Annotated in this window: 56 protein-coding genes and 1 tRNA gene (2 of these 57 only partly in view); 23 read left to right on the top strand and 34 right to left on the bottom strand. The window is 62.6% G+C overall.

The window, feature by feature from the left end:
* On the top strand, positions 1-233 hold the 3' portion of the coding sequence (locus NP945_RS20965; protein ID WP_050580453.1) for a response regulator. The gene continues 79 nt to the left of window position 1, outside the view; only the last 233 of its 312 coding nucleotides appear in the window; its start codon lies off the left edge, out of view; its stop codon occupies positions 231-233.
* A gap of 13 nt (positions 234-246) precedes the next feature.
* Here NP945_RS20965 and NP945_RS20960 read toward each other — a convergent pair whose 3' ends face one another.
* Both NP945_RS20960 and NP945_RS20955 read right to left on the bottom strand, forming a co-directional pair.
* Positions 247-798 (bottom strand): RNA polymerase sigma factor, encoded by a 552-nt coding sequence (locus NP945_RS20960; protein WP_013529285.1) that lies wholly within the window; start codon positions 796-798, stop codon positions 247-249.
* A gap of 3 nt (positions 799-801) precedes the next feature.
* A complete protein-coding gene (locus NP945_RS20955; protein ID WP_127269630.1) occupies positions 802-1,005 on the bottom strand; it encodes a NepR family anti-sigma factor in 204 nt (67 codons plus the stop codon).
* A gap of 217 nt (positions 1,006-1,222) precedes the next feature.
* Between NP945_RS20955 and NP945_RS20950 the strand changes: the two genes are divergently transcribed.
* The 6 genes from NP945_RS20950 (at position 1,223) to NP945_RS20925 (ending at position 4,758) form a co-directional block, all read left to right on the top strand.
* Positions 1,223-2,017 carry a response regulator gene (locus tag NP945_RS20950; RefSeq protein ID WP_023810997.1) on the top strand — a complete coding sequence of 265 codons (795 nt, stop codon included), beginning with the start codon at positions 1,223-1,225 and terminating at the stop codon, positions 2,015-2,017.
* A gap of 275 nt (positions 2,018-2,292) precedes the next feature.
* The gene (locus tag NP945_RS20945; protein ID WP_013529282.1) at positions 2,293-2,460 is read left to right on the top strand and encodes a DUF1328 domain-containing protein; all 168 of its coding nucleotides are present in this window, start codon (positions 2,293-2,295) and stop codon (positions 2,458-2,460) included.
* Between the two features lie 178 nt (positions 2,461-2,638).
* On the top strand, positions 2,639-3,670 hold the full coding sequence (locus NP945_RS20940; protein ID WP_164748875.1) for a sensor histidine kinase: 1,032 nt from the start codon (positions 2,639-2,641) through the stop codon (positions 3,668-3,670).
* Complete coding sequence (locus tag NP945_RS20935) at positions 3,667-3,981, top strand: hypothetical protein (RefSeq protein ID WP_236383520.1); 315 nt, start codon at positions 3,667-3,669, stop codon at positions 3,979-3,981. The genes NP945_RS20940 and NP945_RS20935 overlap by 4 nt, the downstream gene beginning before the upstream one ends.
* A gap of 121 nt (positions 3,982-4,102) precedes the next feature.
* A complete protein-coding gene (locus tag NP945_RS20930; RefSeq protein WP_127267715.1) occupies positions 4,103-4,429 on the top strand; it encodes a hypothetical protein in 327 nt (108 codons plus the stop codon).
* Positions 4,430-4,512: 83 nt separating this feature from the next.
* Positions 4,513-4,758, top strand: a complete 246-nt coding sequence (locus NP945_RS20925; RefSeq protein WP_023810994.1) for a YMGG-like glycine zipper-containing protein — start codon at positions 4,513-4,515, stop codon at positions 4,756-4,758.
* A gap of 96 nt (positions 4,759-4,854) precedes the next feature.
* Here NP945_RS20925 and NP945_RS20920 read toward each other — a convergent pair whose 3' ends face one another.
* From NP945_RS20920 to xylF, 4 genes are all read right to left on the bottom strand, one after another.
* Complete coding sequence (locus NP945_RS20920) at positions 4,855-6,483, bottom strand: CHASE domain-containing protein (RefSeq protein ID WP_256747407.1); 1,629 nt, start codon at positions 6,481-6,483, stop codon at positions 4,855-4,857.
* 127 nt (positions 6,484-6,610) lie between these two features.
* The gene (locus NP945_RS20915; protein ID WP_127267717.1) at positions 6,611-7,411 is read right to left on the bottom strand and encodes an ATP-binding cassette domain-containing protein; all 801 of its coding nucleotides are present in this window, start codon (positions 7,409-7,411) and stop codon (positions 6,611-6,613) included.
* 11 nt (positions 7,412-7,422) lie between these two features.
* Positions 7,423-8,775, bottom strand: a complete 1,353-nt coding sequence (locus NP945_RS20910; protein ID WP_127267718.1) for a sugar ABC transporter permease — start codon at positions 8,773-8,775, stop codon at positions 7,423-7,425.
* Between the two features lie 142 nt (positions 8,776-8,917).
* On the bottom strand, positions 8,918-9,958 hold the full coding sequence (gene xylF / locus NP945_RS20905) for a D-xylose ABC transporter substrate-binding protein (RefSeq protein ID WP_013529274.1): 1,041 nt from the start codon (positions 9,956-9,958) through the stop codon (positions 8,918-8,920).
* Between the two features lie 270 nt (positions 9,959-10,228).
* Between xylF and NP945_RS20900 the strand changes: the two genes are divergently transcribed.
* Entirely contained in the window at positions 10,229-11,476 is a 1,248-nt protein-coding gene (locus tag NP945_RS20900) for an ROK family protein (RefSeq protein ID WP_127267719.1), read from the top strand.
* A 16-nt stretch (positions 11,477-11,492) separates the two neighbouring features.
* On the opposite strand, the gene phoB is transcribed toward NP945_RS20900, so the two are convergent.
* The 7 genes from phoB to NP945_RS20865 form a co-directional block, all read right to left on the bottom strand.
* Positions 11,493-12,182 (bottom strand): phosphate regulon transcriptional regulator PhoB, encoded by a 690-nt coding sequence (gene phoB, locus NP945_RS20895; protein ID WP_010911896.1) that lies wholly within the window; start codon positions 12,180-12,182, stop codon positions 11,493-11,495.
* 16 nt (positions 12,183-12,198) lie between these two features.
* Positions 12,199-12,906 (bottom strand): phosphate signaling complex protein PhoU, encoded by a 708-nt coding sequence (gene phoU / locus NP945_RS20890; protein ID WP_127267720.1) that lies wholly within the window; start codon positions 12,904-12,906, stop codon positions 12,199-12,201.
* Between the two features lie 26 nt (positions 12,907-12,932).
* Entirely contained in the window at positions 12,933-13,757 is an 825-nt protein-coding gene (pstB, locus tag NP945_RS20885; RefSeq protein WP_127267721.1) for a phosphate ABC transporter ATP-binding protein PstB, read from the bottom strand.
* A gap of 17 nt (positions 13,758-13,774) precedes the next feature.
* Positions 13,775-15,091, bottom strand: coding sequence for a phosphate ABC transporter permease PstA (gene pstA / locus NP945_RS20880; protein ID WP_127271981.1), 1,317 nt, complete (start codon positions 15,089-15,091; stop codon positions 13,775-13,777).
* Positions 15,088-16,554 (bottom strand): phosphate ABC transporter permease subunit PstC, encoded by a 1,467-nt coding sequence (pstC, locus tag NP945_RS20875; protein ID WP_127271979.1) that lies wholly within the window; start codon positions 16,552-16,554, stop codon positions 15,088-15,090. The genes pstA and pstC overlap by 4 nt, the downstream gene beginning before the upstream one ends.
* A 96-nt stretch (positions 16,555-16,650) precedes the next feature.
* Positions 16,651-17,679: a PstS family phosphate ABC transporter substrate-binding protein gene (locus NP945_RS20870; RefSeq protein WP_127271977.1), complete on the bottom strand. Its 1,029-nt coding sequence runs from the start codon at positions 17,677-17,679 to the stop codon at positions 16,651-16,653.
* A 509-nt stretch (positions 17,680-18,188) separates the two neighbouring features.
* A complete protein-coding gene (locus NP945_RS20865) occupies positions 18,189-22,754 on the bottom strand; it encodes a PAS domain-containing protein (RefSeq protein ID WP_256747406.1) in 4,566 nt (1,521 codons plus the stop codon).
* A 168-nt stretch (positions 22,755-22,922) separates the two neighbouring features.
* On the opposite strand from NP945_RS20865, the gene NP945_RS20860 reads away from it, so the two are divergent.
* The gene (locus NP945_RS20860; RefSeq protein ID WP_127809083.1) at positions 22,923-23,273 is read left to right on the top strand and encodes a hypothetical protein; all 351 of its coding nucleotides are present in this window, start codon (positions 22,923-22,925) and stop codon (positions 23,271-23,273) included.
* 72 nt (positions 23,274-23,345) lie between these two features.
* Here NP945_RS20860 and NP945_RS20855 read toward each other — a convergent pair whose 3' ends face one another.
* The gene (locus tag NP945_RS20855) at positions 23,346-23,582 is read right to left on the bottom strand and encodes a hypothetical protein (RefSeq protein ID WP_013529265.1); all 237 of its coding nucleotides are present in this window, start codon (positions 23,580-23,582) and stop codon (positions 23,346-23,348) included.
* Positions 23,583-23,706: 124 nt separating this feature from the next.
* Positions 23,707-24,621 (bottom strand): DUF2865 domain-containing protein, encoded by a 915-nt coding sequence (locus NP945_RS20850; RefSeq protein ID WP_127268025.1) that lies wholly within the window; start codon positions 24,619-24,621, stop codon positions 23,707-23,709.
* 317 nt (positions 24,622-24,938) lie between these two features.
* Between NP945_RS20850 and NP945_RS20845 the strand changes: the two genes are divergently transcribed.
* The gene (locus tag NP945_RS20845) at positions 24,939-25,151 is read left to right on the top strand and encodes a hypothetical protein (protein ID WP_023810978.1); all 213 of its coding nucleotides are present in this window, start codon (positions 24,939-24,941) and stop codon (positions 25,149-25,151) included.
* A 14-nt stretch (positions 25,152-25,165) separates the two neighbouring features.
* Here the strand turns inward: NP945_RS20845 and NP945_RS20840 are convergent, their stop codons facing one another.
* The 7 genes from NP945_RS20840 to NP945_RS20810 form a co-directional block, all read right to left on the bottom strand.
* Positions 25,166-25,534 carry a hypothetical protein gene (locus NP945_RS20840; RefSeq protein ID WP_128308833.1) on the bottom strand — a complete coding sequence of 123 codons (369 nt, stop codon included), beginning with the start codon at positions 25,532-25,534 and terminating at the stop codon, positions 25,166-25,168.
* Between the two features lie 293 nt (positions 25,535-25,827).
* Positions 25,828-26,655: a glutathione S-transferase family protein gene (locus NP945_RS20835; protein ID WP_127320621.1), complete on the bottom strand. Its 828-nt coding sequence runs from the start codon at positions 26,653-26,655 to the stop codon at positions 25,828-25,830.
* A gap of 22 nt (positions 26,656-26,677) precedes the next feature.
* Positions 26,678-27,259 (bottom strand): VOC family protein, encoded by a 582-nt coding sequence (locus NP945_RS20830; RefSeq protein ID WP_127381342.1) that lies wholly within the window; start codon positions 27,257-27,259, stop codon positions 26,678-26,680.
* A gap of 271 nt (positions 27,260-27,530) precedes the next feature.
* Positions 27,531-27,707, bottom strand: a complete 177-nt coding sequence (locus NP945_RS20825) for a Flp family type IVb pilin (RefSeq protein ID WP_127320620.1) — start codon at positions 27,705-27,707, stop codon at positions 27,531-27,533.
* 179 nt (positions 27,708-27,886) lie between these two features.
* Positions 27,887-27,961, bottom strand: a tRNA-Glu gene (locus NP945_RS20820).
* Positions 27,962-28,051: 90 nt separating this feature from the next.
* Positions 28,052-28,459: a VOC family protein gene (locus NP945_RS20815; RefSeq protein WP_127395797.1), complete on the bottom strand. Its 408-nt coding sequence runs from the start codon at positions 28,457-28,459 to the stop codon at positions 28,052-28,054.
* A gap of 54 nt (positions 28,460-28,513) precedes the next feature.
* Positions 28,514-28,897 carry a fimbrial protein gene (locus NP945_RS20810; RefSeq protein ID WP_127268031.1) on the bottom strand — a complete coding sequence of 128 codons (384 nt, stop codon included), beginning with the start codon at positions 28,895-28,897 and terminating at the stop codon, positions 28,514-28,516.
* Positions 28,898-28,925: 28 nt separating this feature from the next.
* On the opposite strand from NP945_RS20810, the gene NP945_RS20805 reads away from it, so the two are divergent.
* Both NP945_RS20805 and rpoH read left to right on the top strand, forming a co-directional pair.
* The gene (locus NP945_RS20805) at positions 28,926-29,966 is read left to right on the top strand and encodes an RluA family pseudouridine synthase (protein ID WP_256747405.1); all 1,041 of its coding nucleotides are present in this window, start codon (positions 28,926-28,928) and stop codon (positions 29,964-29,966) included.
* Between the two features lie 190 nt (positions 29,967-30,156).
* Positions 30,157-31,068, top strand: coding sequence for an RNA polymerase sigma factor RpoH (rpoH, locus tag NP945_RS20800; RefSeq protein ID WP_127268033.1), 912 nt, complete (start codon positions 30,157-30,159; stop codon positions 31,066-31,068).
* Between the two features lie 144 nt (positions 31,069-31,212).
* On the opposite strand, the gene NP945_RS20795 is transcribed toward rpoH, so the two are convergent.
* The 4 genes from NP945_RS20795 to NP945_RS20780 all read right to left on the bottom strand — a co-directional run bounded on the left by NP945_RS20795 (position 31,213) and on the right by NP945_RS20780 (position 33,754).
* A complete protein-coding gene (locus tag NP945_RS20795; RefSeq protein ID WP_256747404.1) occupies positions 31,213-32,085 on the bottom strand; it encodes an MBL fold metallo-hydrolase in 873 nt (290 codons plus the stop codon).
* A 140-nt stretch (positions 32,086-32,225) separates the two neighbouring features.
* Entirely contained in the window at positions 32,226-32,885 is a 660-nt protein-coding gene (locus tag NP945_RS20790; protein WP_127260439.1) for a peroxiredoxin, read from the bottom strand.
* Positions 32,886-33,104: 219 nt separating this feature from the next.
* Complete coding sequence (locus NP945_RS20785) at positions 33,105-33,470, bottom strand: cell division protein ZapA (protein WP_023810969.1); 366 nt, start codon at positions 33,468-33,470, stop codon at positions 33,105-33,107.
* Between the two features lie 11 nt (positions 33,471-33,481).
* On the bottom strand, positions 33,482-33,754 hold the full coding sequence (locus tag NP945_RS20780; RefSeq protein WP_013529251.1) for a DUF4164 domain-containing protein: 273 nt from the start codon (positions 33,752-33,754) through the stop codon (positions 33,482-33,484).
* Between the two features lie 263 nt (positions 33,755-34,017).
* On the opposite strand from NP945_RS20780, the gene tkt reads away from it, so the two are divergent.
* From tkt to NP945_RS20745, 7 genes are all read left to right on the top strand, one after another.
* Positions 34,018-36,009, top strand: coding sequence for a transketolase (gene tkt / locus NP945_RS20775; RefSeq protein ID WP_256747403.1), 1,992 nt, complete (start codon positions 34,018-34,020; stop codon positions 36,007-36,009).
* A 154-nt stretch (positions 36,010-36,163) separates the two neighbouring features.
* Positions 36,164-37,174 (top strand): type I glyceraldehyde-3-phosphate dehydrogenase, encoded by a 1,011-nt coding sequence (gene gap / locus NP945_RS20770; RefSeq protein WP_023810967.1) that lies wholly within the window; start codon positions 36,164-36,166, stop codon positions 37,172-37,174.
* Between the two features lie 218 nt (positions 37,175-37,392).
* Positions 37,393-39,282 carry a potassium/proton antiporter gene (locus tag NP945_RS20765; protein ID WP_127271761.1) on the top strand — a complete coding sequence of 630 codons (1,890 nt, stop codon included), beginning with the start codon at positions 37,393-37,395 and terminating at the stop codon, positions 39,280-39,282.
* A 147-nt stretch (positions 39,283-39,429) separates the two neighbouring features.
* A complete protein-coding gene (gene pgk / locus NP945_RS20760; protein WP_127322155.1) occupies positions 39,430-40,626 on the top strand; it encodes a phosphoglycerate kinase in 1,197 nt (398 codons plus the stop codon).
* A gap of 134 nt (positions 40,627-40,760) precedes the next feature.
* Positions 40,761-41,786, top strand: a complete 1,026-nt coding sequence (locus NP945_RS20755; protein ID WP_256747402.1) for a class I fructose-bisphosphate aldolase — start codon at positions 40,761-40,763, stop codon at positions 41,784-41,786.
* A 165-nt stretch (positions 41,787-41,951) separates the two neighbouring features.
* Entirely contained in the window at positions 41,952-42,692 is a 741-nt protein-coding gene (locus NP945_RS20750) for a thioredoxin family protein (protein ID WP_256747401.1), read from the top strand.
* Positions 42,693-42,754: 62 nt separating this feature from the next.
* Positions 42,755-43,522: an SGNH/GDSL hydrolase family protein gene (locus tag NP945_RS20745; protein ID WP_256747400.1), complete on the top strand. Its 768-nt coding sequence runs from the start codon at positions 42,755-42,757 to the stop codon at positions 43,520-43,522.
* Here the strand turns inward: NP945_RS20745 and NP945_RS20740 are convergent.
* Together NP945_RS20740 and NP945_RS20735 are read right to left on the bottom strand one after the other, a co-directional pair.
* On the bottom strand, positions 43,490-43,651 hold the full coding sequence (locus NP945_RS20740) for a hypothetical protein (RefSeq protein WP_023810961.1): 162 nt from the start codon (positions 43,649-43,651) through the stop codon (positions 43,490-43,492). The two genes, NP945_RS20745 and NP945_RS20740, sit on opposite strands and share 33 nt — an antisense overlap.
* Before the next feature lie 117 nt (positions 43,652-43,768).
* Complete coding sequence (locus tag NP945_RS20735) at positions 43,769-44,716, bottom strand: ring-cleaving dioxygenase (RefSeq protein WP_256747399.1); 948 nt, start codon at positions 44,714-44,716, stop codon at positions 43,769-43,771.
* Positions 44,717-45,027: 311 nt separating this feature from the next.
* Here NP945_RS20735 and NP945_RS20730 point away from each other — a divergent pair, with 311 nt between their 5' ends.
* The 4 genes from NP945_RS20730 to NP945_RS20715 all read left to right on the top strand — a co-directional run bounded on the left by NP945_RS20730 (position 45,028) and on the right by NP945_RS20715 (position 47,197).
* Positions 45,028-45,195 (top strand): hypothetical protein, encoded by a 168-nt coding sequence (locus tag NP945_RS20730; RefSeq protein WP_081738732.1) that lies wholly within the window; start codon positions 45,028-45,030, stop codon positions 45,193-45,195.
* Positions 45,196-45,279: 84 nt separating this feature from the next.
* Positions 45,280-45,870 carry a DJ-1/PfpI family protein gene (locus NP945_RS20725; protein WP_256747398.1) on the top strand — a complete coding sequence of 197 codons (591 nt, stop codon included), beginning with the start codon at positions 45,280-45,282 and terminating at the stop codon, positions 45,868-45,870.
* Positions 45,871-45,941: 71 nt separating this feature from the next.
* Complete coding sequence (locus NP945_RS20720) at positions 45,942-46,349, top strand: hypothetical protein (RefSeq protein WP_256747397.1); 408 nt, start codon at positions 45,942-45,944, stop codon at positions 46,347-46,349.
* Between the two features lie 128 nt (positions 46,350-46,477).
* Positions 46,478-47,197: a YafY family protein gene (locus tag NP945_RS20715; protein ID WP_013529238.1), complete on the top strand. Its 720-nt coding sequence runs from the start codon at positions 46,478-46,480 to the stop codon at positions 47,195-47,197.
* A 62-nt stretch (positions 47,198-47,259) separates the two neighbouring features.
* Here NP945_RS20715 and NP945_RS20710 read toward each other — a convergent pair whose 3' ends face one another.
* The 6 genes from NP945_RS20710 to NP945_RS20685 all read right to left on the bottom strand — a co-directional run.
* The gene (locus tag NP945_RS20710) at positions 47,260-47,955 is read right to left on the bottom strand and encodes a DUF1013 domain-containing protein (protein ID WP_023810957.1); all 696 of its coding nucleotides are present in this window, start codon (positions 47,953-47,955) and stop codon (positions 47,260-47,262) included.
* A 305-nt stretch (positions 47,956-48,260) separates the two neighbouring features.
* A complete protein-coding gene (locus tag NP945_RS20705) occupies positions 48,261-49,307 on the bottom strand; it encodes a hypothetical protein (RefSeq protein WP_127330968.1) in 1,047 nt (348 codons plus the stop codon).
* 71 nt (positions 49,308-49,378) lie between these two features.
* Complete coding sequence (locus NP945_RS20700) at positions 49,379-53,353, bottom strand: autotransporter domain-containing protein (RefSeq protein WP_256747396.1); 3,975 nt, start codon at positions 53,351-53,353, stop codon at positions 49,379-49,381.
* Between the two features lie 524 nt (positions 53,354-53,877).
* Positions 53,878-54,093, bottom strand: a complete 216-nt coding sequence (locus NP945_RS20695) for a hypothetical protein (protein ID WP_256747395.1) — start codon at positions 54,091-54,093, stop codon at positions 53,878-53,880.
* Between the two features lie 68 nt (positions 54,094-54,161).
* The gene (locus NP945_RS20690) at positions 54,162-54,836 is read right to left on the bottom strand and encodes a hypothetical protein (protein ID WP_372337985.1); all 675 of its coding nucleotides are present in this window, start codon (positions 54,834-54,836) and stop codon (positions 54,162-54,164) included.
* A 10-nt stretch (positions 54,837-54,846) separates the two neighbouring features.
* Positions 54,847-55,866, bottom strand: partial view of a YadA-like family protein gene (locus NP945_RS20685; RefSeq protein ID WP_245456832.1) — the 3' portion only. The gene runs 303 nt beyond the window's last position; only the last 1,020 of its 1,323 coding nucleotides appear in the window; its start codon lies off the right edge, out of view; the stop codon is at positions 54,847-54,849.

The raw sequence follows: 55,866 nt of genomic DNA, 5'->3' as shown, positions 1-55,866 counted from the left end.
GCGAGGTCGCCACGCGATTCGATGCAGCCATTGTCGACTTGATGCTGGGCGGCGCCTCAACTATCGATTTCGCCTCCGGGCTGCGCGCGGCAGGCATACCTTTCGTGTTTGCGTCGGGCTATTCGGATGCCGATGAAATCAAGGCATCGTTTCCGGGCGTCAGGCTGGTTGGCAAACCCTATTCGGGTGAAGACCTCGTGCAAGCGGTCGCCGCGGCCTGCGGACGCGCTTGAGACACGATCGCGGTCAGCTCGCCGGCGAGCTCGTTACCTGGGCCGAAATTGCGTCCGGACCATACTCGTCCTCGCCTGATATTTTCAGGATCTCCTGCAAGCGCGTACGGGCTCGGCTGACGCGGCTCTTGATCGTTCCCACCGCGCAACCGCAGATCTCGGCGGCCTCCTCGTAGGAGAAACCAGATGCGCCGATGAGGATGATGGCTTCGCGTTGGTCCTCCGGCAATTGCTCCAGGGCGCCGCGAAAATCCTTCAGGTCGAGCTGGCCGTGCTGGGCCGGATGAACGGCAAGCCTGGCCGTCATGATACCGTCGCTGTCCTGCACTTCGCGCCCGCGCTTGCGCATCTGCGAATAGAACTCGTTGCGCAGGATGGTGAAAAGCCAGGCCTTGAGATTGGTGCCGGGCTGGAAGCTCTCATGCTTGTCCCAGGCCTTGACGAGCGTTTCCTGGACGAGGTCGTCGGCTTTGTCGGCATTTTGCGTCAGCGACACGGCGAACGCGCGCAGACTTGGGATTGCCCCAAGCAGATCGGTCTTGAAGCCTTGTGAGACCGCGGCCATGCCTCAGTCCTTCTTCTGTGCGGGTTCAGCCCGTTCCAGCTGGCTAAGCAACTGGGAAAAGCGATCCGGCACATCGTCGGAGACCAGCGCGTCGTAATATTGTTTGAGTTTGCGTCCGATTTCGGAGTTCGGCCCAAGAGCATCACCAGAACCGTTCCGGCGCCTGCTCTCGGCGCCAGCCAGAATATCTTTCGTCATATCCTTCATTTTGCCCTTGTATTCCCAGCGCTCAAACCGCTCTTATCATACTCAACACAACGCAAGCGGCGCCCTCGTCTGGTTGCCCATCCCGACCCCAAACGCCCCTCCCCGGTATTTGTTCCGTCGAGGCGGAACTTTTTCTAAAAATCCGCGTTATCGTCAGGGCTTGCAGGTCAGCTTGACCTGCTACGCATTCACGTCATTCTGAGGGAGACGTCTTACCATGAGCTTATCCGCCACCATCGCACCACATCTGCCCTTCCTGCGCCGCTTCTCGCGGGCTGTTTCCGGGTCGCAAGAGAGTGGTGATGCGCTGGTAGCCGCGATGCTCGAGGCCATCATCGCCGATATCGAGATATTTCCCGAAGCATCGAGCGACCGCATCGCGCTGTACAAGGTTTTCGCCAAGCTGTTCACATCGGTCGCCATCCGCGTTCCACAGGAGCAGGCGCAATCGGCGTGGGAACAGCGCACCGCCGCCAATCTGAATGCGATCGCGCCGCGGCCCCGTCAGGCCTTCCTCCTCGTGGCTGTCGAAGGCTTCAGCGAGGACGAAGCGGCTGAGATCCTCGACGTCGGCGACCAGGAGTTTTCAGAGCTGCTTGCCCAGGCGAGCAACGAGATATCCCGCCAGGTGGCAACAGACGTTCTGATCATCGAGGATGAACCGCTGATCGCCATGGATATCGAAGAAATGGTAGAGAGCCTCGGGCACCGCGTCGTTGGAACGGCGCGCACCCATGCCGAGGCCGTGATGATGTTCGGCAAGACACGGCCGAAGATGGTGCTGGCCGACATCCAGCTTGCCGACGGCAGTTCCGGCATCGAGGCCGTGAACGAGATCCTGTCATCGACGTCGGTGCCGGTCATCTTCATCACCGCCTTCCCCGAGCGCCTGTTGACTGGTGAACGACCGGAACCAGCCTTCCTGGTCACCAAGCCGTTCAATCCCGACATGGTCAAGGCGCTGATCAGCCAGGCACTGTTTTTTGACCGCCAGGCGAAAGCAGCCGCATAGTCGCGAATTGAGGAGTGGAGGAATTGAGGAATTGAGGAATTGAAGGCGATAGCCTCGCTCGCCGATTTCTTCAGATCATCAAATCGTCAATTCATCAATTCCTCAATTCTTCAATTCTTCACTTCGGGCCGCCTGATCCACGCATCGGGCGGTGAGGGCGAATTTCCTGCGCGTCCGGCTGCCGAACGAATTGCAAGCTCGGTCTTTTTCGGCAAAGGGTGGGAACAAACCGCAACCACCCACGTTTTTATCGCATCATTCGAAGGAGATGCATCATGCTTTACTGGGCGCTCGTATTTCTCGTCGTTGCGATCATCGCCGGCGCGCTTGGTTTCGGCGGCATCGCCGGTACATCTGCCGGCATAGCGCAGATATTGTTTTTCATCTTCCTCGCTTTCCTGGTCATTTCGCTTCTTGCGGGCCTGTTCAAACGGGCTTCGTAAGGACGGACGGCCGAACACTGGAAGCCGCACCCCTCAAACGGTTTCCAGCCACCGCCGGGCGGTGTCCTTCAAAGGACGCCGTCCGGCGGACCGTTTTTTGGCGGCGGGTTCGGGAAACCTCTTTGGAACCCATTCACCGGTGAGCCGTTCAGCCTGAATTGGGTGGACAGTTTGGCCGATGGGTTCCAGGACCGGAAACAGGAAGGACGACGTGCAAAGCGATGAAGTCATCGCCCTCCATCCTGCCGAAAGCGGCATGCAGCTCGGCCGCGCCCTTCTTCACGCGTTGCACAATGCCGGCATTTCCGTTCTCTACCAGGATCGCGAGATGAAAACCGTATGGGCGCGCAACATGCGTGCGCCCTGGGTTTCGGACACCGCCGACAGCATCGGTATTCTGCCGGAGGCGCAGGCCGACCGCATCGGCGCGGCCAAGCGCGACGTCATTGCATCCGGCAACCCCCAACGTCTCGAGATCAGCGTTCCCGTCGAGGATGGCAGCCGCTGGTTTGAGGTCTGGATCGATGCCGACCACGGCGACGGCGGCACGGTGCAAGGCGTCGTCACCACGATGGTCGAGACGACCGAGCAGAAGCGCCGTGAGCAGACCCTGACGACGCTGTTGCGGGAGGTGAGCCATCGCTCGAAAAACCTGCTGGCGATCATCCAGAGCATAGCCACCCAGACCGGTCGCTACTCCGACAGCATCGGCGATTTCCTGACACGTTTTCGCGGCCGGCTGCAATCGCTGGCTTCCTCCCAGGATCTCGTGACCTCTTCCAACTGGCGGGGCGCCGCACTTCGCGAACTCGTATCGGGCCAGGTGGGCCGCTACGGCGGCGATCCGGTTCGCAGCCTGAGGTTTCAGGGGGCCAACCCCTATCTCAATCCCAACGCTGCCCTGCATATCGGCCTTGCGATGCATGAACTCGCCGTCAATTCGGTGAGCTATGGCGCCCTGTCGCGGCCCGATGGATTCGTCAATGTTACAGCCAACCTGACCGCAGCCGACACGGGAACCTCCCTGTCGTTGACATGGGCCGAGGCAATCGGAGCCAGTGATGTCAGGCGTAGCGAGAAGCGCTTCGGCAGCGTCGCACTCGAACGGGTCGTGCCGGCGTCACTGAACGGAACGGCGACGCTCGAAATCGCGGCTGGCCGTCTCGAGTACCGCCTTGTCGTTCCACACGGCAATTTCGAGACGGATTGAGCGACCCGAGCTTTCTTAACCAGCTGTTCACCATAAAAGCAGATGCTGTTTTTCCCAGATACCGCTGGAACCTGTTGCATCACCGAACATTTCCGCAGCAGGATTTGCAGCATGGTGCGGGAGGGAATGCCTTGACGGTTGCCGATATGAACAGACTGGAGCAGGCCGCCCGGATTTCCATGGGCGAGTTTGAGGACTCCGAGTCATCCGCGCCACCGCTGGCCCCTGTCCCCAACGGAGCCTTGCGCCTTGTTGCGTTGGCCTTGGTGGCGGTGATCGTGGTGGTCGCCCTGTACCAGCTGGTCTATTGAGGCCAGTTCGTTTCGGCCGGCGACAGAATCAATTGTCGCCGTCTTATTTCCCTGCCCGGCCCAGCGCGCCAGGAACTTTGGCTGATGTAGACCGTTACTATGGCGAGAGGACTTTCCCGCCATGGAACATATCGCTGCATTGCTGCTGGTCATCGGTTGCTCGAACACGATGGCCGACTGCCGTGAACTCCAGGTGCCCGTCAGCATTTTCGCGACCGCCGAGCAATGTGTGGCCGAGCGCCCATTCGTCTTGGGCGACGTGCAAGGGCAGGCTGATCACATCGTCGCCAAATGTCTTGCCGTCGATCCGGTGCTTGAAGACGACTATGATCAGATCGTCTGGAACGTGCGCGCCGATGGTACGCTTGACGCTTCTTTGGCAATTTCCAGCCTGGTAATGGCGTCGAACGCGGCAGGCCCAGAAAAAGACTATCTTCACCAACAATAGATTGCAGCAGCAAAGGCCGTCATTTCATGCTAAATGGCAGCTGGAGCTTTACCAAGTGAGGACAAAAAGTGAGGAGTGACTCTATGCGGAAGATGATTATTGCCCTGGTTGCGGTGGTTGCCGTCAGCGGCTGCACCTCGACCGAACAGGACGTGGTTGGCGGCGGCTTGATCGGCGCCGGTGTCGGCGGCTTGGTCGGCGGCGGCAAGGGCGCGCTGATCGGCGCGGCCGTTGGCGCCGGTTCCGGCCTGCTGGTGCGCAATCTGCGCAACGGCTATTGCCAATATCGCGATCATCGCGGCCGGATATACACGGCTCGCTGCAACTAATTCGGCGATAATCGAAACGTCGATCCGGAGGCTGGTCCGCTGGCCTTCGGATTTTTCATGTCCGGACGCTTGATCCTTTTCGGGTGAAGGTCGCGCTCAATTGGCGAGTGGAATTTTGATTTCCACGTTCAGCCCATTGGCCTGGTAGTCGCGCTTGATCGTACCGCGTAATTCGCGCGTCACGTTGAGATCGATCAGCTTGGTGCCGAAGCCGGTTTCGGCGGGAGCTTCGAGTTTCTTCTGCCCGTTTTCGCGCCAGTTGAGGGCCAGCGTCCTGTCGCGCCCACGCCCTTCCAGAGACCAATCCACTTTCAGTGCCCCCACGGAATTGCCGGCTTCGCCGTATTTCAGCGCATTCGTCGCCAGTTCGTGGAAGGTCAGGCCGAGCGCTTGCGTCGTGGTTTCGTCAAGCAGCACTTGCGGCCCTGACAGCAGCCCCTCGGGCAACTCCTTGCCGAACACCTGGCCGAGTTCGATGCGCAAGAGATCGCCAAGATCGGCCTTCTGCCAGCGAGAGCGCGTCAGCATGTCCTGGGACGCTGCCATCGCCTGCAGCCTGGCCGAGAAAGATGCGGAAAACTCGTTGACGTCGGTAGCCCGCGATGCCGTCTGGCGCGCGATCGCCAGCACCCTGGTGATCGAATTCTTGATGCGATGCTTCATCTCCTGCAGCATCAGGTCTTTTTCGATCAGGCTCTTTTCCGTGGTTTCGTGCAACCGCGACGCTGCCTCATAGGCCCGCTCCTGATATCGCGCCACCAGCGCGATGGCGCCCGCCAACAGCAGGCCGAATAGCCCCAGCATCACCGGAATGGCGCGCGACGACGGCTGCGAGAAGGCGCTTGTCGGCCGGAACAGGACAGTCCATGGCCGTCCGGCGACGATGATCTTTCGGGTGACCAGCAGCCTGTCCCCGAAAGTCGAAGCTGGCGGCGTCTCCGACCGGAACAGCAGATTGTCGCCGCTCACGGCACCATCGCCGTCATAGATTTCGGTGTTGACCGGCAGTAGCGGCGACCGGCTGAGCGCGGTCTGGAATAGATCGCGAGCCCGGAAGGCCGCATAGAGAAAACCTGATGTCGAGGATCTCGAAGCATTGATGACGTCGGGAGCGGTTTCGACATTGAGCCGCACGAAAACGAAGAAGCCGGTGAACGTCTGCGAGGCGCCCGTGTCCTGGCCCAGTTGCACCAACCCGCTGGCGTGCTGCTGGTCGTCGGACATCGCCTTTTCGATCGCCACACGCCGCATCGGTTCGCTGAACATGTCGTAGCCGATGGCGGCTTGGTTGGATAGATCCAGCGGTTCGAACAGCACGATAGGGGTACGCCAGGGTTGCGTGGTATCCGGGTAGATTGGATGACTGACGCCATAATCGTGCAGCATATCGCGTTCGACCGTCGCCTCGTCGCCCGTCTTTGCCAGCCTGAGGAAACCGATGCCGCGCAAGCCGGCGAAATTCTTGTCGACATCGAGCGCGTTGAAGAACGCCTTGAACTCATTGCGAGAAATATCGCCATTGCGGGCGTCGAACAGGGCCTGCGTCGAGCGCAGCAGCGACAGATGCAGGTCGATGCGGCTCTCGATCCGGTTGAGCGCGTCGTCGGCAGTCGCCTCGAACTTGATGCGCGCGGCTTCCTGTGTGGCGAAATAGGCGAAACCTGCCATCACCATGCTGATTAGTGCGACGGCGATAAAGGCGATGATCGGGAAAAGCTTCTTCAACGGATCGTGCGGTCCCTGAGCGATATCGGACCTTTATGGGCAAGTCGCCGTGCCAACACAATGCCAAGGCCAAGCCATCCTTACGGCTGGCATATCACGTGTCCGGCAACCGCGAGCTGGCTTGATCTCAGGCCGCGATCTTCAGCGCGCCCGGTCCTGGAATGGCGCCCGGCGGGCATTTGCCAAGAATGATCATCCCCAGCACCTCGTCCTGCGTGACATCGGTGGTGCGGGCGGTGCCAACGACCTGGCCGTTCTTCATGACGCAGACCCGGTCGGCAAGCTCGAACACATCGTGGATGTCGTGGCTGATCAGGAAGATGCCGATGCCATCGGACTTGAGCTGCTTGACCAGTTCGCCGACCTGCGCCGTTTCCTGCGGACCAAGCGCCGCCGTCGGCTCGTCCATGATCAGGATGCGGGCGTTGAACAGGATCGCACGCGCGATCGCCACCGATTGCCGCTGGCCACCCGACAGCTTGATCACCGGCTCCTTGAAGCGCTGGAAGCGGGGATTGAGCCGACCCATCACCTTGCGCGCCTCGGCCTCCATGGCAACGTCGTCGAGCGTGCCCCAGGCGGTCATCAGCTCGCGGCCGAGGAACAGATTGGCGGCGGCGTCGACATTGTCGGCCAACGCCAGCGTCTGGTAGATCGTCTCGATGCCGTATTTCTTGGCGTCGCGTGGATTGGAGATCGATGCCTCCTCGCCGTTGACGAAGATCTGGCCCGAATCGCGCTTGTAGGCGCCGGACAGGATCTTGATCAATGTCGACTTGCCGGCGCCATTGTGGCCGAGCAGCGCCACGACCTCGCCGGGGAAAAGATCGATCGAGGCGTCGTCGACGGCGCGGATGCCGCCAAACGCGATCGAGATGTTCCTCATGTCGATCAGCGCGGTGGCTGCAGGAGCAGTCTTGTCATTCATGGCATGCCCTCCTAGACGCGCTTGCGATAGACGGTGTCGAGCCACACGGCGATGACCAGTACGGCCCCGACGACGATGCTCTGCAGCGGCGAGTCGACGCCGAGCAGCACCATGCCGGACTGCAGCGACTGCATCAGCAGCGCGCCCAGCATGGCGCCGATGATCGTTCCCGATCCGCCGGCAAGCGACGTGCCGCCGATCACGGCGGCTGCAATGACGAGCAGTTCGTCGAGCGTTCCAAGCACGTTGGTGGCCGAATTCTGCCGGGCCGAGGAGATCGCCGCGGCAATCGTGGCCAGCACGCCCATGATCATGAACACCTTCATGGTGATCCATCGCGTGTTGATGCCGGCGAGATTGGCCGCCTCGGGATTGCCGCCGATGGCGAACACATAGCGGCCGAAACGGGTGCGGTTGGTGATGAAGGTCATGACCAGCCCGACGGCGACAGCCATCAGCACCGGTATGGCGATACCGTGGGCGATGAACAGGCCGCCTTCGGGAACGGTGATGTTGTTGGCGGCCGCATATCTGTTCACGATGCCGATCGGCCAGGGGTAGGAGTTGGCGAGCCAGACCGCACCCATGATGGCGCCGCAGGTGACGACTCCAAGCAGCGCCTCGGCCCAGATCGGACGTAGCGGAAACCGGAAACGCTTGCGCTGCACCCGCCCGTTGAAAAGCCCAAACACCACGGCGAGGCAGGCGACGATCCCAACGACCCAGCTCCAGGTCGCGCCGATCGATCCCGCCGGCCCACCGCCCATCAGCTGAAAAGTGGCGTTAAGCGGCGCCACGGTCTGGCCTGAAGTGACCCACCAGGCGGCACCGCGCCAGACCAGCAGGCCGCCCAGCGTCACGATAAAGGCGGGCACTTCGAGATAGGCGATGACGAAGCCTTGAAAAGCGCCGATCAACAGGCCGAGCGCCAGGCCGATGACCAGTGCCAGGACCCAGATCCACGGGTTGCCGAGTTCGAGCCCGACAAAGCGCACCAGGAAATGCACCTGGGCAAATCCCATCACCATGCCGATCAGGCCCTCGGCGGAACCGACCGACAGGTCGATGTTGCGCATGACGATGACCAGCACCATGCCGCAGGCCATGATGGCAACCGCGGATGTCTGCACCGACAGGTTCCACAGATTGCGCGGCGTGAGAAAGGTGCGGCTGTCGAAATCGAGCGGATTGACGCCAAGGCGCAGGCTGGAAATGACATGCAGCCCAATCCAGATGACCAGCAGCGCGCCGATCATGCCGAGCATGCGGGTGTCGATCTCGGTCGCCTTCAGGAACCGGGCGACGGCGCCGAGTTCCGACGCGCGCGCCGTATCGGTCTGCGGGTTTGACGTCGTATCGGTCATGGTTTCCTCCCACCGGCTGGCCGTCTGACACGCATGCCGGAGCCCAGCCTAGAAGCTATCCGCATGATGCGGAAACACAATTCTTTGAGAAAACGCCGCGGCTTTTGGGCCGCGGCGTTCAGATATTGCAAAGTGGTACGGATCAGTTGCAGGCCGCCACGGTGCCGGCGGCGACACCCGCGCAGACTTCGTCCTTCTTGATCCAGCCGGCGTCGATGACGACGTTGAGATTGTCCTTGGTGATGGCAACCGGGGTCAGGAACAGCGACTTGACGGTGTTGCCGCCCGGCGTCGTGAAGTCCTTGGCGCCGGCGATGTCGCTCGTCTTCTTGCCGTCGGCCAGTTGCGAGGCGATCTCGGCGGCATTCTTGCCGAGCTCCCGCGCGTCCTTCCACACCGACACGGTTTGCGTGCCGAGGGCGATGCGGTTCAGCGCGGCGTGGTCGCCGTCCTGACCCGAGACCGGCACGGTGCCGGCCAAGCCTTGAGCCGTCAGCGCCGCGACGACGCCACCGGCAGTGCCGTCATTGGCCGCGACCACCGCGTCGACCTTGTTGTCGTTGGCGGTCAGGAACTGCTCCATGTTCTTCTGGGCGTTGGCGGGCAGCCAGCCATCCGTGTAGGCTTCGCCAACATTCTTGATCTTGCCGCTGTCGATGGCTTCCTTGAGCACTTCCATCGAGCCCGAGAACAGGAAGTCGGCATTGGGATCGGCACCGGAGCCCTTGATGAAGACGTAGTTGCCTTCCGGCTTGACCTTGAACACTTCGCGGGCCTGCATGCGGCCGACTTCCTTGTTGTCGAAGGTCAGATAGAAGACGTCCTTGTTCTCGATCAGCCGGTCATAGCCGACGACCGGAATGCCCTCGTCCAGCGCCTTCTGCACCGCCGGGCCGATGGCCGACGCATCCTGCGCCAGGATGATCAGTGAATTGGCGCCCTGCGAGATCAGGCTTTCGACATCGGTAAGCTGCTTGCCGGGATTGGACTGCGCATCGGCGGAGATGTACTTGTCGCCGGCGGCCTCGATCGCCGTCTTCATGGCGGCCTCGTCGGTCTTCCAGCGTTCTTCCTGGAAGTTGGACCACGAAACGCCGACAACCTTGTCCTTCGCCTGCGCGACAGACGCGAGCGTCAGCGACATGGCGGCACCCGCCAGGATGGCGGCCGTGAATCTTTTCATATTATCCTCCCTGCGCCGCGTATGGCGCGACCAAACTGACCCGAGGGCCGGCACAAAGGCTCTATTTTTTCGAGCCTCGAAAAAATACTGGGCCAACGCCCGAACGCTGTCAACATCGATTCTGATGGATTTTGATGTCATTTCGAGGTTTTTTCGAGTCTCGGAATAAATAAATGACACGGCCTGCAGCTTCTGCCAGTATTTACCGGCGTCACCGACAGCGTTCCAGGGGCAGGAGGAACCGCGGCGACCGGGAGGATATGAAAGAACATGTCGGTCGGAATCCGCCACGACGATCTGCGCCGCCGCAACCGCGCCATGGTGATCGCGGCAGTGCGCCGCGCCGGACAGCCGTCGCGAACCGAGATCGCCGCGACCACAAGCCTCAGCCATTCGACCATCTCGGCGATTTCATCCGACCTGATCGTCGAAGGCATCCTGACCGAAAGCAAGCCGAGCGAGGCCGGCTCGCTCAAACGCGGCCGGCCGCAGGTCGGCCTCAGTCTCAATCCGGAAGCGGCCGCGGTAATGACCGTGGTGCTGTCGCTGAACTTCCTCTCCGTCGCCGTCATCGACTATGCCGGCCAGGTAATATCCGAGGAACAGCGCCGGCTGGACACGCTGACGATGTCGCGCGAGTCGCTGATCGGGGAATGCACGGCCATCGTGCGGCGCCGCCTGGCAGATCCCGACCTGGACGTGCGCAGCATCGCCCGCATCGCGCTGGCCATCCAGGGCATCACCGACACCCGTGCCCGCGCCATGCTGTGGTCGCCGATCACGCCGCACACCGACATCGCCTTCGCTGACATATTCGAAGACGAGTTCGGCATCCCCGCCATAATGGAGAACGACTGCAACATGATGGCGGTGGCGCTGCGCTGGCGCGACCCCGATCGTTACCGCGACGATTTCATCGCTATCCTTTTGTCGCACGGCATCGGCATGGGACTGGTGCTGAAGGGCGAATTGTTCACCGGCACCCATTCTTCGGGCGGCGAATTCGGCCACATGATCCATCGGCCGAACGGCGCGCTATGTCGCTGCGGACGGCGCGGCTGCGTCGAAGCCTATGCGGGCAATTACGCCATATGGCGCAACGCCAGGCAGATGGGCGAGGATGCAGAACCCGTTGCCGATGTCAGCGACGCCGACATGCGCGCCCTGGCTGCCGCGGCCCGCGAAGGTGACGGACCCGAACGGGAAGCCTATCGCAAGGCCGGCGAAGCGCTCGGCTACGGCCTCGGCAGCCTGTTCGCGCTGATCGATCCGGCGCCGGTCGCCATGGTCGGTGTCAGCGCCGCCGCCTTCGACCTGATCGAGCCGGCATTGCGGCAAGCGATTGCCCAGACCGCCGGCGGCCAGCATTCCAAATCGATTTCCTTCGACACCGAGCCGAACGAACTGCCGCTGATCCGCGAAGGCTGCGCCATGCGGGCGCTGATCTTCGTCGATCAGGAGATTTTTGCGCCGGGCGTGCAGGCGAGATCCGGTTTCGGCGGCAAGAACGTGGCGTGAGTTCAAACGAGGGAGTTCAGTCCTCTCGGATGGCGTATCCGGCCCCACGGATCGTGCGGATGACATCAGGCATACGGCCATTGTTGACCGCCTTGCGCAGCCGGCCGACATGCACGTCGACCGTGCGCTCATCGATGTAGATCGTCTCGCCCCAGACATTGTCGAGCAGCTGGCTGCGCGAGAACACGCGGCCTGGATGGCGCATCATGAATTCGAGCAGGCGGAATTCCGTCGGCCCAAGCCGGATCTCGCTCTTCTTGCGATAGACACGGTGCGACTCGCGATCGAGCACGATATCGCCGACCTTGAGCACGCTGGACAGCACTTCCGGCTTGGCCCGGCGCAGCAGCGCCTTGACCCTGGCCATGAACTCCGGCGTCGAGAAGGGCTTGACCAGATAGTCGTCGGCGCCGGTCGACAGGCCGCGCACGCGGTCGCTTTCCTCGCCTCGCGCGGTCAGCATGATGATCGGCAGCCGCTCGGTCTCGGGACGCATTCGCAGGCGCCGGCAGAGTTCGATGCCCGAAACCGCAGGCACCATCCAGTCGAGCACCAGAAGATCGGGAACGTTCTCCTGCAGCCGGATTTCGGCCTCATCGCCGCGCGTCACGACCTCGACCTGGTAACCTTCGGATTCAAGATTGTAGCGGAGCAGCACGCCTAGCGGCTCCTCATCCTCCACCACCATGATGCGTGGTGCGATCATCGGCTGGTCACCCCTGTTATGCCGCTGGCGCGGACATTGCCGTCTCGTCCTGCTTCGGACGATTGGCTGGCAGCTGCGTGCCGGTCAAAACATAGTAGGCATTTTCGGCGATGTTGGTCACGTGGTCGCCGATCCGCTCGAGGTTCTTGGCGCAAAACAACAGGTGCGTGCACGCCGTGATGTTGCGGGGATCTTCCATCATGTAGGTCAGCAGCTCGCGGAACACCGAGGTGTATTTGACGTCGATGCGTTCATCATTGTTTCTGAGCGTGGCAAGCGCTGCCGCGTCAGCGGCGGCATACTCGTCGACGACCCCCTGCACCTGGATCAGCACCAGCTGCGCCATCGCGTCGATCGAATGCGAAAGATCGTGCGGCGTGACGCTCAGCCCGACAGTGCCGACGCGCTTGGCGATGTTCTTGGCAAGGTCGCCGATGCGCTCGAGGTCGCCGGCCATGCGGATCGAACCGACCACCGCACGCAGATCGTTGGCCATTGGCTGGCGCTTGGCGATCAGCGTGATGGCGCGATCGTCCAGCTCGCGCTGGCGGGCATCCATGATGGCATCGTCGGAAACCACGCGCTGCGCCAGCGCATTGTCCGAATTGAGCAAAGCCTTGGTCGAGCCACTGACCATCGAGCGGGCGAGATCGCCCATGTCGCGGATCAGCTGGCTGATCTGCTCCAGATCCTCATCGAAAGATGCAACGGTATGTTCACCCATGATCTTCGTCCCTCATATGCCTGAGCTCAGCCGAACCGGCCGGTGATGTAGTCCTGGGTGCGTTTGTCGTCGGGGGTGGTGAACATCTTGTCGGTGGCGCCCTCCTCGACCAGATAGCCTAGATGGAACATCGCGGTGCGCTGCGACACGCGCGCGGCCTGCTGCATCGAATGGGTGACGATGACGATCGTATAGTTCTGGCGCAGTTCGTCGATCAGTTCCTCGACGCGAGCAGTGGCGATCGGGTCGAGCGCCGAACACGGTTCGTCCATCAGGATCACCTCGGGTGACACGGCGATGGCGCGTGCAATGCACAGACGCTGCTGCTGGCCACCGGAAAGACCCGTGCCAGGTTCCTGCAAACGGTCCTTCACCTCGTTCCAGATCGCCGCCTTCTTCAAGCTCGACTCGACGATCTGATCCATGTCGGCCTTGCGCTTGGCCAATCCGTGGATGCGCGGGCCATAGGCGACGTTCTCGTAGATCGACTTGGGGAACGGATTGGGTTTCTGAAACACCATGCCGACGCGCGCCCTGAGTTCGACGACATCGATGTTCTTGTCGTAGATGTCTTCTTCGTCGAGCGTTATCTTGCCGGTTACCCGCGCGGAATCGATGGTGTCGTTCATGCGGTTGAGGCAACGCAGGAAGGTCGACTTGCCGCAGCCGGAGGGGCCGATCAGCGCCGTCACCTGATTCAGGCGGACGTCGAGATTGACATCGAACAGCGCCTGCTTCTCGCCATAGAACACGCCGACCTTGTCGCCGCGCATTTTGATCACTTCGTTCGACTTGGCGTTCATCTTATCGCCCACTGCATTTTCAAGGGACTGTTCGGTCATGATGTTCATACCAAAATGCCTTTTTTCTACCAGCGCCGCTCGAACCGACGCCGAAGCACGATCGCGGTGATGTTCATGGCCATGAGGAAGACGAGCAGGATGATGATCGCGCCCGACATGCGCTCGACGAAGGCGCGCTCGGCCTCGTTCGCCCACATATAGATCTGCACCGGCAGCGCGGTGGCCGGATCGAAAGGCGTCGTCGGTGGATCGGCGACGAAGGCGACCATGCCGATTAGCAGCAGGGGCGCGGTTTCACCGAGCGCACGCGCTAGACCGATGATGGTGCCGGTGAGGATGCCGGGTGCGGCAAGCGGCAGGATGTGCTGGAACACCATCTGCATCTTGGAGGCGCCAAGACCGAGAGCCGCCGAGCGGATCGACGGCGGCACCGCGGCAAGTGCAGCGCGCGTCGCGATGATGATCGTCGGCAGCGTCATCAGTGTCAGCACCAGGCCGCCGACGAAAGCGGCGGAGCGCGGCATGCCCAGGAAATTGATGAACACCGCGAGGCCGAGCAAGCCGAAGACGATTGACGGCACCGCTGCCAGATTGTTGATGTTGACCTCGATAAGGTCGGTGAAACGGTTCTTCTTGGCGAACTCCTCCAGATAGATGGAGGCGGCGACGCCGATCGGCAGCGCCAGGAGCAACACGATCACCATCATATAAAACGAGCCGATGATCGCCACGCCCATGCCCGAGGTTTCCGGGCGGCTGGAGGCGCCGTAGGTGAACAGGCCGCTGTTGAAGTGCTCGGCCATCGCGCCCTCGGCCTTGAGCTTGTTCATCCAGGTGATCTGCTGGTCCGAGACCTTGCGTCGCGCTTCCTCGACACTGAGGTCGATCTGGCCCTTGAAAGCCGAGTCGAGATTGGCGGCGGCGAGGATGTTGACGTTGCGTGTCGTGCCGATCACGGACGGATCGGCGGCAACGATGTCGCGCAACTGGACGCGGGCGCCTTCCGACAGGAAGCCCTTGAGCTTCTGGATCATCGGCTTGTCATCAGGAGAGATGCCGAGCTTGGCCACAAGCGCGTTTTCGGCAAGCTTGGGATAATTTGCCTTGATCAGAACGCTCGGATCGGTTGCACGCTTGCCGGAAGGATCGATCACCTTCTCGTCGAACGAGATCGGCAGTGATACCGTCGTCTGCCAGAAGGCGGTGTAGCCTTTCGAGACGATGGTGATCAGCATGATTGCCAGGAACGCCAGGCCTACGGAAATCGCCACGACGCCATAGAAGCGGAAACGGCGTTCGGCGGCGTAACGGGCCTTCAGGCCGATGTCGCGGCGCGGATGGGCCGCCGCCCTGACCATCGTATCCATGGAAATGTCGGTCATTCGTACTGCTCCCGATATTTGCGCACGATGTAGAGCGCGACGATGTTCATCACCAACGTCAGCGCGAACAGCGTCAGGCCGAGCGCGAAGGCGACCAGCGTCTGCGGCGAATTGAACTCGAGGTCGCCGGTGAGCTGGTTGACGATCTTGACGGTGATGGTCGTCATTGCCTCGAACGGGTTGATGGTAAGGTTGGCGGCGACGCCCGCCGCCAGCACGACAATCATCGTTTCGCCGATGGCGCGCGAGGCGGTCAGCAGGATGGCGCCGACGATGCCGGGTAGTGCAGCCGGCAGGATCACCCGCTTGATCGTCTCGGAGCGGGTCGCGCCGAGGCCAAGCGACCCGTCGCGCATGGCGCGCGGCACCGCGGTTATGATGTCGTCCGAGAGAGAGGACACGACCGGGATCAGCATGACGCCCATGACCAGGCCGGCGGTGAAGATGCTCTGGCCCTGGATGAAGGGCGAACCGCCGGTCAGCGCCGCGGACAGGTCGCGCAGGAACGGCCCAAGCGTGACGACGGCGAAGATGCCGTAGACGATGGTTGGTATGCCGGCCAGAAGTTCAAGCGCCGGCTTGACCACCGAGCGCACCTTGGGCGTTGCGTATTCGGCCATGTAGACAGCCGACATCAGCCCGACCGGCACCGCAACCAGCAGCGCGACGGCGGCGATGTAGAGCGTGCCCGCAAGAAGCGGGATCAGGCCGAACTGACCCTGGCTGCCGCCCGAACCGGCAGCGGCAAAACGCGGATCCCAGACGGTGCCGAAGAAGAAACTCATCGGCGAGACGCTTTCGAAAAAGGTGATCGTCTGGAACAGCATCGAAAGCACGATGCCGATGGTGGTCAGGATGGCGATGGTGGAGGCGGCAAGCAGCCCCCACAGCATCAGCCTCTCGACATTGTTGCGGGCCCTGGCGCGCGGCTCGATCTGCCTGAGCGCATAGAAGGCGCCGGCGATCGAGGAAACGAGAATGACAATGGCGCCGAACAGGCCGAGCCGGTCCTGGACCTTGTTCGCCTCGACGGCGATCGGGATCATGTAATCCTGCGTGTCGCTCGCCAGTGCCACACCCTTGGCGGCGAGCAGCGGCTGCAGCTCGGCAAAGCTGGCAGGCATTGCGGCCAGTGTGCCTGCATCGAGTTTGCGCAGGCCCCTGGCGAGGCTCTTTACGAGGCTGACATCCAGTGCCTCACTGGCAACCTTGCTGTCGACGGTGCGCTCGGGCAAGGCAGTGTGAATGTGTCGGTCAAGATAGACGGAAGACCCGACGGTCCAGACGGCAAGCAGCAAAAGAGCAGGCAGAACGGCGAGCAGGAAGGCCCACCAGCCATGATAGTGGGCGCGCGAATGCGGCTTGACCTTGCCATTGTCCTGGGCCGCGGCACGTTGCCGACCGATGAAAAAGGCAACCAGGCCGACGGCAACGACGATGGCCAGTACGAGCAAGGACGACATGGACCCACCCCAAGAGAAATTCTTACGCAGCCGCCATTGCGGCCTGCGATGAAACCGGGGCGCGGGATTTGGCCCGCACCCCGGTTCGGCAGCTGATTACATCGACTTTCCGGCGGCGAAAGCGTCACGCTGGGCCTGACGCTCGGCATCCGGAGCAGCAACGAGGCCGTATTCGGCGAGCGGGCTTTCCGGGCCAACCATCTGGTCGTCAAGGAAGAACTCGACATATTCCTTGAGGCCGGGAACGACGCCCAGATGCGCCTTCTTGACGTAGAAGAACAGCGGGCGCGAGACGGGATACTTGCCGCTGGCGATCGTCTCGGTCGAAGGCACGACGTCTTCCACGGTGGCGACCTTCAGCTTGTCGGCATTGTTCTCATAGAAGGCGAGGCCAAACACGCCGACGCCGGTCTTGTTGGAGTCGATGCGGGCGAGCGTCTCGGTATAGTCGCCATCAATGTCGACGGCCTTGCCGTCCTTGCGGATGGCGATGCAGGTTTTGCCGATTTCCTTGTCGTCGGCAATGCCGGCGGCCTTGAGAGCAGCCTTGTCACAGCCGGCATCGAGAAGCTTGGTCTCGAACACTTCGCGCGTGCCATGCTTTTCGCCCGGAATGTAGGCGGCGATGTCCCAGTCGGGCAGCTTCGGATTGACCTGGCTCCACTTGGTGTTCGGATTGTCGACGAGCTTGCCGTCGACGACCAGCTTGGCCGCGAGCGCCTTGTAGATGTCGGCGGGAACCAGCGCCCAATCCGGGCCCTTGATGTCGGTGGCGAAGACGATGCCGTCATAGCCGATCCGGACTTCCTGGACTTCCTTCACGCCGGCGTCGGCGCAGGACTTGAGTTCGTCCGCCTTGATCGGACGCGACGAGTTGGCGATGTCGATCGTATCTTCGCCGACGCCCTTGCAGAATTCCTTGATGCCCGCGCCGCTGCCGCCGGATTCGACGACCGGGGTCTTGAAGTTGGTGAATGTTTCGCCGAACTGCTCGGCGACGATCTTGGCATAAGGTAACACTGTCGATGATCCGGCGACCTGGATCTGGTCGCGCGCGGCGGCGAAGCCGGACGTCGCGGCGAGCGCAAGCGCAGCGGCCGACGCCGTATAGAGGAATTTCTTCATGTGGCCTGCTCCTGTTCGGAAGATGGTCTCTCGGCGCTCGTCAGTCGGCGCCCGCTGAGGCCAATAGCCTTCGATTATAACAGTCGCATGACAGTTTGATGTCACCCCGGTAACGCGTCATCGGGATGAGCAGAATGCCGCCTGGCCGGCACTCCCGACGCAGCCCCGCTTTGTCACCGGAATCAGGGACTTGCTCGATTCGGTCGAGGCTGGCCGGCGATTTGGGGATCAGCCGGCCTTTATGAAGAAAAGCCGGACGGGAGCGCGTTGCTCTCAGCCAGACGGTGTCGTGGCCGGGCCATCGCCGAAAACAGGTCCGTTGGGGTAGGTTGACGCTGTCTCATGCCGGCGGTCGCTGCTCCCGCCCGTAACTGGGAAGAGCGGAATTCGAATGTCGCCATTGTCTCGGCTGGATGCCGCCTTTCATATGGTGCGATCGCACCATAGTCTTGGCCGCTGACAGGGGCGCGAATCTTCGCCGTATTCCCGGTACTCGGGCAGAGCCGGCCTTACCCGGCGTTGCGCTGCGCCTGCCGGCTGGCGCCGACCCAGCGCTCGACCTTCTCGAGCAACGCCCGGGGACTGATCGGCTTGGGCAGATAGTCGTCCATGCCTGCCTCCAGGCAGCGCTCGCGGTCGCCCTTCAGCGCATGCGCGGTGACGCCGATGATCGGCACATGCGTGCCGGTTTCTTCCTCCAGCCGGCGAATGGCGGCGGTTGCTTCGAGACCGTTCATCTCCGGCATGGAGACATCCATCAGGATCATGCACGGGTTCAGCCGGCCGAAGGCGTCGAGCGCCTTGCGGCCATTGCCGACGATCTCGAAACCATAACCGGTCTCGCCGAGGATCTGGGTGAACACCATCTGGTTCACCTCATTGTCCTCGGCCACCAGGATATCCAGTCTGTCGCCGCCAGCCGCCACCGGTGGCCGGGGGCGAATCGAAGGCGGCTGCAGCAGCGCCCGCTGTTCGGACGGTGCCGAGGGCTGCGGCCGCATCACATAACCCGCAGCGACGTCGGCTGCGAGCGGCTGTGCGTCGCTGCCGCTCGTGTTGTGGCGATGCCGCTGGATGGTGGCGACCAGCGTTTCCAGCAGCACCGAGGAGCGCGCCGGCTTGATCAGCTGGGCATCGATGCCAAGATCGCGATAGCTGGTGTTGGCGAGCGACTGGTCGACCGAGGTCAGCATGATGATCGGCGTGCCGGCAAGGCCGGCGGTGCTGCGCACGATCCGCGCCATTTCGGCGCCGCTCATTCCAGGCATCTGGTAGTCGAGCACGACGCAATCGACCGGGACACCATAGGCAGCGGCGGCGATCAGTACCTTGAGGCCTTCGGCGCCGCTTTCGGCCGCGCAGGAATCGAACGTCCACGATGTCATCTGTTCGGTCAGGATGGCCCGATTGACGGCATTGTCGTCGACAATCAGCACACGCGCACCGGTCACGTCGATCGGCATGATGCGCTGTCCGTTCTGCTGTCCGGCCCTCGGCAGCGTCACCGAGAACCAGAAAGTCGAGCCCTTGCCTTCCGCACTTTCGACCCCGATGTCGCCGCCCATCAGCTCGACGAGCCGCGAGGTGATGGCAAGACCGAGGCCGGTTCCCTCATGCCGCCTCGTCGAAGAGGTGTCGACCTGGCTGAATTTCTCGAACACCAGTTTCAGTTTTTCCTCGGGGATACCGATACCGGTATCGGTGACCGAGATCGTCAGCTTCGTTCCGGTTGGAACCCTCTCGCCGGTGACGTCGACCAGCACATGGCCTTCATCGGTGAATTTCACCGCGTTGCCGAGCAGGTTGGTGACGATCTGTCTGATACGGCCGACATCGCCGACGAACAGGCTCTCGAGCCGAGGTTCGACACGCACGATCAGCTCGAGGTCTTTTTCCTTGGCTCGTGTCGACACCAGTGTCGCCACATCCTCGATCGCCTCGGCCAGATTGAAGGGCGCCGGATCGAGCACCAGCTGACCGGCATCGATCTTGGAGAAGTCCAGTATGTCGTTGATGATGGTGAGCAGCGCATTGCCCGATTTCACGATGATGTCGGTAAACGTCTTCTGTTTCGGGTCGAGGTCCGATTTGGCCAGCAGCTCGGCCATGCCGAGCACGCCGTTCATCGGCGTGCGGATCTCATGGCTCATATTGGCGAGGAATTCCGACTTGGCGCGGTCTGCGAGCACGGCGCGCTGACGCGCTTCGCGCAGTTCGGCCTCTCGCATCTTCAGCTCGGTGATGTCGGTGGTCGAGCCGATCAAATAGAGCGAGCCGTCGGAGGCGATCATCGCGCCCTTGCGGGCGAATTGATGCCTGACGCTGCCGTCGGCCAACGTCACCGTCTCTTCGACCTCCTGGGTTTCGCCGGTGCGCAGCACGGCGAGGTCGCCATTGACGAAAGCCTCGCCATCCGGCCCGAAAATCTCGATGTCGGTCTTGCCGATAGCCTCTTCCTTGCGGAAGCCCGTGAGATCGCACCAGCCCTTGTTGACATAGAACTGCCGGAGATCGGAGCGCTTGGCGTAGATCGATACCGGCACGTTGTCGATCAGGCTGCGGAACACCTCGTTCTCGCGCATGCTCTCTTCCAGCGCACGCTCGCGCGCCTTGACGTCGGTGATGTCGGTGCTCGAACCGACCAGATGCACCGACCCGTCCAGCGTCACCAGGCGGCTCTTGCGCGTCATCAACTGCCGAACCGTGCCGTCGCGATGGGTGACGGGTTCCTCGACCTCCCTGACGGCGCCCGTCACGGCGACTTGCGTGTCGTCATGGCTGTAGCCATCGGCGTCCTGCGCACCGAACAACTGCCGGTCGGTGCGGCCGATGACATCCTCCTTGGCCAAGCCGGTGATCGCGCACCAGGCCTTGTTGACGAATTCTATGCTCAGGTCCTGCGCCTTGATGAAGGCGGCCACCGGCAACTCGTCCATCACGTGCCGGAACAGGTCGATCTGGCGCATCGAATCGCGCAATGCCGCCTCGCGGCTCTTGATCTCGGAGATGTCAACGCGAACACCGATGAAGGTGCCATCATCGGTCCGCATGTCGTAGACCTGGTACCAGCGGCCGTCGGGGTTATGACGCTCGTAGCAGGAATTGGGCAAGCGGTAGCGGGCGAGGATCGCATCCAGCCAGCGGTCATGGTCGCTGTCGTAGAGCTGGTCGACTTGTGGATCGCCGCTGTCGCGGAAATAGCCGTTCGCATGGCCCAGAACGAGTGCCTCGCGGAATGTGCAGCCGGGCTGCCATGCCGGCTTCAAGGCCGGCAGCGTATCCTGGATCTTGCGGTTGGCGAAAACGAACCTGTCGTCGCGATCGTAGATGATCACGGCGGCCGGCAAGGATTCCAGCACGCTGGCGAGATGCTTGCGCGCATCCTGCGCTTCCGTCTCGCGGCGCTTCATTTCGGAAATATCGAACAGGAAGCCGGCAACATAGTTGCGGCCGCTGGCCATGCCGACGCGGCTCTTCCTGACGATACGCGATCGGCTGGCGCCATCGACCTCGAAATTCTCTTCCACTTCGTACGGCCGCCCGGTCGCAAGGACCTCACCTTCGCTCTGCTCGAAAAGCGCGACAGCGTTCGCCGGGAGGAAATCGCCGCCAGGTTTGCCGAGCATGGCTTGCGGCGTCTGGCCAAACAGGGCCGCGAACGCCTCGTTGACGAAGACGAAGCGCAGATGGTCGTCCTTGACGAAGATCGGATCCTTGACGGCGTTGATCACCGCCTCCGCCAGCCGCGCTTTCTCCAGCGCGTCGGCAAGTTCGGCCTCCCGGTTCTTCATGTCGGTGACGTCGACATAGGAGATCAGCCGCTTGCCGCCGGCCAGCGGCGCCATCGACGATATCAGCGTGCGGCCGTCATTGCGCGGGAACTGCCGCGCCGCGGCGATCCCGGCCCTGATTTCCGCCTCGCGCTCGGCGATATGCCGCTGCCATGATGCATCGTCGGCACCAAACGGATCGATGTCGCGGCTGGCGTCCATCAGATCGCGGAAGCTGCAGCCGATCTCGGCGCGCCGGGCGTCGATCTGCCAGAAATCATAGAAAGCACGGTTGATGATCTCGGTGCGCATATCGGCGTCGAGGACGAGGACACCGATCGGCATCTGGTCGACCATGGTGCGGAGACTGGCGAAGGTCTCGGCGATCTTGGCGTTCGCGCTTTTGATCTCCGCATCGCGTTGCTTGATCTCGGTGACCTCATAATAGGTCAACAGCCGCTTGCCGCCTGACAGCGCCGTCACCGAGAACATCATCGTCCTGCCGTTGGCATGGACAAATTCGTGCGGCGCGACGGATCCGGCGCGAATCTCCTCGAGACGAGCGGCAAGGTAGCGCTGCCATTGCCGTTCGTCGATGTCGCCATAGATGCCGCTGCGGCGGTTGAGCTCCATCAACAGGCTGAACGGAGCGCCGACGCCGACAGCGCCGTCCGGAATCCTCGAGAGGTCGCGATAGGCCTTGTTGACGATCAGCGTGTCGAGCCTGGCGTCGAGGAGCACGACGCCCATGTGCATGGCGTCCATCGTCCGCTCGAGGTCGGCCAGATGCTGGTCGGGCTCGCCGTCGGCCGATGGTTCCGGCCCCGGACCTTTGAAGACGCCGGCCAATGCCGTGACGTTGCGGCCGATTCCGCGATAGCCGGCAAATCTTCCTTCGTCGTCGAACTTCGGAAAGCCTGATGTCAAGACCCAGCGACAGTCGGCGCTGCCACCCTTGAGTTCGTAGACGAAGTCGCGAAAAGGCCGGTGCGCCTGCAGATCCTCCAAATGCGCGGCGCCACTGCGATCGCCGTTCAGGACCTGATTGAGGAAGTCGAAGCGGAACCGGCCAAGCACGTTTGCCGGATCGATGCCGGTGGCTGCCTGGTAATTTTGCGAGAGCCAGGAGAAGCGCAGTTCGGCGTCGGTCTCCCAGACCCAGTCGGAACCGGCTTCGACGAGTTGGCGAAGCGCATCGTTCGAATCCATGCAAGAGGCGGACGATGATGCATCATCGCCATGCGCTGTGGATCTGCGAGGCGCGCGCTTGCCGCGCGCGCTGATTGTTTCGTTCGCTTCCGCCATGCCGTCCCCACCCCGAAAACCAAGGCCGAACCCTCCTCCGCGGTTCGTCGGCAAAATGTGCCCGAGAAGCATTAAGGATCCGCTAACCTTAACGGTCAGTTAGCTTCATTCCGCCCGGTTGTCGGCGGGGTCGAACCCGCTATATAAGCAACGGCAGGGGTATTGCTGATGCTTGGACGGATTGTGCCTTTTTTCATGGGGCTGGCGCTGCTTTTCGGCGGCGGTTGCTCGCGCAGTTATGACGGCACGGTCGTCATCCCGAGGCCGCTCGATGTCCGGCGCTTCTGGGACCGGCCGCCACCGAATGTCGACTATGGGCAAGCCGAGGTCGAAAACGGCGCTTTTCCGGTGGCGCCGCAGCCGCCCCGGCGTTTTTCCGAGCGCAAGGTCAGCCATGCCGCACCGAAACGGCACCAGACGAGGTTGCCTGCGTCGGCGTCCCTATCGGCGCCGGCGAAGTCGCTGACCTGCAGGAACATCAGCGAGCCTGGCAAGAGAGCTCGCATGGTCTGCGATTAGATTGGAGCTTGGTCCTAAAAGCGGGATTCGGTCAAACAAACACGATCCGCGGATAGCTCGGCGAACGGGCTTTCACAGGGAAGCAGCGCCTTTTTTCGGCTCCTTCGCTCCGAGCTTGTCGAGTGCAAGACGAACCTGACGCAGATCTTCCTGCCAACCGTCATCGTCGTCCATTGGACCCTCCGAGGCAGCCCGCTGCAACCCACGCGCCTCGGATTCGATCTCGCGCAGTTCGGCGATTTTCTGTTCGGTGGTCAGCGAGTCGTCTTCGACGATCTCCAGCACCCGCATTTCCCTGAACGTAGCCATGGCGTTCCTCCCGGCTGATGTCGATCACAACGCCGTGAGCGCCCCTCTGTTCCAGACGGATCGCGCAGCCGCATAGCAGCAGGCACGCCGCCGCCGGTGATCGCAAATCGGGGAAGACCGGCGATCATTCGGCCGGGAAAAATGCCGGGCCGACCAAGCGCACCGGCCGCTCGCCGGCCTCGATCGAAAGGTGCTGGGCGGCACCTGGGGCTTCGGCATCGATCCCGGGGACGGCCGCAACCGTGCCGAGATCCGGCTTCGCCGTCGGCAACGGAATAATGGCGTTGCGCATGTTGGCGGGCGTCACGGTCCTGGCTCGCAGTTCGGTGACCCGCTGGTAGTAGCGCTTGACGTCGCATGCCTTGAAATTCGCATCATCGCGATATCTGAAGGCTGCCGGCAGCTCGGTATAGGGTTTGCGCGTGTCGAGCGCGGTCATCTGGTCGGTTTCGAGGCTGGCGTCGTTCAACGTGTAGAGGTCGACGCCGGGGTCATCGCAGATGTAACGGCATTGATCGACCGTCTCCTTCAGATCGCCGCTGGCGGCGAATTGCGACTTTGGCGCCGGGAAGAAATATCCGTCCGACAGACGCACGCAAAACAGCATCGCATTGCCGGCGAACGTGGTGCTCGCCGATTGGGTGCTGGGCGCGGCGCGCACAGGCCGTTGCTTTGCCGAAGGCGCACAGCCAAGCGCGACGAGGCGCGCCTGCAGGCCCGCTGTGTCGCGGCCCGAATTCCCAGCGGCAGCAATCCGGCGCTGCACATCCGAGCGGCTCCTGGCGAGATCGGCGCAAGCGTTGAAGAGACCACCAAGCGAACTCTTCGCCGTGCACTGGCGCTGTCTCTCGATAGTCTGGATGGCTGCAAGTTGCCGGCGCAACTGGGCAAGCTCCGGGCTCGCCCCGCCGCTGCGGCCAGCCGAAAGCAACTGGCTTCTGATCGCGCCGCAGCTGTCCGCGTAGGACGAAAGCGTACCGAACAAAACTGCCGCCAGCGAAATAAATGCGATCACCATGGAAGGCCAGAAACGGATCATCGGGACAACTGGTCCTTTTTGCGGAGAACCTGGAATTTAGAGTCCATGACTTCAGAAAGCTTCGGCTACATGAGTAGTTCCTAATAATCTAACGAATTTCGACATGAATGACCTATTGTCTATTGTACTACGTCACCTCATGTAAATTCGATATTACATTTTTATTTCAAGATTGAGACGAACCTCGAAAGAAAGCGCAAGCCTGACCATCGCCGAGGACCTGCAGCGCAACGGACCAAGATCAATGCGCCATTATCGCCAGGGGTTCGAAACCTTTGTCGGGCCTTCCGCGTTGAAGGACCAAAGGGAGAACGCAGATGTCGATCCACTTCACCGTCTCCGACCTGACAAGAAACCTGTTTCACTCGCTGGGGCTGGACCAGCGCGCGCCAAGGCCACTCAATCCCGAGCAAAGCCTGTTGCTGGAATGCTATCTGGCCGGCCAGGTTCCTGAATCAGCCTGGAGCGACTACGTCTTCGAGACGCCCGATCTTGCCCGGCATGCCGAGGCCAGGCGCAGTCACCACTGACCCGACAACGAGGCTTACTTGGGAGAGGCGAATTGCAACGTAAACACGTTGCCAGCGATCCCTTGCGCCAGCTTCGCCGAGAAAGTCAGGGGCAGGCAATCCTGCAGGGCCGCTGTCGCGGCATCGACAAACGTTTTCTTCGATTTGGCATCACCATCCACTTTAATGGCCGTCGGCCTCGGCGGGCCGATCAGCGTGCCGTCCCGCTTGAAGCTGAAGCTCAAGGTGACGCTGGCGGTCCCGGCGTCCGCCGGCGGTGTCCAGCATGCCTGGATCGCTGCCCCGACATCGTCCATAGTGTTGAGTTCGGCTGCACTCGAAGCATGGACAGCGGCCGCCAGCATCACGCCCGCAACCGCAATCCGTCTCGCAACGCTTTTCATCGCCAGCCCTCGTCTCATGCCTGACCGACAATCCATGCCGGACTGCCAAAATGGATGGTAGGGCCAACGCCGGCAATGACAATATCTCTCGACAAAAGTTGACGCCAAAAAAGCGACACTGGACGAGGCCTGCGTGCCAGATCGCACTTGGCGATGGCGTGCGAACAGCAAAAAGGCCGGCATTGCGCCGACCTTTCCTATCGCTACGACGTTCTGCGCCAGTACATCCGTGGTCGCGGGCCGAAAGCGAATTGCCTGCAGTAGACAGGGCTTTGGTTAACGAATCCTTAACCTCAGGCCTTGGCCTGCGACTTCACATGGGCGATGTAGCCGCGCACATCGCCGGCCGGCTCGCTATAAGCCTTGCCGAGCGTCTTCTCGATCGCCGCCACATAGTCCTTCGCCCACTTGGGCAAAGCATAGTCGACGACGGCCAGGAATTCGAGCGTCGCCGCCAGGCGGATATCGGCGATGGACGGGTTCTTGCCGCCGATGAACGGCTTGCCGTCCCTGAAGAAGCTGTGAAACACTTCGAGCGGCTCGGCGATCGCCGCCATCGCCGCCTTCTGGGCCTCCGACTTCCTGTCGGGGTGCGCGTCGCTGTGGCCGACCTCGCCGGCATATTGTGGGAAGCCGAGCGCCGGATAGGTGGCGCGCGCCACATAAGGGTAGAGCGTACCGATCAGGTAGAACATGGCACTGTCGACCATCGCCCGCTTGGCCGGCGCCTTCGGATAGAATTTCTCCAGCCCGTGCTTGTTGGCGAGATACTGCATGATGGCGCAACTTTCCCACAGCACGCCTCTGGGGAGGCCCTTGTCCTCGATCATCGGTGTCAAATGGGCGGGATTTCGCGCCATGAACTCCGGCGAACGGGTGTGGCCCCAGGCATCGGTCTCGGCATGGTCGAAACCGGCCGCGCGCGCAAACACCCGCACGGTCATGTTGTTGACGCTGGGCTTCAGCATGCTGAGCTTCAACGCCGGCTTCTTGGCCGGCTTGGCCTTGGGCGCGGCTTTTGCCGTCGCCTTCACCGCAGGCTTGGCGGCCGCCTTGGCTTTTGGCTTTGCCGCAGCTTTCGCCGCGGATTTCCCGGCAGTCTTCGTCGCTGTCTTGGCCATCTTGTTCCTCCCTCTGGTCTGTTCAGTATGGGTTCTTCGGCGCCCGATCGTCCGACAAGGTGGCGCGGGAACGCTCGACGAGCGCCTGGATCGCATCGGCGAGATGCACTTCGGCGATGTTGTAGTCGCCGCGCGCGACCCGCAGCCTGTGCGCTTCCATCAGCACATCGGCGTGGGTGAAGCCCGCTGGCGGTTCGAAGCGGTAGGACGCCAACTCGATCAGCAGGCCGAGCGGATCCTCGAAATAGATCGAATCCATGAAACCGCGATCCTTGACGCCGCTGTGCTTGATGCCGCGCTCGTCAAGACGGGAGACCGCCTGCAGGAAGGTGACGCGCGACACCGAAAAGGCGATGTGGTGGACACAGCCCGGATCGGTCGGCGTGCGCCGCTTCTCCGGTGTGCGGCTCTCGTCGGTGAAGATGGTGATCAGCCGGCCGTCGCCGGGATCGAAATAGAGATGGCTTTCCCTCGGCTTGTCGAGGTTGGGCTGTTCGAAGACGAACGGCATGCCGAGCACGCCTTCCCAGAAATCGATAGAGGTCTGGCGCCCGGCGCCGACCAGCGTGATGTGATGAACGCCCTGCGACTGCAGCTTCTGCATTGGCATTCCTCCCCCACGGCATCAACTGGCCGTCCGGGCAGCGCGGCGTTCTGCGCGCCGCCGGAGCCGCACCTCAGGATCCGTGACGTGATGCTAATGCAAACAGGGCCGCAGCGCCAGAAGCGACGAACGCGGCGACGCAACGGATAAGCCGGATGATTGAGAGTGCGCCGTCCTTCCGATGCCCGGCATCGGAAGGACGTACACGCTACGCTTTTGGAGGCTGAGGGTCGACGATCCGGCCGACGGCCGACCGAATTGAGGTACCGACTTACGAGCCGCTGCTGTTGACCGTAGTGCCGACGTTCGTGAAGATCCCGTTGAGCGAATTGCCCAGCGCCCCGGCGCCGGTGATGATCGCCAGCGCGATAAGAGCCGCGATCAAGCCATACTCGATCGCGGTCGCGCCCGACTCGTCCCAAGCGAAACGACAGGCTATTTTCTTCATGTCGACCTCCTACAGCTACTAAAGCGACAACTAATATATCGTCGTGAGTTGCGGGGGCGTTAAGGTTCTCGGTTTCGGGTCCGTTAACATTTGCCAGACGAATGAAATGAAGGCCAGTATCGAGGGTCGTCGACTTCAGAAATGAAATCGGCGGCATCCTGCAAATTTGTCGAAAAACTTGGTACGCCCAAGGGGAATCGAACCCCTGTTCCCGCCGTGAGAGGGCGGTGTCCTGACCGCTAGACGATGGGCGCGTTCAAGAACCGGCGATATAGGCTGAGCGCTGGGAAAAAGCAACTGGGCTTAGGCCGCTTTCCCTTGCCGAGGAAAAGCCGGCCGTCAGCCTATCGTTTTGGTTCGATCAGATCCCAGAGATTCCCATGCAGATCGGCGAAAACCGCCACCGTGCCATAGGGCTCGAAGCGCGGTGCTTCGCGGAATTCGACGCCCTTCTCCAGCATCGCCGCATGGTCGCGGGCAAAGTCGTCGGTTTCCAGGAACAGGAAGACACGCCCGCCGGTCTGGTTGCCGATGCTCTGCCTTTGCGCCTCGTCGGACGCTTCGGCCAGAAGCAGCCTGGCGCCCTGCCCGTTGGCCGGCGCCACCGTGATCCAGCGCTTGCCGCCGCCGAGATCGACATCTTCGACGAGCAGGAAGCCCAGCCGCTCGACATACCAGGCAATCGCCTCGTCATAATTGGCAACGACCAGGGCGACCGTGGCGATGCGGCGATGCTCGGCGAACCCGCTCATGCCTGAGGCTTGCTCATTGGCCTGCTGCCGTTCATCGTTGCGGCTCGGTCACGGTCACTTGTTGCGGATCGCAAAGCGGCCGATCAGGCGTCGCTCGGTGATGTCGTAGACGAAGATCGTGCGGCTGCCATCGGCAAGCTCGGCGTCGATCGAGACACGATTGCCGGACAGCGACTGGCTGACCACCGTGGCGCCGACCGGCAGCACGATGTCGCCGTTGACCGGTTCGCCGGCGGGTGTCTGGATATCGCCGGCCAGCGGCGGGTTCGCCGGCGGTGCATTGCGCGCTTTGTAGACAAGGGCGCCGATCACCACCATAAGGGCGAGGAACAGCAGGCCGAGATTGATCCCGACGAAGCGGACGAGTTTCCTGCGCACCTTTTCGACCTCGGGGTCGAGCGGCTTATCCTGGTCTTCTTCGGCGATCGGGCTGGCCATGGCAAAACAGTTCCGGAACGGTTTTTCAATGAGCGCTCATAGCGAAGAGGCCCCTGAATTGATAGAGGCGGAACCGACAGTGCTGGTGGCGGGCGCGGATGCGGCCGGCCTGCGCCTCGACCAGTGGCTGGCCGCAAGCCTTGGCCCGGACATGTCACGCAGCCGCGTGCAGATGCTGATCAGGCAGGGCGCGGTCTCGGTCGACGGCAAGCCCGTCGACGAGACCAAGCGCAAGATGGCGCCGGGCGAGAGCGTGTCGGTTACCATGCCGGAGCCGGAGCCGGCGGAGCCGCAGGGCGAGAACATCGCACTCGATGTACTCTATGAGGACGACGAACTGATCGTCATCAACAAGCCGGCCGGGCTTGTCGTGCACCCCGGAGCGGGCAACTGGACCGGCACACTGGTCAATGCGCTGATCCATCATTGCGGCGACAGCCTTTCAGGAATCGGGGGTGTGCGCCGGCCGGGCATCGTCCACCGCCTCGACAAGGAGACCAGCGGCGTCATGGTCGTCGCCAAGACCGACCGCGCCCACAAGTCACTGTCCGAGGCTTTCGCCGATCACGGCCTGACCGGCGACTTGGAGCGTGCCTATCTGGCGCTGGTCTGGGGCATACCGCAGAGGCCGACCGGAAGGGTCGACGCGCCGCTCGGCCGCGCCGCCGACCGCGTGCGCCGTGCCGTGGTGCCGGAAGGACGCGACGACGCCCGCCATGCGGTCACCCACTTCGCCGTGCAGGAGCGCTTCGGCGAGAGCCAACAGGAGTTCGCCACGGCCAGCCTGGTCGAATGCCGGCTGGAGACCGGCCGCACCCACCAGATCCGTGTCCACATGGCGCATATCGGCCACCCGGTGATCGGCGACCCCGATTACGGCCAAGCCTTCCGCACCAAGGCCAACCGGCTGCCCGAACCGCTGAAAAGCCAGGTCAAGGCATTTCCCCGGCAAGCTTTGCATGCCTGGCTCCTTGCATTTCGGCACCCCACTACCCATTTAACGATGAGGTTCGAGGCGCCGTTACCGAGGGACATTGAGGAACTCGTCGGCGGCTTCCGCAAGCTCTGAACTCGCCATCAAAAAACCTGACTGACATTGTTCACTTCAGCGTGACACACTGTTTCGTGTTGAACAAATGCCTGTCTTTTCTGGTTTTGTTCCTGTATAAGATCTGATGTCGCGGGCGAGCCTTTTGGTGCTCGCGTCAAATGCCCGCCGCGTTTCGGGGGCATCACTCCAATAGAGAGGGGGCGCTATCATGGCCCAGTCACTACCCAGTATCGTTTCCGGCGAAGGCGGCCTCAGCCGCTACCTGGAAGAAATCCGCCGCTTTCCCATGCTGCAGCCGCAGGAAGAGTACATGCTCGCCAAGCGTTATGCCGAGCATGAAGACACCTCCGCTGCGCACAAGCTCGTCACCAGCCACCTCAGGCTCGTTGCCAAGATCGCCATGGGCTATCGCGGCTATGGCCTGCCGATCGGTGAAGTGATCTCGGAAGGCAATGTCGGCCTGATGCAGGCTGTCAAGAAATTCGAACCCGAGCGTGGCTTCCGCCTCGCGACCTATGCCATGTGGTGGATCAAGGCCTCGATCCAGGAGTACATCCTGCGCTCGTGGAGCCTGGTCAAGATGGGCACGACCGCCAACCAGAAGCGCCTGTTCTTCAACCTGCGCAAGGTGAAGGGCAAGATCCAGGCGCTCGACGACGGCGACTTGAAGCCCGACCAGATCACCGAGATCGCCACAAGGCTGAACGTTTCCGAAGCCGAAGTGGTGTCGATGAACCGCCGCCTGTCCGGCGACGCCTCGCTCAACGCCCCGATCCGGGCCAGCGAAGGCGAATCCGGCGAATGGCAGGACTGGCTGGTCGACGACCACGAAAGCCAGGAAGAGATGCTGATCGAGCAGGACGAGCTGGAAAACCGGCGCGGCATGCTGTCGGGCGCTCTTGCCGTGCTCAACGAGCGCGAGCGGCGCATCTTCGAGGCCCGTCGCCTCGCCGAAGAGCCGCTGACGCTGGAAGAGCTGTCGTCCGAGTTCGACATCAGCCGCGAGCGCGTGCGCCAGATCGAGGTGCGCGCCTTCGAGAAGGTGCAGGACGCGGTCAAGGCCGCCGCCAAGCGCCAGACCCAGGCGCTGCGCACGATTGAGGCGCAGCCGGCGGCGTAAGGTTAGCTAAGGCAACAAAAAATCAAGGCGGCGCCAGGAAACCTGGCGCCGCCTTTTTTGTGGCTGATTGGGAGTTGGCGAAAACGGGGGCGACAGCCAATCTCCCCCGCAAGGGTCGAGATTGGCAGCTTCACCAACGGCCCCTCAAAGCCCGTCCAGCGGAAACTTCAGGTATCGCCGGCCATTGGCTTCGGGTTCGGGCAGCCTCCCGCCATTCATGTTGACCTGCAGCGCATGCAGGATCAGCCTCGGCATCGGCAGCGTCCTGTCGCGCGCCTCGCGCAGGGCGACGAACTCGGCCTCGCTGCGGGCGGCGGCAAGATGGGTGTTGGTCGCCTTCTGTAAGGCGACCGTGCTTTCCCACAAAGGTTCGCGGCCGCCGGCCTGATAGTCATGGCCGACGAACACCCGCGTCTCGTCCGGCAACGCCAGTATGTCCTGGATCGAGCGCCAGAGCCGCGCGGCACTGCCGCCGGGAAAGTCCGTCCTCGCCGTGCCGCTGTCGGGCATGAACAGCGTGTCGTGGATGAAGGCGGCATCGCCGATCACATAGGTGATCGAGGCCAGCGTGTGTCCGGGCGAGAACAGCACCTTGACCGGAAGGGTACCCACTTGGAAGGTTTCGCCTTCTCTAAACAGCCTGTCCCACTGCGAACCGTCGGCGGGAAAATCCGGCCAGTTGTAGATCGCTTTCCACAGTTTCTGGACCTCGATGACCCTGTCGCCGATCGCCGTCGGCGCGCCGGTCTTCTCTCTCAAGTAATGCGCCGCCGAGAAATGGTCGGCATGCGGATGGGTATCGAGGATCCATTCGACGCTCAGTCCCTGCTCGCTGACGAAGTCGAGCAGGACATCGGCATTCGTCGTTGCCGTGGCACCGGATTTCTCGTCGAAATTGAGGATCGGATCGATGATGGCGCATCGCTTCGTCGCCTGGTCGGCGACGACATACTGGATGGCGCCGGTCGGCTTGTCATAGAAGCCGCTGACCTGCGGCCTGGCCAAAGCTACGTCCAATTCCGGCTTCCCCAACTCCCGGTCGCCAGGAATGATTTTCTCTGACGACACCCGAGAGGAGCATGGTTGTCCGCTCGGGTGAGCCAGTCAAGTATCCTTTCGCTCGCGGCGACAGGAAAGCCAAAAACTGTTCCGAGCGGTCAGGCCGACGGCTGCTTGGTCTTCCGCAGATACGGCAGGATGGTCTCATAAGCGCCGAAGCGTTTGATTGCATCCTCGTTGGAAACGGCCGCGGTGATGATCACGTCCTCGCCCTGCTTCCAGTTTGCCGGTGTCGCCACCTGATGCTTGGCGGTGAGCTGCATGGAATCGACCGCGCGCAGGATCTCATCGAAATTGCGCCCCGTGGTCATCGGGTAGGTCAGCACCAGTTTGATCTTCTTGTCCGGTCCGATGACGTAGACCGAGCGCACTGTGGCGTTGTCGGCGGGCGTGCGGCCCTCCGACGTCTCGCCGGCACCGCCCGGCAGCATGTCGTAGAGCTTGGCGACCTTGAGGTCCTTGTCGCCGATCAGCGGATAGTTCACCGAATGACCGGTCGCCGTCTTGATGTCGTCCTGCCACTTGCCGTGACTTTCGACCGGATCGACCGAAATGCCGATGATCTTGACGTTGCGCTTCTTGAACTCGCCTTCGAGCCCCGCCATCGTGCCAAGCTCGGTCGTGCAGACCGGCGTGAAATTCTTCGGGTGACTGAACAGGATCGCCCAACCGTCACCAATCCAGTCATGGAATTTAATCGTCCCTTGCGTGGTCTCGGCGGTAAAATCCGGCGCAATGTCGTTGATACGAAGGCTCATTGTACATCTCCCCTGTAAACGGAACCGTCGGCAGCGAGGAACGGCACGCGGCAACCCACGCCGCCATCAAGCTGTCCCGCCCGGCATCGTTGCATCTTAGCGCAAAAATCGTGGCTGCAAGATAATATGAAACTCTTGTCGGCGGCAGGCGAGCATTTTTATGCTGCCGAATGCGCGGCGCGCGATGAGAGCCTGGGGCTGGACAGGAAAGGTTCTGTCTCAGCTCTTGTTGACCGCCAGTGTCACAGTCAAGTCTTCCATGCGCTGTGCCAGCGCGCCGAGCGCGTTGGTGAGCACGCTATCGCTCTTGTCGGCCTTGGTCAGAGCCTCGTCGCGGGTCTTGCGCAAGGTCAGCACTTCGCTTTCCATGCCCTTGACGCGTTTCTGCAACTCCGAGAGTTCATCCATCACCATGATGCCGGCCATAACGGTCAGCCGCTGATCGCCGATCTCGCCGAACGAGTCCTTCAGGTGTGAAACATAGCGGTCGAAGCGTTCGGCAAGGTCGATCAGATGCTCTTCCTGGCCCTCGTCGCAGGCCATGCGATACTGCTTGCCGTCGATTGAAACCGTGACCTGTGCCATCGGGCCAGCTCCTATCTGTCCAACACGGCGCGGATGGTTTCCATAGCAGTCACCAAACGTCGCGAGACTTCCTTGTTGGCATCTTCCAGCCGTTCGGCGCGCGCTTCGGAATTGTCGAGTTCCTGCGCCAGCCGCGAGCGGTCGGCGTTCATCCGCTGCACCTCGGCCTCGGCTTCGGAGTAGTCGCGTTCATGCTCTAGCTTGGCCGCGACGGCGTTTTCCAGCCCCTCGATGGCTTTGCCCAGCCTCGCGATGACTTCCTTAAGTGTGGCTTCCCCGGTCATGGCCTTCGTCCTGTGCCCTGCCCATCACCGAATCGTTCACGTTCAGAACGCGTTATCTCTGAAACATTAGGCACCGGGTGAAGGCAACGTCAACAAAGCTCTCGCGACTGTCCCCCGCTAACGCTAATGTAGGCCCGCCGCCGGCATCACAAGACCGGCAAATGTGCACCCGATTTGTTGACTAAAAGCCCGCGCCTGCTATGTGTCGCGCACCCTTTTCAAGGGCTCTCCCAAGCCCCCAAACCCCCACTTCTGGAGGAACCATGACGTCGCGTGAACAACATGACCGGATGGCCAATGCGATCCGCTTTCTTTCCATGGACGCCGTCGAGAAGGCAAATTCCGGCCATCCCGGCCTGCCCATGGGCTGCGCCGACATCGCCACGGTGCTGTTCACGCGCTTCCTGAAATATGATCCCAAGGCCCCGCACTGGGCCGACCGCGACCGTTTCATCCTGTCGGCCGGCCATGGCTCGATGCTGCTCTATTCGCTGCTGCATCTGACCGGCTACGAAGACATGACCCTCGACCAGATCAAGCACTTCCGTCAGTTGGGCTCGAAGACCGCCGGCCATCCCGAATACGGCCATGCCGCTGGCATAGAGACGACGACGGGGCCGCTCGGCCAGGGTCTCGCCAATTCGGTCGGCTTCGCGCTCGGCGAGCGCATCATGAATGCCGCCTTCGGCAACGATCTCGTCGATCATTACACCTATGTGCTGGCCGGCGACGGCTGCCTGATGGAAGGTGTTTCCCAGGAAGCCATCGCGCTTGCCGGCCATCTCAAGCTCAACAAGCTGATCGTCTTCTGGGACAACAACGACATCTCGATCGACGGTCCGGTCTCGCTGTCCGACAACACCGATCAGGTGGCTCGCTTCCAGGCCTCCGGCTGGAATGCCAGCCACATCGACGGCACCGATCCGGAAGCCATCGCCTATGCCATCGAAGCCGCCCGCCATTCCGACAAGCCGACCATGATCGCCTGCAAGACGACCATCGGCTTCGGCGCGCCGACCAAGGCCGGCACCAACAAGGCGCACGGCTCCCCCCTTGGCGCCGACGAGATCGCCGGCGCGCGCAAGTTCTTCAACTGGGATTCGCCGCCCTTCGAGATTCCGGCCGACATCCTCGACGCCTGGCGCACCGCCGGCAAGGCCGGCGTCAAGGCGCGTGCAGACTGGGAAGGCCGCCTGGCCAAGGCCGATGCCAAGCTGAAGGCTGAGTTCGAGCGCCGCATCAGCGGCAAGCTGCCGTCCAATTTCGACGCGGTCATTGCCGATTACAAGAAGAAGCTGTCGGCCGACAAGCCGAAGGTCGCCACCCGCAAATCCTCGGAAATGGCGCTGGAGGTCATCAACGGCGCCGTGCCGGAAACCATCAGCGGCTCCGCCGACCTGACCGGCTCCAACAACACCAAGACCAGCCAGACCAAGAACATCACGCCCGACGACTACGGCCAGCGTTATGTCCACTACGGCATCCGCGAACATGGCATGGCGGCCGCCATCAATGGCTTGACGCTGCATGGCGGCCTCATCGCCTATGGCGGCACCTTCCTGTGCTTCTCCGACTATGCCCGGCCGTCGATGCGTCTGGCTTCGCTGATGGGCATCCGCTCGATCTTCGTCATGACCCATGATTCCATCGGTCTGGGCGAAGACGGCCCGACCCACCAGCCGGTCGAGCATCTGGCCGCATTGCGCGCCATTCCCAACCACAATGTCTTCCGCCCGGCCGACGCCGTCGAAACCGCCGAATGCTGGCAGATCGCCCTTGAGTCGGAAAAGACGCCGTCGACGCTGGCGCTGACACGCCAGAACCTGCCGACGGTACGCAACGAATTCGTTGCCAGGAACCTGAGCAGCCAGGGTGCCTATGAGCTGGCTGCCGCCAGCAGTGAAGCGGCGGTGACGATCTTCGCCACCGGCTCCGAGGTCGAGATCGCGCTCGGCGCCCGCGACCTGCTGGAAAAGCACGGCCATCCCACCCGCGTCGTCTCGGTGCCCTGCTTCGAACTGTTCGACCAGCAGAGCGACGACTACCGCAAGAAAACGATCGGCAACGCGCCGATCAAGATGGCGATCGAGGCCGGCATACGCCAGGGTTGGGATCATCTGATCGGCTCCGACGGCATCTTCGTCGGCATGACAGGCTTCGGCGCCTCGGGCACGATCGAGCAACTCTATCCGCATTTCGGCATTACCGCCGAAGCCGCGGCCAAGGCGGCGGAAGCCCGCCTGCATACCAAGTAGGTTCAAGGTTCGGCGAAATCGCGAAAGGCGGACTCGCCGGGCTGGCCCAACTTAATCGATTTAAATCCACGCCACTGCGGCTGGATTCTTTCTGCTTCCACCGCTATGAAACTGCGGACCCCTCATCCGCCCTCCAACTCCCAGGGAGAGAATTATGACCGTCAGAGTTGCCATCAACGGATTTGGCCGCATCGGCCGCAACATCCTGCGCGCCATCCATGAATCCGGCCGCAAGGACATCGACGTCGTCGCCGTCAACGACCTCGGCCCGGTCGAGACCAATGCGCATCTGTTGCGCTACGACAGCGTGCACGGCCGCTTCCCGCATGAAGTTTCGGTTTCCGGCGATCAGATCACCGTCGGCAAGGAAACGTTCAAGGTCACCGCGATCAAGGATCCGACGCAGCTACCGTGGAAGGAACTCGGCATCGACATCGCGCTCGAATGCACCGGCATCTTCACCGCCCGTGACAAGGCAGCGGCACACCTGACCGCCGGCGCCAAGCGCGTCATCGTTTCGGCCCCTGCCGAAGGCGCCGACCTCACCGTCGTCTACGGCATCAACCACGACCAGTTGACCAAGGATCATATCGTCATCTCGAATGCCTCCTGCACCACCAACTGCCTGGCGCCGCTGGCAGCCGTGCTGCATGAGACGGTCGGCATCGAAAAAGGCATGATGACGACGATCCATTCCTACACCGGCGACCAGCCGACGCTGGACACCATGCACAAGGATCTCTACCGCGCCCGCGCCGCTGCCCTGTCGCAGATCCCGACCTCGACGGGTGCCGCCAAGGCGATCGGGCTGGTGCTGCCCGACCTCAAGGGCAAGCTCGACGGCATCTCGATCCGCGTGCCGACTCCGAACGTCTCGGTCGTCGACTTCAAGTTCATCGCCAAGCGGTCGACCACGGTGCAGGAGATCAACGACGCGGTGATCGCCGCCTCCAACGGCAAGCTCAAGGGCATTCTCGGCGTCACCCATCATCCGAACGTGTCGATCGACTTCAACCACGATCCGCGCTCCTCGATCATGGCGCTCGACCAGACCAAGGTGATGGACGGCAACTTCGTGTCGGTGCTGTCCTGGTACGACAATGAATGGGGTTTCTCCAACCGCATGGGCGACACATCGGTCGCCTTCGGCAAGACCATCGCCTGATCACAAAGCTTTCTTTTCGAGACTTGGAACGCCCGGCTTTGCCCGGGCGTTTTTCATGAGCGCAGCTTGCGCCTTCCCAATTTGTGTCCTGCGCGCCAAAACATCTGAAAATCAGCGGCATAGGCCAAAAAGCCACCCTGCCGCCTTGCACTGGTCACGTCTTCGCCCCACTCTCTCGCAAAGCAGGAGACAGACGAATTTGAGGGGCTGATTTCAGGATGGAGCATGCGATCTATCTCGTCACGCTGGTCGGCACAGCGCTTGTCGTCGCCGCCGCGTTTTCGAGCCTGATCGCCTTCCGCTTCGGCGCCCCTCTTCTGCTCCTGTTTCTCTGCATTGGCCTCGCCACCGGCACCGACGGACTCGGCATCCAGTTCGACAACGCCCGCATCGCTTATTTTGCCGGCTCACTGGCGCTGGCCGTCATCCTGTTCGATTCCGGTTTCGGCACGCCGCTCAATGCCTTGCGGCAGGCTGCGGGCCCGGCCTTGTCGCTGGCGACCTTCGGCGTGCTTGTCACCACCGGCCTGTTCGGCGTCGCCGCCCATTATCTGCTCGATCTCACCTGGCTGGAATCCTTCCTGCTCGGGGCTGCCGTCGCCTCCACCGATGCGGCGGCCGTGTTCTTCCTGCTGCGCGCCGGCGAGATCAATCTGCGCGAACGCGTGCGCTCGACGCTCGAGGTGGAATCCGGCACCAACGACCCGATCGCCATCTTCCTGACCATCACGCTGGTAGAGATCATCGCCGCCCACGCCAACCCCGAAACCAATGTCCTGGTCACCAGCCTGTTCCTCGGCTTCCTCCTCAACATGGGCCTTGGCGCTGTCGTCGGCGTGCTCGGCGGCCTCGCCATCGTGCGCCTCGTCGACCGGCTCAATCTCGACCACGGCCTGCTGCCGATCTTCGTGCTGACCTTGTCGCTGATGGTGTTTGCAGCCGCCGGCGCCATTGGCGGCTCGGGCTTCCTGGCGGTCTATATCGCCGGCCTCATCTCGGGCAATTCCGATATCCGCGCCGTCACCATCCTCAAGCGCTTCCAGGACGGCATGTCATGGCTGGCACAGATCATCATGTTCCTCATCCTCGGCCTGTTCGCGACGCCGTCGCAGTTCCCGGCGATCATGGTGCCGGCGGTGCTGCTCGGCCTGTTCCTGATGTTCATCGCCCGTCCGATCGCGGTCTGGCTCTGCCTGATCCCGTTCCGTCTGCCGCGCCCCGAGGTCGCCTTCGTCTCCTGGGTCGGCCTGCGCGGCGCGGTGTCGATCCTGCTCGCCATCACCCCGCTGCTGGGCGGGCTGGAAAACGGCCGTGTCATCTTCAACACCGCCTTCATCATCGTACTCGTGTCGCTGGTCATCCAGGGCTGGACAGTCGGACCGCTGGCGCGCCGCCTCGGTCTGATCGTGCCGGCACGGCTCGGACCGCTGGACAAGGTCGAGCTGGAACTGCCGGGCTCGGCCCATCACGAGCTTCTTGCCTATCGCGTTGCACACGGCAGCCCGGTGGCGCGCGGCGAGCGCATCCCACGCTGGGCGCGACCCTCGCTGGTGTTGCGCGACGGCCGCTCGATGCGCTTCCAGGACATGGGCCGGCTCGCCGCCGGCGACCAGGTCTACATTTTCGTGCCGGACCGCTATCCGCGCCTGCTCGACAAGCTGTTCGCGAGCCGTGCAGTGGTCGATCCCGAGGATGCCGATTTCTTCGGTGCCTTCGCCGTCGACCCCGCGCGCTCCGCCGCTGAACTGGAAGCGGCCTATACGCCAGGCCTGACCGAAGCGGAGCAAAAGCTCACCGTTGGCGCGCTGGTCACGGCGCGGCTCGGCGGCCATGCCGAATACGCCGACCGCGTCCTGCTCGGCCCGATAGAACTGATCGTCCGCGACGTCGACGACAAGGGCAAGATCATAGGCCTCGGCCTCTCGTTCGAGCCGACCGCGCCGGTGGCGCGGGTGCCGGTCTTCCTCAGCGCCGGCGAAATCGGCGATCGTCTTTCCGCCTTCATCCGCAACTGGCGCAAGCCGACCGAGACGCAGGAGGCCGAGGCGCGGGCGGACGAAAAGCAGGCCCCGGAGCCAGCGCCGGAAAAGGCAGCAACCGAAAGCTGACAAACCCGCTATTGAGCGCTGCCATTCATCCGCCCCGCCGGTGCAAGATCGTGCCCACTTCAAAATTTCGGTTCGAGCGCGCCCTAAGCCTTGCATCGACACCGATGCGGGGTATGGTCCCCCGGTTTTTCGCGAAAGGAACCCCGCATGGCCGCCTTCAAGACACTCGACGATATCGGCAACATCAGCGGCAAGCGTGTGCTGGTGCGCGTCGACCTCAACGTGCCTGTCACTGAGGGCAAAGTCACCGACACCACCCGCATCGAACGCATCGCGCCGACCATCGCCGAGCTGTCAGGCAAGGGTGCCAAGGTCATCCTGCTCGCCCATTTCGGCCGACCCAAGGATGGCCCCTCGCCCGAATTCTCGCTGGAACCGATCGCCAAGGCGACAGCCGACGTGCTCGGCCGCCCCGTCGGTTTCGCCTCGGATTGCGTCGGCGACACGGCCGGAAGCGCTGTCGCCGCCATGAACAAGGGCGACGTGCTGCTGCTCGAAAACACCCGCTTCTACAAGGCCGAGGAGAAGAACGATCCGGCCTTCACGGAAAAACTCGCCGCCAATGGCGATATCTTCGTCAACGACGCCTTCTCGGCCGCGCACCGCGCGCATTCTTCGACGGAGGGGCTGGCGCATCTGTTGCCGGCTTTTGCCGGCCGCACCATGCAAGCCGAGCTTGAGGCGCTGGAGAAGGGCCTGGGAAAACCGGTTCGTCCGGTCGTCGCCATTGTCGGCGGCGCCAAAGTCTCGACCAAGATCGATCTGTTGATGAACCTGGTGAAGAAGGTCGATGCCCTCGTCATCGGTGGCGGGATGGCCAACACCTTTCTTGCCGCGCGTGGCACCAATGTCGGCAAATCGCTGTGCGAGCATGATCTCGCCGCGACCGCCAAGCAGATCATGATCGAGGCGGCCGAGGCCGGCTGCGCCATCATCCTGCCGGTCGACGGCGTCGTCGCCAAGGAGTTCAAGGCGGGCGCGGAATGCGAGACCGTCGCCATATCGGACGTGCCGGCCGACGGCATGATCCTCGATGTCGGCGCCAAAACCGTGACGGCCATCGGCGAATGGATCGACCGCGCCGCGACACTGGTCTGGAACGGCCCGCTCGGCGCCTTCGAGATCGCGCCCTTCGATCATGCGACGGTAGCGGCTGCCAGGCACGCGGCGTCGCGCACCAAGGAAGGCAGGCTGGTCTCGGTCGCAGGCGGTGGCGATACGGTCGCGGCGCTCAACCATGCCGGCGTCGCCGACGACTTCACCTATGTCTCGACCGCCGGCGGCGCTTTCCTGGAATGGATGGAAGGCAAGCCGCTGCCCGGTGTCGATGTGCTGAAGCGCTGAGGCTCCGCGGCGATCAACACTCGGAGAGCAAACAAGGCTGCCCGAGGCTTTCAATCGATTCGAGCTTTCCGATGCCATTCCTTTGGCGGTAGACTTCCGTTAAGCGCGGAACAACCGTTTCAGGAGAAGCAACAATGAGCGAACGTCTCGAAGACATTGCCGCCGCGATCGTCGCCGATGGCAAGGGCCTGCTGGCCGCCGACGAAAGTTCAGGCACCATCAAGAAGCGCTTCGACGTCATTGGCGTCGAATCGACCGCCGACAGCCGCCGTGACTACCGCGAGATGATGTTCCGCACCAGGGAGGCGATGACCCGTTACATCTCCGGCGTCATCCTCTATGACGAGACGATCCGCCAGAAGGCCGCCGACGGCACGCCGCTGGTCGACATCATCAAGGCGGCCGGCGCCATCCCCGGCATCAAGGTCGACGCCGGCGCCAAGCCGCTGGCCGGGTTTCCCGGCGAGACCATCACCGAAGGCCTCGATGGCCTGCGCGAGCGCCTTGCCGATTACTACAAGCTCGGCGCCCGCTTCGCCAAATGGCGCGCGGTGATCGATATCGATGTCGCCAAAGGCGTGCCTTCGGGGACCTCGATCGGCTCGAACGCGCACGCACTCGCCCGCTATGCAGCCCTTTGCCAGGAGGCCGGCATTGTGCCGATCGTCGAACCGGAAGTGCTGATGGATGGCGCCCACGATATCGACACCTGCTACGACATCTCGAAGGCAACGCTGATCAAGCTTTATGACGAGCTCCATGCGGCGCGCGTCGTGCTGGAAGGCACCATCCTGAAACCGAACATGGTGCTGGCCGGCAGGAAGTCGGGCAAGGTGAGCAGCCCCGAAGAAGTCGCCGAAAAGACCATAAAACTGTTCCGCGAAACCGTGCCGGCAGCGGTGCCGGGCATTGCCTTCCTCTCCGGCGGCCAGGAGGACGAGGAGGCGACCGCCAACCTCAACGCCATCAACGCCATCGGGCCGCACCCGTGGAAGCTGACCTTCTCCTATGGCCGCGCACTGCAGGCCGCGCCACAGAAAGCCTGGAGCGGCAAGGCCTCGAACGTTGCCGCCGGCCAGGCCGCCTTCACCCATCGCGCCCACATGAACCATCTGGCAGCGCTCGGAAAATGGAAGGCGAGCCTGGAACAGGCCGCCTGATCACAGTCCTTTCTTCCTCCTTCGAACCCGGGCCGATGCGCCCGGGTTTTTTGTTTGTGACTTGCCGGGCTTGGGGCGGAGCCTCTCCGTCCTTATTTCCTCTCGGGCGATGTCGGGTTGTGCTCGTCCCGAACGTCCTTGGAATGACACTTCAGGGAGAGGTTCATGCATCGCAACAAGATCGTTTCGCGCGAAGACTGGTTCCAGGCGCACAAGGCGCATCTGGCGCGCGAGAAGGAACTGACGCGGCTCCGCGAGCGGATCGCGGCTGAGCGACGTGAATTGCCCTGGCTGAAGATCAGGAAGGACTATGTCTTCGAGACCGGGCAAGGGCCGAAGAGACTGGCCGACCTGTTTGCCGGCAACAGCCAGCTGATCGTCTATCACTTCATGTTCGGGCCGGGCTGCGTCAATCATTGCGAGGGCTGCTCATTCCTTGCCGACCATATCGACGGCGCCAATCAGCATCTGCGGCATCACGACGTGTCGCTGGTCGTGGTTTCGCGCGCTCCACTGGCGGAACTTCTGCCTTACAAGCAGCGCATGGGCTGGAAGTTCGACTGGGTGTCGTCCTATGCCTCGGATTTCAACTTCGACATGCAGGTCTCCTTCACCGACAAGCAGATCGCCGCCGGCGACACCACCTACAATTTCGAGACCCGTCCACGGACATCGAAGGAGCTTCCCGGCACCAGCGTTTTCTACCGGGACGAGACCGGCGATATCTTCCTCACCTTCATGTCGCGCGCCCGCGGCGGCGAGGCGCAGATCGGCGCCTACGACTATCTCGACATGACGCCGAAGGGCCGCAACGAGAACGGCCCCTATCACGGACTGATGGATTGGGTGCGGCTGCACGATGAATATCAGGGCAAGCAAGCGGGGCAGGCGAGTTGCTGCGATTGAAGAGCGTTCCCGTCGACCAAAACATGCGCTAAGGCTGCCGCTGATCGTTTAACGGTACTGCCATGCGCTTCCCGTCCCTACTCACCTGGCTCGCCTTCCCGGTCTATATCTGGCAAGGCCTCGGCGTGCGACGCCGCACCACGCGCATGCTGCCGGCGCAAGGGCCGGTCATGCACGAAATATCAGGCAAGGCGCCTGATATTTCGCTTCTGGTGCTGGGCGATTCGTCCGCCGCGTCGGTCGGCATAGGCAATTCGGAACATGGGCTTGCCGCGCAACTCGCCGTGCTGATTTCACAAAGCACAGGCCGCACCGTGCGCTGGCGGGCGGCCGGCTTTAATTCGGCAACGTCGGGCCAGATACGCGACCATGTCCTGCCCAATCTGTCGGCCGAACCGTGGACGCATATCGTGTTGGCCATCGGCACCAACGACACCAAGAATTTTCACTCCGTGCCGCGCTTCAAGAAGGAGTTCGGCGGCCTGCTCTACGGCCTGCGCGCCAAATGGCCGGAAGCACGCGTGGTGTGGTCGCCGGTGCTGGAGTTCACGCGGGCTCCGGCCATGCCGCCGCTGCTCGGAAAAATCCTTGAGATTCGCGCCACCGACATGAACCGGATGGGCGAACGCCTTTGCCTGGAGCGCGGCGCGGTGCCGGCGCCGCGCCTGCCGATCACCAATCCGGAAGCCGGCTTTGCCTCGGACGGCTTTCACGCCTCGGAAGCAGGCTACCGGGCCTGGGCCGAGCATCTGGTTGGCCCGGTGCTTGGCAATTGGGCACCGACGACAAGTGCCGTCCTACGTCAAATGCCCGAGCACGGCCGCCAGTGAAATCGCAGCCATGGCGAGCAGTGCCAGCTTCCAGAAATCGCCGCGTCGCTTGAGGCCTGGCCAGCCAAGCGGCTTGATCAGTTGAATGACCATGAAACCGACGATGACAAGGGCGAGGAATTTCGTCATGCCGCCTTTGACCAGCAACGCGCCCGGCTGTCAAAGCACGTCGTTCGCTGCCTGAGAAAGAACGGACGCCGCGATTCTAGGTCGGAACGCGGCGCCCGCCTGCGACTGGGCAACGATCTACTTCAGCGGCTTGAGGCGGGCCTCGATCGAAACGCGCTTCGGTTCGAGGAATGGCGGCAAGGCCAGGCTTTCCCCCAGTGTTTCCAGCGGCTCGTCGGCGGTGAACCCCGGTCCATCGGTGGCGATCTCGAACAGGATGCCGTTCGGCTCGCGGAAATAGAGAGAACGGAAATAATAGCGCTCGACCTCGCCGCTCGACGGCAGCCGAAACTCGGCCAGCCGCGCCGTCCATTGATGCAGCGTCTCCTGGTCCGGCGCCCTGAAGGCGACATGGTGAACCGCACCGGCGCCTTGCCGTGCCGGCGCCAGTCCCGGCTGCACCAGGACATGCAGCTCCGCCGCCGGCCCGCCCTCGCCCATTTCGAAGACGTGAACCTGCCCCTCCGGCGACACATAGTCGCGCGCCTTGCGCATGTTCATCACCTTAGTCACCACCGCCTCGGTGTTGGTGATGTCGGGAACGCTGATGACGATCGGCCCGAGCCCGCGTATCTGGTGCTCGACCGGTACCGGGCTTTGCGCCCAGGGATGGCTGCCGCCCTTGCCGCCATCGCTGACCAGGCGCAGACGCTGGCCCTCGGGATCTTCGAAGTCCAATGACGCATAACCGCCGGTGTCGGCGATCTCTCCTGTTGCCAGGCCTTCGTCGGTCAAGTGTTGCTTCCACCAGGCAAGGCTCTCCCGGCTGCCGACCCTGAGGCTGGTCCGCACGATGCTGTGCGTGCCGCGCCGCTCGCGGCCGACCGGCCAGTCGAAGAAGGTAAGGTCGGTGCCAGGCGTCGCTTCGCCGTCGGCATAGAAAAGGTGGTAGGCCGAGGTGTCGTCCTGGTTTACGGTCTTCTTGACCAGCCGCAGACCCAGCACCTTGGTGTAGAAATGAAGATTGCCGGGCGCGTTCGCGGTGATGGCGGTCAGATGGTGGATACCTGTCAGTTGCAAGCTCATCGTCGTCTCCCTGCTGTTGGGGAAGAATTTTCTCCCTTCATATCAGACCTGCGGTCACCCCGCTGAAGGCCTCGTATTCCGACAGTCAGTCGCCGGAAGCTGAACAGCGGCGCCGAAAACAACGTCGTCGCCATGAACAACCGGAAGTCGCAAACCTGCCTTGAGGCACCGTTCAATGCGGCGAAAGCGATGCCTTGCCTGCGGGGCGCGCACCGGCCGCACCTTTGTCTCGCGCCCTGACATCCTCCTGACAGACTGCTGTCAGGAGGGGTATGCGATAGTGCCTCTACACAGAGAGAGGAGACTTAGCCATGAACGGTTACACCATTCTGCGCGGCATGCAGCACTATGTCGGCAAGATCCGCACGATACGCAACGAGATCCGCACCCAGCGGTTCATGAACTCGCTGCCGGCGGACATTCGCAAGGATATCGGCTGGCCGGACATGTATGCGGACCGCGGCCCTCGCGGCAATTAAAGCCAATTTTTCGACCCGGCGATTGGATGTGGGCGCGTCAACGCCCAGATAACAGGTCCGGTGCGTGAGGATGGGAGCGAGCTTATGCCCGAACAGAAGACGATCGGTTTCCTTTTCATCGAAGGTTTTGCCGACTGGGAGTATGGGCTGCTGGCGGCCTCGGCGGTCGAATGGTTCGGCGCCCGTGCCGTGTCGCTGACGCCTGATGGCAACCCAGTGACCGGGATCAGCGGCTTTCGGCTGATCCCCGATCGCTCAACAGGCGCCAGCGAGAATGCCGATCTCGATGCCATTGCCGTCATTGGTTCCGACCAGTGGACGAGCAAGGCACAGCCTGATGTAGGCAACCTGCTCGCCGCCATTGCATCGCGCGGCGGTGTGGTCGGCGGCATCTGCGCCGGCACGCTGGCGCTGGCCCGCGCCGGCCTGTTCGAGAAGGCCAAGCATACCAGCAATGGCCGCGAGTGGATCAAGGGTCATGAAACCGGTTATGCCGGTGCCGAGAACTACCAGGATGTGCCGCATGCCGTAGCCGACGGCAAAATTGTTTCCGCGCCGGGCTCGGCGCCGGGCACCTTCGCGCTCGCCTTTCTGAAGACGCTCTACCCCGAAAGAGGCAGCGATCTCGCGCGGATGCGGACACTGTTTGCCAAGGAATATGCTGAAGGCTCCTGACAGTATGCTGTCAGGAGGGCCGTGCAATGGTGTCAGCTTCGGACACCGCGCATTGGCGTCAAGGACGATCGATGAAGAGTTGGAACGACAGACTGAGCACACCAGGCATCAACGGCGTGAAGCCAACGCCGCGCACGATGGCCGATGTCGTCGAAGGCCAGCTTATGCTGGTGCCGACGGCGCGCCAGGTTGATGATTTCATCCGCTCGATTCCCGAAGGCATCGAGATGGATGTGCGTGCGCTGCGGACAGCACTTGCCATCCAGCATGGCGCCGAAGTGACATGCCCGGTCACCATAGGCTATCATCTGCGCACTGTTGCCGAAGCCGCCAACGAGGACCTCCAGCGCGGCATGGCGCTGAGTGACGTGGCACCGTTCTGGCGCGTGCTCGATGCGAAAACACCGACGACGAAGAAACTGTCCTTCGGCGCGGAGTTCGTCGCCGCGCAGCGCAAGCGCGAAGGGCTGGAACCATGAGGCACGCCGCCCAAAAGTGTTCTGCGGTTTTGGGATAACGGCATGCGCGAAAACACGATGCCGTGCCGTCCAAAAGTGGACATCAGTTTTGGGCGACATGCATAGAGACAACGCCGAGGGACCATACGATGCGCCGCGCCGACAGGCTCTTCCAGATCGTGCAGCATCTGCGCGGTGGCCGACTGGTCACCGCCCAGAAGCTCGGCACGTGGCTCGAGGTTTCCGAGCGAACCATCTATCGCGACATTGCCGACTTGCAGTCGACCGGAGTGCCGATCGACGGCGAGGCCGGCGTTGGCTACATGATGAGGGAGGGGTTCGACCTTCCGCCGCTGATGTTCACGCGTGACGAAATCGTCGCGCTGGTCGCCGGCGCCCGCATGGTGCGTGCCTTTGGCGGTGCCGCCATGGCGCGCGCCGCCGACGAAGCGCTGGTCAAGATCGGCGCCGTCCTGCCCGATGCCGAAAAGGACCGCATTGCCCGCACCGAGATCCACACGCCGATGTGGGTGGTCAGCGACGCTGCCCGCGAGGCCATCGACCTGATCGAGCGCGCGGTCGAAAAGCGCCAGGTGCTGACCATCGACTATTCCGACGAGGCCGGCCGCGGCACCGCCCGCGATATCCGCCCGCTCGGCCTGTGGTTCTGGGGAAAGGTGTGGACGCTGGTCGCCTGGTGCGAGATGCGCGACGATTTTCGCGCCTTCCGCATCGATCGCATCGCCTCGGTGGTCATCGCCGGCCGCATCTTCAAGCCGGAGCGTGGCAAGCAGCTTGCCGACTTCTACCGGGCGGTGGAGCGCAGCGAGGATTATGGCATGGCGCCGGATCGCGCGGCGCGCAGCTGAAACCTGACGCAGCTACAAAAAAAGCCCGCTCGAAGCGGGCTTTCTTGGAATATCAGACAACCTCACTCGTCGTCGTCATTGTCCGTGTTCTTCGACTTCAAGGCCGAGAGCTTGGCGAACACGGCGTTGGCGTCGAGTTCGGCGTCCTCGTCCTTCGGCTTCTCGGGAGCCGGCACCAGCCGCTCGGTCAAGGCCGCCGGCAGCAGCGTGTCGCCGACCGGCTGCGCCTGTTCGCGGCCGCGGGAGGCGCGATTGACTTCCATGTCGAGGTCGATCTGCGAGGCGAGGCCCAGCGTCACCGGGTCCATCGGCTGTAGATTGGCCGAATTCCAATGCTTGCGCTCACGGATCTGCTCGATCGTGGACTTGGTGGTGCCGACGAGGCGCGAGATCTGCGCGTCCTTGAGCTCGGGATGGTTGCGCACCAGCCACAGAATCGCGTTCGGCCGGTCCTGGCGCTTCGACAGCGGCGTGTAGCGCGGACCCTTGCGCTTGGATTCAGGCACCCGCACCTTGGGATCCGAAAGCTTCAAGCGCTGGTTCGGATCCTTCTCGGCACGGGCGATCTCGTCGCGGGTCAGCTGTCCGGTCATGATCGGGTCCATGCCCTTGATGCCTTGCGCCGATTCACCGTCGGCGATTGCCTTGACCTCGAGCGGGTGCAGCCCGCAGAACTGCGCGATCTGCTCGAAGGAAAGTGCGGTATTGTCGACCAGCCAGACAGCGGTCGCCTTGGGCATCAGCAGCGTATTGGCCATTTTACAAATCCTTCTCGTTCGCCCGCGTTCCCGCGCGGGCGGTGGTTTAGAGCCACCAAAATGGGAAATTCGCGGTCTGTATAACCGCTCTCGGGTCGTTTCGCAACGTTTTTGGAGCCAAAGACCGCACCGCGTGCGCTGCGCGCTCAAGACCGCCGGATCGCCCGGAGCGCGACCGCCCCTTGTTCGACGGACGGCGCAAAAAATCGCGCGTCGGCTTTCCGGCCTGCCGGTTATCGGCCCGACAGCTCCACCTACCCCAGGTCGAATGCCTCGAAACGGTAGCGGCCAGTTGTCATCCAGGTTCAGTAGAACGGCGAATATGGCTCCAGTCCCGCTCGCGTGAAGATGGAAATGGGGTGATCAATTCGCGCGACAACGCCCGCCCCCAAATTGATGCCCGTTCCGTCGCAGACACTAAAGACTTTCGACCGCGTTCCGATCAGCACATGGACCGGTTTCCCCGCCTGGACGGGGTATGTACTGTTGTGGATGAAAAGGACCCCGCTCGCTTGTAGCGTGTCGTGCGCATTGCCGTTGCTGCTCGAAATTTCGACGTAGTCGCGACCCGCGAATGAATTGTTCGTCCAGATGCCGACAACTCCTTCCACCGAGAGCCAACCATTCGCCCAGCCGTCGGCATCGCGAGGATAGTATTGTCTGAACAGGCGATAGGTCACGCGGTCCGATAGCCAGAAAACCGTCACGTAGCCGTCCATGTCCGGCACATAGGTGAACCAGATGCCGGTCTCGCTCGTGGCGCGCAGGCCATCCGAATCGTATGGGTCCAGATTGTTGGCACTGACGAAATCCATCGAGAGCGGTACCGGATCGGTCACGGCATGATCGTAGAGTTGGGTGAGCGTCCACCGTCCATTATAGTTGAACCACTTGTCGAAGTAGGTTCCTCGATCGACCGTGTTCAGGTCGATCCTCTGCAATTCCCCCCGTTCGACCGGACCAAAAGGAACTGGCCCCAGGTCCGGTATATCGAGGCGTGGTATCATAACCGTGCTGGTCGCTGGTCGTTGCGACAATCTGCCTAGATCGAGCAAGGATCCTGTTTTGCCAACCGCCGATCGCACGTTCCGCGCAATCAGGTCCGCCCGATAGTCTCGCCAATAGTGCCCAGACCGGATCTTTTCGAACGCGACCATCTCTTCGATCAGATGGTCGACGTCTTTGGCGGAACGTCTTGTCTTGGAAAGGAAAGCGTTCTGCTTGCCAAGCAATTTCTCTCGCGCCTTGGCCTCGCCTTCCAGAAGGTCCGTGTCGAATGGCAGTTTACATCCCTGTGTTGGGGCAAAACCGCTTTCATGCTTCGTGTGGAAATCGACCTTTGACTTGACCATGCAACCTCCAGCAGTTTCTTGCCATTACCGTGGTGACGGTGCGCTTCTTGCTGCTCGCCACCTTGTTGCCGTCAGAACTTCACGGCGAGATCGACCTTGGCGCCCTGGTCGACCGTGCCGCCGCCGAATTGGCCGGTATAGGCCAGGCCCAGCGTCGCGTTGGCCGACATGTTGAAGTCGAGCCCAGCCTCGACGACCGCGCTGTCCCTGGCGATCGGCACGCCGGCGATGGTGAAGGCGTCGCCGCCGGCGAAGGCGAAGCTGGAGGTCGGCGTGACATCGCCGAAGGCATGACGCCAGCCGAGCATGCCGCGCGCGGTGACGTTCATGCCGCCAAACGCGAAGTCCGAGGAACCGCGCAGGCCGAGCGTGGTGAAGGTCGCATCGGTGGACGTACCGGCGCTGGTCAGTGCCGCATCGCCACCGTCTTCGGTGAAGCCGTCGGTATGGACGCTGACATAGGCCAGGTTGGCGAACGGTTCGAACCTGAATTGTCCGGCATCGGCCTTGTAGGCGAGTTCGCCGAAGACCTGCGCGGTGCCGGCATCGTAGTCGGCCGACAACCCATCCGTGAAGCCGTTGAAAGCAACCGAGCGTTTGGTCGAAAGACTGCTCCAGGAGTAGGCAGCGCCGGTGCGGAAAGCGATGGCGCCCCAGTTGGTGCCGCCATAGAGGCCTAGATGATAGCTGTCGCTCTTGCCCGAAGAGTTGCGATCGTCGGCGTCGAAGCTCGAATGGCTGTAGCCGCCGAGCAAACCGACACGCCAGCCGCCCACCAGCGTGTCGGCGCCGGCCAACAGGCCACCGGTGGAACGATCGAAGGCGGCGGCATTGCCGTCGGAGTCCGTGCTGCCCCAGGAACCAAAAGCCTGGCCCCAGACGGCAAAACGGTCGGTGTCGGCGGCGACCATTTTGGGGCCGCCTTCGCCATAGGCCATGACCGGCAATGCGGCCGCGCCAACATCGCCGAAAGCGGCGCGGATGCGGCTGGTCGCTGCGTCGCGGACGAAGCGGCTGTCCTCGACCAGCATGCCCTTGGCCGAGGCGTGGATTTCCCCCGAAAGCTGGTCGAAGGCTGCCTGGGCTTCGGCGTCGGTGGCTAGACCGGCAACGGCATTGAACACAGCCCCACCGGTCAGGCTGTCCAGCCCTTCACCGGTGGCAATCTGGTTCGGCGTCAGCCCGGCATCGGCGAAGTCGCGCACCTTGGTCACGTCGAGATAGGCGTTGTTGGCATCATAGGTGTCGGTCACAGACAGGAATGGAGTGCTGGTGGCGCCGGTCAACGCCTGGAATGTCGTCCCGCCAAGCCCGCTGCCGGCGGACACCACCGTGTAGGTGCCGACGGCGAGGCCCTGAGCCGTTACCGCCAGCGTCGCGCCGGACAGATCGGCCGTTCCTTCGACTGCGAACCGGTCGGATGCACCCGTGCCATTGATATCGACGGCCAGCACCGAGCCGGCCGCGAACGTCGCATCGCCGGCAAACTGGTTGGTGACATCGCCGGCAATGCCATTGGCCATGGTCAGCCTGCCATTGTTGGTGAAGTTGGACAACGCCTTGAATGTCGTCGTCACCGGGCTATCATAACCGACGGCGGCGGTGACAATGTCCTTGCCAACATCATTGGTCAGCGTGCCGCCACCAAACTCATTGATGCCGGCGGTGTTCCAGGTTGCGTTGTTGGCGACAATATTGGCGGCAGTGCCGAGCTTGACGGTGCCAAGCAGCCCGCCATTGTTGGTGAAGGTCACCGGCCCACCCGAGGTCTCTACCGCTACAAGGCTAGCTATCTGCGAGCTGTTGCGCACCAGGCCGCTGGTGGTGATGGAAATCGCTTGGCCGGCGGACGATATTGCTTTGATCGCGGCGTTGCCGCCTTCGACCGTGCCGGTGGCCGTGATGGTGGTGGCACCGGCGCCGTTGTTCTCGGCCAGGATGCCGAACTGGCCACCACTGGCTGCCGCGGCGTCGATCGTCACTCCGCCTGTCGTTGTAGTACCGGTTCGCACCTGGATGCCGGCGCCGAATGTCCCGGTGGCCGCGCCTTTCGCCGTGACCTTGGTGGCGCCGGTGCCGAAGTTGAAGGCAGCGAGGCCCGTGTTGTCGCCGCTGACAGCCATGGCGTCGACCGTCAGGTCTGTCCCGTAATTGGCCACATCGATGCCGGGACCGATGTCCCCGGTCACCGCACCTGTCGCTGTAATGCTGGTGGCGCCGGTGCCGAAGTTCCGTGCATAGATGCCGGTGAAGCCTTCGACTGCCGCGGCATCAACCGTCAGGCTCGTCGTGCCGCCGGCGTTGGTGACATGAATGCCGGTAAGACCAGTCACCAAGCCTTTCGCCGTGATTTTCGTGGCTCCTGAGCCGGCATTGTAGGCATAGATGCCGTGATGGCTGCCGCTGACCGCCGCCGCGTCCACCGTCAGATCGGTGGCATTGAGGCTTGCCGCAACGCTGGCAATTGTGCCGTCCGGATTGAAGGTTGCGATCCCATTGACGGCTGCGATCCCCGTATACCCGGTTCCCATCACATCGCCCTTGGCAGTGATGCTGGCGACACCGGTGCCTTGATTCTCGGCATAGATGCCATATTTGCCGCCGCTGACAGCCACGGCATCGATGGTCAAGCCGCCTGTCGCCGCCGTGTTGTTGAAGGCAAATATGCCATCGGAACCGGTCCCGGACACTGCGCCTGTCGCTGTGATATCGGTGGCACCGTCGCCGCTGTTGTAGGCGCGGATGCCGTTCTCGCCGCTATTAACCGTCACGGCGCTCACCGTCAGGCCTGTTCCCTGTGTGTAGACATCGATGCCGTTGTCGACCGTTCCAGTCACCGTACCCGTCGCGGTCACGCTGGTGGCACCGGTCCCGTTGTTCTGGGCATAGATGCCGGCGAAGCCACCACTGACTGCCGCCGCACTCACCGTCAGTCCGGCCCCGTCTGTGTAGGCATCGATGCCGTTGTTGCTTGCCCCAGTCACCAAGCCCGTCGCCGTAACGCTGGTGAAGCCTGTGCCGTTGTTGGTGACGGCGATGCCGCCCTTGCCGCTAACCGCCGCGGCACTCACCGTCAGGTCGGTCGCCGTGGTGCCGTTGGTGGCATAAATACCGTCTTCGCTTGACCCGGCTACGGCAGCCGTCGTGGCTATGATGCTGGTGGCGCCGCTGCCATCGTTCGAGGCAAAGATGCCGTACCGGCCGCCGGTCACCTTGCCGTAGGCGGTGACATTCAGATCGCTGCCAGCAGGGACGGTCGGGCCTGAAAAGGTCACGGTACCATTCAGAATCGTATTGACGACATCGAGTTGTTGTCCGCCATTGACGGCATGGATGCCGTCGCCGGTGCCGCCAGTCACGTCGCCATTGGCGGTGATGCTCAGGGCTGCGGTCGCCCCCTGGTTGATCGCGGAAATGCCGACATTGGTGCCGCTCACTTTTCCGGTGGTGACGTCGGCATCCGAGCCTAGCGAATAGACGACGACGCCATAGCCATTGGCGCCGGTCGCCGTGATATCGCCGGTGGCCTTAACGTTGGTCGTGCCGTCACCGGTGTTTATTGCCGCCAGCCCGATCAGCGAGCCCGATATGGCACCGCCGGTGTCGATGGCGACCGAGCCGCCTGGGTTGGGCCCGTAAAAGGGATCCGTGATCTGTGGAACCAGCGACACGACGCCAAGGCCGATGCCCGTCGTCGAGCTTAGCGCCGAAGAATTGGCATCGGTGTAGCTGACCGCGCCGCTGCCCAGTATGCCGAGCGAGAAGGGATCGCTGGTGGTAACGCTGAACCCCGGATCGGTGGTGACCGAAGGGTTGGCCGGAGCAAGGGCAAGGGCGATGAAGTCGCCCAGGTCGAGCGGCAAGCCGATCGTGGTGGGTACGATCTGGCCGGTGGTGTTGGCACCGGAGCAGACATAATTGGGGGGTGCCGCCGGCGCGCAGGCGGCGTCGGCGCTCTGGCCAAAACCGAGCAGCGTCGCTCCGGCCATCGCCGTGCTGACCAGCAGGCGGTTGCGATAGCGACGATTGCGATTGCTGAAATTCATGGTCTGCCCCTGCCCCATCCCGACAGATCGCCTTCGGCGGTAAGCCGAAGCGATCGTCGGTGTTTCCTGCCAATGGCTGATCGAATGCGACCGGCTTTCCTAGTCGTCATATGACGAGGGTCTGACGCTTTATGCCGCCGTTGAAGGCTTGCGGGAGCCGGGCTGTTACATCCGGGATACACATTCCGTCTGGCTAATATCGAAGGGTCGTTGGCCTTCGAAAGCAGTCAGCCCAAGGTACACCGCGTTCCTAAGGTTTGTTGCTTTCTTCGGCTGGGCGGCCTTTGAAGGTGCATCTGGGGGGACCGGCGTCAGTCGCCTGCGGCTGCTCTGCGGCAGGCGTGTCTGGCGCCTCTGTTGCCCAGCGCAACATGACCGACAGCACCAGGGGCCGGCTTTGGAGCATTGGGCTCAGGGATCACGGTGTCGACGCCGAAGCGCCTTGAGCCGGCACTGCGTCGCCAGCTAGCGAAGCCGACCATAAAGCGGTCTCGCTCATGGCCAGGCATGAACAGAGAGCACGATTAATCGACGAGCTGATTCGGCCTACCACCATCCATCTTGCTTTTGTGGATACGCTCCAGAATTGCGCGGGCAGCCTCGGCTCGTTCCTTCGGCCGCCCGGTCAGAAGCTGGCCTCCCAGTGAAGCCGGCATCTCCATCTCGCAATCCCAGACCGTCCATGCGTTGGTCGGGTCGAGTATGCAAACGTACCTCTGGAGCCTTTTTTCATCGGTCAACTCAGGTGCTCCCGACATCGAGGCTACGCACAGGACTTGGCAGGACCAGCGCATGAACACTCCACACGCTACGGCTTGACCGGTTTGGTCTCTTTCTTCGGCTGTACGGCCATCGACGGCCCCTCCGGCGGCGGGCCGGCGGCGTCCGGCTTCGACTGCTCTGCCACCGGCGTGTCGGGCGCTTGCGGGCCACCTGATGTCAGGTTGACGGACACGCCGTAGATCTTCCACTGCCGGTCAGTTGGCTCGAACATAAGCTCGAAATTGACCTGCAAGGGTACCGACGGGAAGAAGCCAGCCATATGCAGCATACCGTTCGGCTCGATCTGAGGCAGCAAGGTCAGCTGCGGCTCGAGCACCGCGACGGCACCGAAGTCGAGTGCCTGCTTGCGCTGGTTGGCGAAGATGTCGCCGAGCCCTGCCGCACTGTTGGCCTGGAAATTCGGCGAGCCGAGATCGCGCAAAACGGTGTAGTTACCGGTCTTGTTGGCTTGGTCGAGCGCCAAAAGCGCACCGCGGATCAGGATCAGCACCCCATTGCGGTCGATGCCGGCGGGCCGCGCCGCCTTTTGCCCCACCCGCTTTTCCTTGGTTTGCGCATGCGCCGGCTGCGCGGGCACCGCGACGGCCATCAGCGTGATGGCCACCAATGCGGCGAAAAAACCGCGGGCGCCCGAAGTCCGCCAACCGGGCGCCCGCCACTGCCACGGCACGGAATGCTGAAGCCCCAAACCCCGCATCATCCCGGCCGCGTCAGTTCAGTGTCCATGAGGCTCCGACGCTGACGCCGACGTCGCCACGGCCGGTGGTTGCCGATACGGCAGCGTTCATGCGGAACTCCTCGCTGGTGTTGTAGCCAAGGCCGAGCGCCAGCCCCGATTGCCCTTTGAAATGACCGAAGCCGCCAGCCAGCGACAGCTTGCCGGGCCTGTCGTCGTAGCGCAGCCCCGCTGTCGCCAACGCCAGCGCGGTGCCGGCACGCGCTTCCGTGCGGGTTTCGCTGATCTCGCCGCCCAGGTTCTGGAAGCCGGACTCCAACGCACCGACGCGGCCGTCGAGAGCCGCGATGTTGTTTGGCAGGTCGTTCAACGCTGCGATATCAAAGGTGGATGTCGCCAGATTGCCGGCACCGTCCGTAGTCACCAGATGCGTGACGCCAACCTGCTCAGCCCTGCTGGCATCCGAGGCAACACCCGAAAGCGTATAGGTGTTCGTGGCACTGCCGAGCTTAACCTGGTTCGTGCGGTCGGTCACAATACCCTGGCCGATGGCGACGGAATTGTCGAGATTGGCCTTCGCACCGCTGCCCAACGCCAGGGCGTTCGAGGCATTGGCCGCGGCGCCAGCTCCGACCGCCGTCGAATTCACCTGCCCATCGGCGGAGATGCCCGCCGAGGCGCCGCTGCCCAGGGCGGTGTTTGCCCTGTTCTGGAAGCCGTTTATTGAAGTTCCGCCGGTAATGGCCTGCGCTCCAACAGCGGTATTGTTGTCTCCATAAGCCGATGCGGAATAGCCATTCGAAACCGAGTAATCGCCCAGTGCCTTGCTGCTCATTCCGGTAGCCGTTGCCCCTCCCTCGCCGGTGGATCCCTTCGCCTGGCTGTCGTAGCCTGTAGCCGTTGAACCGTAGCCCAGGGCCTTGCTCGCCGAACCGGTCGCAGTCGCATAGAGCGACGTGGCCTGGGCGCCCTGTCCCGTCGCGGTGGCATCAGGGCCCGACGCTATTGCGTGGTAGCCCGTGGCGGTGGACTGCGAACTCGTTGCTTCCGCATA

Origin of the sequence: Mesorhizobium sp. LMG17149 (genome assembly GCF_024518695.1) — a bacterium.
Lineage (GTDB): Bacteria > Pseudomonadota > Alphaproteobacteria > Rhizobiales > Rhizobiaceae > Mesorhizobium.
Note: the sequence above shows the minus strand (reverse complement) of the source record. Positions and strands in the feature narration are given on the sequence as shown.

Excerpts from the sequence above, each read along its gene's own strand:
- NP945_RS20755 (WP_256747402.1), top strand. The coding sequence starts at position 40,761 with ATGAGCGAACGTCTCGAAGACATTGCCGCCGCGATCGTCGCCGATGGC.
- NP945_RS20690 (WP_372337985.1), bottom strand. The coding sequence starts at position 54,836 with ATGATGCGGGGTTTGGGGCTTCAGCATTCCGTGCCGTGGCAGTGGCGG.
- NP945_RS20745 (WP_256747400.1), top strand. The coding sequence starts at position 42,755 with ATGCGCTTCCCGTCCCTACTCACCTGGCTCGCCTTCCCGGTCTATATC.
- NP945_RS20840 (WP_128308833.1), bottom strand. The coding sequence starts at position 25,534 with ATGAAAAGCGTTGCGAGACGGATTGCGGTTGCGGGCGTGATGCTGGCG.
- NP945_RS20750 (WP_256747401.1), top strand. The coding sequence starts at position 41,952 with ATGCATCGCAACAAGATCGTTTCGCGCGAAGACTGGTTCCAGGCGCAC.
- NP945_RS20815 (WP_127395797.1), bottom strand. The coding sequence starts at position 28,459 with ATGAGCGGGTTCGCCGAGCATCGCCGCATCGCCACGGTCGCCCTGGTC.
- NP945_RS20850 (WP_127268025.1), bottom strand. The coding sequence starts at position 24,621 with ATGATCCGTTTCTGGCCTTCCATGGTGATCGCATTTATTTCGCTGGCG.
- NP945_RS20740 (WP_023810961.1), bottom strand. The coding sequence starts at position 43,651 with ATGACGAAATTCCTCGCCCTTGTCATCGTCGGTTTCATGGTCATTCAA.
- NP945_RS20930 (WP_127267715.1), top strand. The coding sequence starts at position 4,103 with ATGGAACATATCGCTGCATTGCTGCTGGTCATCGGTTGCTCGAACACG.
- NP945_RS20925 (WP_023810994.1), top strand. The coding sequence starts at position 4,513 with ATGCGGAAGATGATTATTGCCCTGGTTGCGGTGGTTGCCGTCAGCGGC.
- NP945_RS20780 (WP_013529251.1), bottom strand. The coding sequence starts at position 33,754 with ATGACCGGGGAAGCCACACTTAAGGAAGTCATCGCGAGGCTGGGCAAA.
- phoU (WP_127267720.1), bottom strand. The coding sequence starts at position 12,906 with ATGGGTGAACATACCGTTGCATCTTTCGATGAGGATCTGGAGCAGATC.
- NP945_RS20705 (WP_127330968.1), bottom strand. The coding sequence starts at position 49,307 with ATGGTCAAGTCAAAGGTCGATTTCCACACGAAGCATGAAAGCGGTTTT.
- gap (WP_023810967.1), top strand. The coding sequence starts at position 36,164 with ATGACCGTCAGAGTTGCCATCAACGGATTTGGCCGCATCGGCCGCAAC.
- NP945_RS20700 (WP_256747396.1), bottom strand. The coding sequence starts at position 53,353 with ATGAATTTCAGCAATCGCAATCGTCGCTATCGCAACCGCCTGCTGGTC.
- NP945_RS20960 (WP_013529285.1), bottom strand. The coding sequence starts at position 798 with ATGGCCGCGGTCTCACAAGGCTTCAAGACCGATCTGCTTGGGGCAATC.
- NP945_RS20710 (WP_023810957.1), bottom strand. The coding sequence starts at position 47,955 with ATGGCCAATACGCTGCTGATGCCCAAGGCGACCGCTGTCTGGCTGGTC.
- NP945_RS20955 (WP_127269630.1), bottom strand. The coding sequence starts at position 1,005 with ATGAAGGATATGACGAAAGATATTCTGGCTGGCGCCGAGAGCAGGCGC.
- pgk (WP_127322155.1), top strand. The coding sequence starts at position 39,430 with ATGGCCGCCTTCAAGACACTCGACGATATCGGCAACATCAGCGGCAAG.
- NP945_RS20945 (WP_013529282.1), top strand. The coding sequence starts at position 2,293 with ATGCTTTACTGGGCGCTCGTATTTCTCGTCGTTGCGATCATCGCCGGC.
- NP945_RS20860 (WP_127809083.1), top strand. The coding sequence starts at position 22,923 with ATGCTTGGACGGATTGTGCCTTTTTTCATGGGGCTGGCGCTGCTTTTC.
- tkt (WP_256747403.1), top strand. The coding sequence starts at position 34,018 with ATGACGTCGCGTGAACAACATGACCGGATGGCCAATGCGATCCGCTTT.
- NP945_RS20730 (WP_081738732.1), top strand. The coding sequence starts at position 45,028 with ATGAACGGTTACACCATTCTGCGCGGCATGCAGCACTATGTCGGCAAG.
- NP945_RS20810 (WP_127268031.1), bottom strand. The coding sequence starts at position 28,897 with ATGGCCAGCCCGATCGCCGAAGAAGACCAGGATAAGCCGCTCGACCCC.
- xylF (WP_013529274.1), bottom strand. The coding sequence starts at position 9,958 with ATGAAAAGATTCACGGCCGCCATCCTGGCGGGTGCCGCCATGTCGCTG.
- NP945_RS20855 (WP_013529265.1), bottom strand. The coding sequence starts at position 23,582 with ATGGCTACGTTCAGGGAAATGCGGGTGCTGGAGATCGTCGAAGACGAC.
- pstA (WP_127271981.1), bottom strand. The coding sequence starts at position 15,091 with ATGACCGACATTTCCATGGATACGATGGTCAGGGCGGCGGCCCATCCG.
- phoB (WP_010911896.1), bottom strand. The coding sequence starts at position 12,182 with ATGATCGCACCACGCATCATGGTGGTGGAGGATGAGGAGCCGCTAGGC.
- NP945_RS20915 (WP_127267717.1), bottom strand. The coding sequence starts at position 7,411 with ATGAATGACAAGACTGCTCCTGCAGCCACCGCGCTGATCGACATGAGG.
- NP945_RS20735 (WP_256747399.1), bottom strand. The coding sequence starts at position 44,716 with ATGAGCTTGCAACTGACAGGTATCCACCATCTGACCGCCATCACCGCG.
- NP945_RS20805 (WP_256747405.1), top strand. The coding sequence starts at position 28,926 with ATGAGCGCTCATAGCGAAGAGGCCCCTGAATTGATAGAGGCGGAACCG.
- NP945_RS20900 (WP_127267719.1), top strand. The coding sequence starts at position 10,229 with ATGTCGGTCGGAATCCGCCACGACGATCTGCGCCGCCGCAACCGCGCC.
- NP945_RS20845 (WP_023810978.1), top strand. The coding sequence starts at position 24,939 with ATGTCGATCCACTTCACCGTCTCCGACCTGACAAGAAACCTGTTTCAC.
- NP945_RS20835 (WP_127320621.1), bottom strand. The coding sequence starts at position 26,655 with ATGGCCAAGACAGCGACGAAGACTGCCGGGAAATCCGCGGCGAAAGCT.
- NP945_RS20720 (WP_256747397.1), top strand. The coding sequence starts at position 45,942 with ATGAAGAGTTGGAACGACAGACTGAGCACACCAGGCATCAACGGCGTG.
- NP945_RS20725 (WP_256747398.1), top strand. The coding sequence starts at position 45,280 with ATGCCCGAACAGAAGACGATCGGTTTCCTTTTCATCGAAGGTTTTGCC.
- NP945_RS20825 (WP_127320620.1), bottom strand. The coding sequence starts at position 27,707 with ATGAAGAAAATAGCCTGTCGTTTCGCTTGGGACGAGTCGGGCGCGACC.
- pstB (WP_127267721.1), bottom strand. The coding sequence starts at position 13,757 with ATGAACATCATGACCGAACAGTCCCTTGAAAATGCAGTGGGCGATAAG.
- NP945_RS20870 (WP_127271977.1), bottom strand. The coding sequence starts at position 17,679 with ATGAAGAAATTCCTCTATACGGCGTCGGCCGCTGCGCTTGCGCTCGCC.
- NP945_RS20785 (WP_023810969.1), bottom strand. The coding sequence starts at position 33,470 with ATGGCACAGGTCACGGTTTCAATCGACGGCAAGCAGTATCGCATGGCC.
- NP945_RS20830 (WP_127381342.1), bottom strand. The coding sequence starts at position 27,259 with ATGCAGAAGCTGCAGTCGCAGGGCGTTCATCACATCACGCTGGTCGGC.
- NP945_RS20865 (WP_256747406.1), bottom strand. The coding sequence starts at position 22,754 with ATGGCGGAAGCGAACGAAACAATCAGCGCGCGCGGCAAGCGCGCGCCT.
- NP945_RS20715 (WP_013529238.1), top strand. The coding sequence starts at position 46,478 with ATGCGCCGCGCCGACAGGCTCTTCCAGATCGTGCAGCATCTGCGCGGT.
- NP945_RS20765 (WP_127271761.1), top strand. The coding sequence starts at position 37,393 with ATGGAGCATGCGATCTATCTCGTCACGCTGGTCGGCACAGCGCTTGTC.
- NP945_RS20950 (WP_023810997.1), top strand. The coding sequence starts at position 1,223 with ATGAGCTTATCCGCCACCATCGCACCACATCTGCCCTTCCTGCGCCGC.
- pstC (WP_127271979.1), bottom strand. The coding sequence starts at position 16,554 with ATGTCGTCCTTGCTCGTACTGGCCATCGTCGTTGCCGTCGGCCTGGTT.
- NP945_RS20790 (WP_127260439.1), bottom strand. The coding sequence starts at position 32,885 with ATGAGCCTTCGTATCAACGACATTGCGCCGGATTTTACCGCCGAGACC.
- rpoH (WP_127268033.1), top strand. The coding sequence starts at position 30,157 with ATGGCCCAGTCACTACCCAGTATCGTTTCCGGCGAAGGCGGCCTCAGC.
- NP945_RS20910 (WP_127267718.1), bottom strand. The coding sequence starts at position 8,775 with ATGACCGATACGACGTCAAACCCGCAGACCGATACGGCGCGCGCGTCG.
- NP945_RS20940 (WP_164748875.1), top strand. The coding sequence starts at position 2,639 with ATGGGTTCCAGGACCGGAAACAGGAAGGACGACGTGCAAAGCGATGAA.